This is a genomic window from Klebsiella sp. YJ, from assembly GCF_002108615.1.
Lineage (GTDB): Bacteria > Pseudomonadota > Gammaproteobacteria > Enterobacterales > Enterobacteriaceae > Klebsiella > Klebsiella planticola.
Window position 1 is genome coordinate 168,921 of sequence record NZ_MTEG01000002.1, and the last position, 57,671, is coordinate 226,591.

50 protein-coding genes and 1 pseudogene (2 of these 51 cut by a window edge) are annotated in these 57,671 nt (G+C 57.2%); 33 read left to right on the forward strand and 18 right to left on the reverse strand.

The features are described 5' to 3' along the window. Both gsiA and iaaA read right to left on the reverse strand, forming a co-directional pair. A protein-coding gene (gene gsiA, locus BV390_RS03065) for a glutathione ABC transporter ATP-binding protein GsiA (protein ID WP_032688688.1) crosses the window boundary here: on the reverse strand, positions 1-1,146 show its 5' portion. Its footprint begins 711 nt before the window's first position; 1,146 of the gene's 1,857 nt are visible here — the first part of the coding sequence; it begins with the start codon at positions 1,144-1,146; the stop codon falls past the left edge of the window. After that, positions 1,115-2,099 (reverse strand): annotated as a pseudogene (gene iaaA / locus BV390_RS03070) (beta-aspartyl-peptidase). The gene gsiA and the pseudogene iaaA overlap by 32 nt, the downstream one beginning before the upstream one ends. 279 nt (positions 2,100-2,378) lie before the next feature. On the opposite strand from iaaA, the gene moeA reads away from it, so the two are divergent. From moeA to BV390_RS03100, 6 genes are all read left to right on the forward strand, one after another. Next, a complete protein-coding gene (moeA, locus tag BV390_RS03075) occupies positions 2,379-3,614 on the forward strand; it encodes a molybdopterin molybdotransferase MoeA (RefSeq protein WP_032688690.1) in 1,236 nt (411 codons plus the stop codon). Then, complete coding sequence (moeB, locus tag BV390_RS03080) at positions 3,614-4,369, forward strand: molybdopterin-synthase adenylyltransferase MoeB (RefSeq protein WP_032688691.1); 756 nt, start codon at positions 3,614-3,616, stop codon at positions 4,367-4,369. Before moeA ends, moeB begins: the two co-directional genes overlap by 1 nt. Positions 4,370-4,523: 154 nt before the next feature. Then, positions 4,524-5,423 (forward strand): glycyl-radical enzyme activating protein, encoded by a 900-nt coding sequence (locus tag BV390_RS03085; protein ID WP_032688692.1) that lies wholly within the window; start codon positions 4,524-4,526, stop codon positions 5,421-5,423. Between the two features lie 4 nt (positions 5,424-5,427). After that, complete coding sequence (locus BV390_RS03090; protein ID WP_046852872.1) at positions 5,428-7,860, forward strand: formate C-acetyltransferase/glycerol dehydratase family glycyl radical enzyme; 2,433 nt, start codon at positions 5,428-5,430, stop codon at positions 7,858-7,860. An 876-nt stretch (positions 7,861-8,736) separates the two neighbouring features. Next, positions 8,737-9,552 carry a Cof-type HAD-IIB family hydrolase gene (locus BV390_RS03095; RefSeq protein WP_032688694.1) on the forward strand — a complete coding sequence of 272 codons (816 nt, stop codon included), beginning with the start codon at positions 8,737-8,739 and terminating at the stop codon, positions 9,550-9,552. Between the two features lie 145 nt (positions 9,553-9,697). After that, a complete protein-coding gene (locus BV390_RS03100; protein ID WP_085396555.1) occupies positions 9,698-10,963 on the forward strand; it encodes a DUF1479 domain-containing protein in 1,266 nt (421 codons plus the stop codon). On the opposite strand, the gene BV390_RS03105 is transcribed toward BV390_RS03100, so the two are convergent. Then, positions 10,960-12,033, reverse strand: coding sequence for a LacI family DNA-binding transcriptional regulator (locus tag BV390_RS03105; protein ID WP_046852873.1), 1,074 nt, complete (start codon positions 12,031-12,033; stop codon positions 10,960-10,962). The two genes, BV390_RS03100 and BV390_RS03105, sit on opposite strands and share 4 nt — an antisense overlap. A gap of 300 nt (positions 12,034-12,333) precedes the next feature. On the opposite strand from BV390_RS03105, the gene BV390_RS03110 reads away from it, so the two are divergent. From BV390_RS03110 to BV390_RS03120, 3 genes are all read left to right on the forward strand, one after another. After that, positions 12,334-13,635: an MFS transporter gene (locus tag BV390_RS03110; RefSeq protein ID WP_085396556.1), complete on the forward strand. Its 1,302-nt coding sequence runs from the start codon at positions 12,334-12,336 to the stop codon at positions 13,633-13,635. Between the two features lie 14 nt (positions 13,636-13,649). After that, on the forward strand, positions 13,650-16,016 hold the full coding sequence (locus tag BV390_RS03115) for a glycoside hydrolase family 31 protein (RefSeq protein WP_032688698.1): 2,367 nt from the start codon (positions 13,650-13,652) through the stop codon (positions 16,014-16,016). Between the two features lie 144 nt (positions 16,017-16,160). Then, positions 16,161-16,409, forward strand: coding sequence for a hypothetical protein (locus tag BV390_RS03120; RefSeq protein WP_032697677.1), 249 nt, complete (start codon positions 16,161-16,163; stop codon positions 16,407-16,409). A gap of 407 nt (positions 16,410-16,816) precedes the next feature. Here BV390_RS03120 and BV390_RS03125 read toward each other — a convergent pair whose 3' ends face one another. Continuing rightward, a complete protein-coding gene (locus tag BV390_RS03125; protein WP_004859854.1) occupies positions 16,817-18,412 on the reverse strand; it encodes an ABC-F family ATPase in 1,596 nt (531 codons plus the stop codon). A gap of 178 nt (positions 18,413-18,590) precedes the next feature. Between BV390_RS03125 and BV390_RS03130 the strand changes: the two genes are divergently transcribed. Together BV390_RS03130 and ldtB are read left to right on the forward strand one after the other, a co-directional pair. Next, positions 18,591-19,373 (forward strand): tyrosine-protein phosphatase, encoded by a 783-nt coding sequence (locus tag BV390_RS03130; protein WP_032688700.1) that lies wholly within the window; start codon positions 18,591-18,593, stop codon positions 19,371-19,373. Positions 19,374-19,564: 191 nt separating this feature from the next. Next, positions 19,565-20,488 (forward strand): L,D-transpeptidase, encoded by a 924-nt coding sequence (ldtB, locus tag BV390_RS03135; protein WP_160873486.1) that lies wholly within the window; start codon positions 19,565-19,567, stop codon positions 20,486-20,488. Between the two features lie 49 nt (positions 20,489-20,537). On the opposite strand, the gene BV390_RS03140 is transcribed toward ldtB, so the two are convergent. The 5 genes from BV390_RS03140 to mntR all read right to left on the reverse strand — a co-directional run bounded on the left by BV390_RS03140 (position 20,538) and on the right by mntR (position 25,613). Further along, on the reverse strand, positions 20,538-21,254 hold the full coding sequence (locus BV390_RS03140; RefSeq protein ID WP_032697679.1) for a GntR family transcriptional regulator: 717 nt from the start codon (positions 21,252-21,254) through the stop codon (positions 20,538-20,540). A 95-nt stretch (positions 21,255-21,349) separates the two neighbouring features. After that, entirely contained in the window at positions 21,350-22,726 is a 1,377-nt protein-coding gene (locus BV390_RS03145; RefSeq protein WP_032688701.1) for a glycoside hydrolase family 1 protein, read from the reverse strand. A 156-nt stretch (positions 22,727-22,882) separates the two neighbouring features. Next, positions 22,883-23,923 carry an aldo/keto reductase gene (locus BV390_RS03150; protein ID WP_032688703.1) on the reverse strand — a complete coding sequence of 347 codons (1,041 nt, stop codon included), beginning with the start codon at positions 23,921-23,923 and terminating at the stop codon, positions 22,883-22,885. A gap of 107 nt (positions 23,924-24,030) precedes the next feature. Beyond that, the gene (locus BV390_RS03155; RefSeq protein ID WP_032688704.1) at positions 24,031-25,143 is read right to left on the reverse strand and encodes an anion transporter; all 1,113 of its coding nucleotides are present in this window, start codon (positions 25,141-25,143) and stop codon (positions 24,031-24,033) included. After that, on the reverse strand, positions 25,140-25,613 hold the full coding sequence (gene mntR / locus BV390_RS03160; RefSeq protein ID WP_004859834.1) for a manganese-binding transcriptional regulator MntR: 474 nt from the start codon (positions 25,611-25,613) through the stop codon (positions 25,140-25,142). Before mntR ends, BV390_RS03155 begins: the two co-directional genes overlap by 4 nt. A gap of 181 nt (positions 25,614-25,794) precedes the next feature. Between mntR and mntS the strand changes: the two genes are divergently transcribed. Next, positions 25,795-25,920: a manganase accumulation protein MntS gene (mntS, locus tag BV390_RS03165; RefSeq protein ID WP_015584839.1), complete on the forward strand. Its 126-nt coding sequence runs from the start codon at positions 25,795-25,797 to the stop codon at positions 25,918-25,920. A gap of 269 nt (positions 25,921-26,189) precedes the next feature. Continuing rightward, a complete protein-coding gene (locus BV390_RS03170) occupies positions 26,190-27,767 on the forward strand; it encodes a phosphoethanolamine transferase (RefSeq protein ID WP_032688705.1) in 1,578 nt (525 codons plus the stop codon). A 109-nt stretch (positions 27,768-27,876) separates the two neighbouring features. On the opposite strand, the gene ompX is transcribed toward BV390_RS03170, so the two are convergent. Then, the gene (ompX, locus tag BV390_RS03175) at positions 27,877-28,386 is read right to left on the reverse strand and encodes an outer membrane protein OmpX (RefSeq protein WP_032688706.1); all 510 of its coding nucleotides are present in this window, start codon (positions 28,384-28,386) and stop codon (positions 27,877-27,879) included. A 353-nt stretch (positions 28,387-28,739) separates the two neighbouring features. On the opposite strand from ompX, the gene rhtA reads away from it, so the two are divergent. The 6 genes from rhtA to ybiO all read left to right on the forward strand — a co-directional run bounded on the left by rhtA (position 28,740) and on the right by ybiO (position 35,395). Next, the gene (gene rhtA / locus BV390_RS03180; RefSeq protein WP_032697685.1) at positions 28,740-29,627 is read left to right on the forward strand and encodes a threonine/homoserine exporter RhtA; all 888 of its coding nucleotides are present in this window, start codon (positions 28,740-28,742) and stop codon (positions 29,625-29,627) included. A 249-nt stretch (positions 29,628-29,876) separates the two neighbouring features. After that, positions 29,877-30,380 (forward strand): DNA starvation/stationary phase protection protein Dps, encoded by a 504-nt coding sequence (gene dps / locus BV390_RS03185; protein ID WP_032688708.1) that lies wholly within the window; start codon positions 29,877-29,879, stop codon positions 30,378-30,380. Between the two features lie 404 nt (positions 30,381-30,784). Then, complete coding sequence (gene glnH, locus BV390_RS03190) at positions 30,785-31,531, forward strand: glutamine ABC transporter substrate-binding protein GlnH (protein WP_032688710.1); 747 nt, start codon at positions 30,785-30,787, stop codon at positions 31,529-31,531. 150 nt (positions 31,532-31,681) lie between these two features. Beyond that, positions 31,682-32,341 carry a glutamine ABC transporter permease GlnP gene (gene glnP / locus BV390_RS03195; RefSeq protein WP_004859816.1) on the forward strand — a complete coding sequence of 220 codons (660 nt, stop codon included), beginning with the start codon at positions 31,682-31,684 and terminating at the stop codon, positions 32,339-32,341. Continuing rightward, positions 32,338-33,060 (forward strand): glutamine ABC transporter ATP-binding protein GlnQ, encoded by a 723-nt coding sequence (gene glnQ / locus BV390_RS03200; protein WP_004859814.1) that lies wholly within the window; start codon positions 32,338-32,340, stop codon positions 33,058-33,060. The genes glnP and glnQ overlap by 4 nt, the downstream gene beginning before the upstream one ends. Positions 33,061-33,178: 118 nt before the next feature. Further along, complete coding sequence (gene ybiO / locus BV390_RS03205) at positions 33,179-35,395, forward strand: mechanosensitive channel protein (RefSeq protein WP_032697687.1); 2,217 nt, start codon at positions 33,179-33,181, stop codon at positions 35,393-35,395. Between the two features lie 52 nt (positions 35,396-35,447). On the opposite strand, the gene rlmF is transcribed toward ybiO, so the two are convergent. Next, complete coding sequence (gene rlmF, locus BV390_RS03210) at positions 35,448-36,368, reverse strand: 23S rRNA (adenine(1618)-N(6))-methyltransferase RlmF (RefSeq protein WP_032688713.1); 921 nt, start codon at positions 36,366-36,368, stop codon at positions 35,448-35,450. Positions 36,369-36,463: 95 nt separating this feature from the next. Between rlmF and BV390_RS03215 the strand changes: the two genes are divergently transcribed. The 6 genes from BV390_RS03215 to ybiJ all read left to right on the forward strand — a co-directional run bounded on the left by BV390_RS03215 (position 36,464) and on the right by ybiJ (position 41,862). Next, positions 36,464-37,078: a flavin reductase family protein gene (locus BV390_RS03215; RefSeq protein WP_032688714.1), complete on the forward strand. Its 615-nt coding sequence runs from the start codon at positions 36,464-36,466 to the stop codon at positions 37,076-37,078. Positions 37,079-37,233: 155 nt separating this feature from the next. Then, positions 37,234-37,500 carry a YdgH/BhsA/McbA family protein gene (locus BV390_RS03220; protein ID WP_032688715.1) on the forward strand — a complete coding sequence of 89 codons (267 nt, stop codon included), beginning with the start codon at positions 37,234-37,236 and terminating at the stop codon, positions 37,498-37,500. Positions 37,501-37,771: 271 nt separating this feature from the next. Then, positions 37,772-40,060 (forward strand): catecholate siderophore receptor Fiu, encoded by a 2,289-nt coding sequence (locus BV390_RS03225; protein WP_032697688.1) that lies wholly within the window; start codon positions 37,772-37,774, stop codon positions 40,058-40,060. A gap of 45 nt (positions 40,061-40,105) precedes the next feature. Continuing rightward, entirely contained in the window at positions 40,106-40,783 is a 678-nt protein-coding gene (gene ybiX / locus BV390_RS03230; RefSeq protein WP_046852877.1) for a PKHD-type hydroxylase YbiX, read from the forward strand. Positions 40,784-41,049: 266 nt separating this feature from the next. After that, a complete protein-coding gene (locus BV390_RS03235; protein WP_004859799.1) occupies positions 41,050-41,316 on the forward strand; it encodes a DksA/TraR family C4-type zinc finger protein in 267 nt (88 codons plus the stop codon). A gap of 285 nt (positions 41,317-41,601) precedes the next feature. Further along, complete coding sequence (gene ybiJ, locus BV390_RS03240; protein ID WP_032688720.1) at positions 41,602-41,862, forward strand: DUF1471 family protein YbiJ; 261 nt, start codon at positions 41,602-41,604, stop codon at positions 41,860-41,862. A gap of 129 nt (positions 41,863-41,991) precedes the next feature. On the opposite strand, the gene ybiB is transcribed toward ybiJ, so the two are convergent. The 3 genes from ybiB to rhlE all read right to left on the reverse strand — a co-directional run bounded on the left by ybiB (position 41,992) and on the right by rhlE (position 46,781). Beyond that, the gene (gene ybiB, locus BV390_RS03245) at positions 41,992-42,960 is read right to left on the reverse strand and encodes a DNA-binding protein YbiB (protein WP_085396557.1); all 969 of its coding nucleotides are present in this window, start codon (positions 42,958-42,960) and stop codon (positions 41,992-41,994) included. 42 nt (positions 42,961-43,002) lie between these two features. Further along, the gene (dinG, locus tag BV390_RS03250) at positions 43,003-45,147 is read right to left on the reverse strand and encodes an ATP-dependent DNA helicase DinG (protein ID WP_032700536.1); all 2,145 of its coding nucleotides are present in this window, start codon (positions 45,145-45,147) and stop codon (positions 43,003-43,005) included. 233 nt (positions 45,148-45,380) lie between these two features. Next, positions 45,381-46,781 (reverse strand): ATP-dependent RNA helicase RhlE, encoded by a 1,401-nt coding sequence (rhlE, locus tag BV390_RS03255; RefSeq protein ID WP_085396558.1) that lies wholly within the window; start codon positions 46,779-46,781, stop codon positions 45,381-45,383. A gap of 281 nt (positions 46,782-47,062) precedes the next feature. Between rhlE and cecR the strand changes: the two genes are divergently transcribed. From cecR to BV390_RS03280, 5 genes are all read left to right on the forward strand, one after another. Then, positions 47,063-47,740 carry a transcriptional regulator CecR gene (cecR, locus tag BV390_RS03260; RefSeq protein WP_032688725.1) on the forward strand — a complete coding sequence of 226 codons (678 nt, stop codon included), beginning with the start codon at positions 47,063-47,065 and terminating at the stop codon, positions 47,738-47,740. Beyond that, a complete protein-coding gene (hlyD, locus tag BV390_RS03265; RefSeq protein ID WP_032688726.1) occupies positions 47,737-48,732 on the forward strand; it encodes a secretion protein HlyD in 996 nt (331 codons plus the stop codon). The genes cecR and hlyD overlap by 4 nt, the downstream gene beginning before the upstream one ends. Then, complete coding sequence (locus BV390_RS03270) at positions 48,725-50,464, forward strand: ATP-binding cassette domain-containing protein (protein WP_085396559.1); 1,740 nt, start codon at positions 48,725-48,727, stop codon at positions 50,462-50,464. Before hlyD ends, BV390_RS03270 begins: the two co-directional genes overlap by 8 nt. After that, the gene (locus BV390_RS03275; protein WP_162180120.1) at positions 50,454-51,587 is read left to right on the forward strand and encodes an ABC transporter permease; all 1,134 of its coding nucleotides are present in this window, start codon (positions 50,454-50,456) and stop codon (positions 51,585-51,587) included. The genes BV390_RS03270 and BV390_RS03275 overlap by 11 nt, the downstream gene beginning before the upstream one ends. A 119-nt stretch (positions 51,588-51,706) precedes the next feature. Continuing rightward, positions 51,707-52,813 carry an ABC transporter permease gene (locus tag BV390_RS03280; protein ID WP_004859781.1) on the forward strand — a complete coding sequence of 369 codons (1,107 nt, stop codon included), beginning with the start codon at positions 51,707-51,709 and terminating at the stop codon, positions 52,811-52,813. A 56-nt stretch (positions 52,814-52,869) separates the two neighbouring features. Here BV390_RS03280 and BV390_RS03285 read toward each other — a convergent pair whose 3' ends face one another. Next, positions 52,870-53,298, reverse strand: coding sequence for a YbhQ family protein (locus BV390_RS03285; protein WP_032688730.1), 429 nt, complete (start codon positions 53,296-53,298; stop codon positions 52,870-52,872). Between the two features lie 131 nt (positions 53,299-53,429). Here BV390_RS03285 and BV390_RS03290 point away from each other — a divergent pair, with 131 nt between their 5' ends. Genes BV390_RS03290 through BV390_RS03300 form a run of 3 tightly spaced genes read left to right on the forward strand, consistent with a single transcriptional unit; the run spans position 53,430 to position 56,394 of the window. Further along, a complete protein-coding gene (locus BV390_RS03290) occupies positions 53,430-54,188 on the forward strand; it encodes an endonuclease/exonuclease/phosphatase family protein (protein ID WP_032688731.1) in 759 nt (252 codons plus the stop codon). Continuing rightward, entirely contained in the window at positions 54,185-55,429 is a 1,245-nt protein-coding gene (gene clsB, locus BV390_RS03295; RefSeq protein ID WP_032688732.1) for a cardiolipin synthase ClsB, read from the forward strand. Before BV390_RS03290 ends, clsB begins: the two co-directional genes overlap by 4 nt. Continuing rightward, a complete protein-coding gene (locus BV390_RS03300; protein ID WP_085396560.1) occupies positions 55,429-56,394 on the forward strand; it encodes a lysylphosphatidylglycerol synthase domain-containing protein in 966 nt (321 codons plus the stop codon). The genes clsB and BV390_RS03300 overlap by 1 nt, the downstream gene beginning before the upstream one ends. A 60-nt stretch (positions 56,395-56,454) precedes the next feature. Here BV390_RS03300 and BV390_RS03305 read toward each other — a convergent pair whose 3' ends face one another. The 3 genes in view from BV390_RS03305 to moaD are tightly spaced (at most 45 nt apart) and all read right to left on the reverse strand, a layout consistent with a single transcriptional unit that may run on beyond the window. Then, a complete protein-coding gene (locus BV390_RS03305; RefSeq protein WP_004859776.1) occupies positions 56,455-57,159 on the reverse strand; it encodes a Bax inhibitor-1/YccA family protein in 705 nt (234 codons plus the stop codon). 45 nt (positions 57,160-57,204) lie between these two features. Next, complete coding sequence (gene moaE, locus BV390_RS03310) at positions 57,205-57,657, reverse strand: molybdopterin synthase catalytic subunit MoaE (RefSeq protein WP_004859775.1); 453 nt, start codon at positions 57,655-57,657, stop codon at positions 57,205-57,207. Next, on the reverse strand, positions 57,658-57,671 hold the final stretch of the coding sequence (gene moaD, locus BV390_RS03315) for a molybdopterin synthase sulfur carrier subunit (RefSeq protein ID WP_032700537.1). Its footprint extends 235 nt past the window's final position; 14 of the gene's 249 nt are visible here — the last part of the coding sequence; the start codon falls outside the window, past its right edge — the gene reads right to left on this strand; its stop codon occupies positions 57,658-57,660. It abuts the gene before it with no gap.

Consider the following 57,671-nt stretch of genomic DNA (forward strand, 5'->3'; position numbering starts at 1 on the left):
CTCGCCGTTAAAAACGATGGTTCCGCCCTGCGTCGCCACCAGCCGGAGCAAGGCCCGGCCGGTCGTTGACTTCCCGCAACCGGATTCGCCGACCAAAGAGAGCGTCTCCCCTGGCCACAGATCGAAGCTCACCTTCTCCACCGCATGGACTTCACGGGTGACGCGATTCAGAATGCCGCTGCGCAGCGGGAAGCGCGCCACCAGGTCACGCACTTTAAGAATCGGCTCACCGGCGATGACGGTCTTCTGTTCCTCCTCATCGGGGACAGCTTGCTCTGGTAACGGAAAATGGCGCGGCAGATCGCTGCCGCGCATCGACCCGAGCCGCGGAACCGCGGCCAGCAGCGCCCGGGTATAGGGATGCTGCGGCGCACGGAAGATCTCCTCCACCGTGCCGCTTTCCACCGCTTCTCCGCGGTACATCACCAGTACCCGATCGGCGATATCGGCGACCACCCCCATATCGTGAGTAATAAAAATCACCCCCATCGCCATCTCTTTTTGCAGCACGGCAATGAGCTGAAGAATCTGAGCCTGAATCGTCACATCCAGCGCCGTGGTGGGCTCATCGGCAATCAGTACCGCAGGACGGCAGGACAGCGCCATCGCGATCATTACCCGCTGACGCATCCCGCCGGAGAGCTGATGGGGATAGCGCGAAAGCATCGTTTCCGCCTCGGGGATCCTGACCTGATCGAGCATTTTCTTCGCTTCGCGCAGCGCCGCATCATGCCCCAGCCCCTGGTGCAAACGAATAGATTCGGCAATCTGCTCTCCGATAGTAAACACCGGGTTTAGCGAGGTCATCGGCTCCTGGAAAATCATCGCCATGTCCGCCCCGCGTACGCTGCGCATCCCCGCTGCTGACTGTTCACTCAGGGAGACCACCTGACGGTTGCGGCGGCGCAGCCACAGCGCTTCGCTGCTGACCTCGCTTACCGCCCGATCGAGCAGGCGCATCAGCGCCAGCGCGGTCACGGATTTTCCCGAACCCGATTCACCGACGATGGCTAACGTTTCGCCCCGTCGCAGGGTAAACGACAGCTGCCGCACTGCGGAAAACGTCTCCTGCTCCTGGCGAAACGCCACGTTCAGATCGCGTACCACCAGAACATCATCGGCGTCGATTTCTTGACTCTGCGGCAACCTGCTTCCCCTTATTCCCGATAAATACCAATCGTCGGCGTATCCCCGGCGTAACACCAGGCCCGATACATGCCTTCGCTGTTAAACGGCAGAACCACGTTGCCTTCTCTGTCGATGGCGATCAGGCCGCCGCTGCCGCCGAGCGCCGGCAGTTTTTCCATCACCACCCGCTCACAGGCCTCATACAGGCTGAGATTGCCATACTCCATCAACGCCGCAATATCGTAGGCCGCGAGCGTGCGCATAAACACTTCGCCGGTTCCGGTGCAGGAGACCGCGACACTGGCGTTATTGGCATAGCAGCCGGCCCCCGGTAACGGGCTGTCGCCGACGCGCCCGGGGAGCTTATTGGTCATGCCGCCGGTCGAGGTCGCCGCCGCCAGATTACCAGTCAAATCCAGCGCCACCGCCCCGACGGTCCCCATCTTATGGCGTTCATCGAGCGGCGCGGCGCGATGATCGAGCACAATCTCATTGTCGGCCTGGGCCTGTTGGAGCTGAAGTAAACGTTCAGTGGTCGAAAACAGATGGTTCTCGACCCGTTCCATACCATGGGAGACGGCAAACGCTTCGGCCCCCTCGCCGATCAGCAGCACGTGTGGGCTTTGTTCCAGCACCAGGCGCGCGGCCAATACCGGATTACGTACATGTTTGACCCCGGCAACCGCCCCGGCCTGCAGCCGGTTGCCGTCCATGACGCAGGCATCCAGTTCATGGGTTGCATCGCGGGTAAAGACCGATCCGATCCCCGCGTTAAACAGCGGGCACTCCTCGAGCAGTCGCACCGCTTCCGTCACCGTATCCAGCGCGCTGGCGCCTGCCGCCAGCATTTTTTGCCCGCTATCGACGATCGCCGAAAGCGCCGCCACGTACTGTCGTTCACGTTCCGGCGTCAGGGCAGAGCGCGTAATCGCCCCCGCCCCGCCATGAATTGCTATCACCGCCTTGCCCATTCAGCGATCCTTTACCGATAAAGTGTCTTGATACATCCTGCAAACCGCTCCTGACTGGCGACGGATAACCCGCTCTTTTCCAGGTGTATTGCCCTGCGGCTTCGATGTATTCAGGATGATTTTATGTATAAATATCATTATCGTGCTGACTGTCCTATACAATTTTTGAATATAGAAAGCGCGGAGTGCGGTGTAAACCCTGTACCGTGGAGGCATATAGCCGTCAGCGCTTTTCTGTCATAATAGGTGTTTTCGATGTTTTGCCCGCAGGAGAACCTCATGGATTTTACCGCCGGACTGATGCCGCTCGACACAGCCCTGACTCAGATGCTCAATCGAATTACACCGCTCAGCGCGGTGGAAACCGTCCCGCTGTTGCAGGCCTTTTCGCGCGTAACCGCCCATGATCTCATTTCACCGCTGGACGTCCCGGGTTTTGATAACTCGGCGATGGACGGTTATGCCGTACGTCTGGCCGACCTCGCCGACGGCGCGGCGCTGCCGGTTGCGGGTAAAGCGTTCGCCGGACAGCCGTTCCACGATGCCTGGCCTGCGGGAAGCTGTATTCGCATCATGACCGGAGCGCCAGTTCCGCCAGGCTGCGACGCGGTAGTGATGCAGGAAGAGACCGAGCAGACCGCAGAGGGCATCCGCTTCGTCGCGCCGGTCAACGCCGGGCAGAACATTCGCCGCCGTGGGGAAGATATCGCCGATGGCGCCGTCGTCTTTCCGGCAGGCACCCCGCTGACCGTCGCCGAACTACCGGTGCTCGCCTCGCTGGGGATTGCCCAGGTGGCAGTGGTGCGCAAAGTGCGCGTCGCGGTCTTCTCGACCGGGGATGAACTGCAGCTGCCGGGCCAGCCGCTGGGCGACGGGCAAATTTACGATACCAACCGCCTCGCCGTTCACCTGATGCTTGAGCAACTGGGCTGCGAGGTGATTAACCTTGGCATTATTCCTGACGATCCGGATCGACTGCGCGAGGCGTTTATCGAGGCCGACCGGCAGGCCGACGTGGTCATCAGCTCCGGCGGCGTCTCCGTCGGGGAAGCGGACTACACCAAAGAGATACTCGAAGAGCTGGGCGAAATCGGCTTCTGGAAGCTGGCCATCAAGCCGGGCAAACCTTTTGCCTTCGGAAAACTGACTAACAGCTGGTTCTGCGGCCTGCCGGGTAATCCGGTTTCCGCCACCCTCACCTTCTATCAGCTGGTGCAGCCGCTGCTGGCAAAACTGGGGGGCAACGGCGGCCAGGCGCAGCCGATGCGCCTGCGCGTTCGCGCCGCGACGCGGCTGAAGAAATCACCGGGCCGTCTCGACTTCCAGCGCGGCGTGCTGCGACGCAATCCGGACGGTGAGCTGGTGGTTGAATCGACCGGTCATCAGGGGTCGCACATCTTCAGTTCGTTCAGTCTCGGCAACTGTTTTATCGTCCTCGAACGTGAACGCGGCGCCGTTGAAGCGGGTGAATGGGTTGAAGTCGAGCCCTTTAACCATCTGTTCGGGGGGCTGTAATGGCGGTTGAACTGAGCGATGAGGAGATGCTGCGCTACAACCGGCAAATCATCCTGCGCGGTTTCGACTTTGATGGTCAGGAGCAGCTGAAAGCCTCGCGGGTGCTGGTGGTTGGCCTGGGTGGGCTCGGCTGCGCGGCTGCGCAGTATCTGGCGGCGGCGGGCGTCGGTCAGCTCACGCTGCTGGATTTTGACACCGTGTCGCTCTCCAATTTGCAGCGTCAGACGCTGCACAGCGATGCGACCCTCGGCCAACCGAAGGTCGACTCCGCGCGCGACGCGCTGGCGCGTATCAACCCGCACGTGCAGCTCGCGACGCTGAATGCTTTGCTGGAAGAGCAGGCCTTGTGGGCGCAGATCGCCGCCCACGATCTGGTGCTCGACTGCACCGATAACGTCGCAATCCGCAACCAGCTTAACGCGGGCTGTTTCCGGCATAAAACGCCGCTGGTTTCCGGTGCGGCAATTCGCATGGAAGGCCAGATCAGCGTTTTTACCTGGCAGGAGGGTGAGCCATGCTATCGCTGTCTGAGCCGTCTGTTCGGCGACAACGCCCTCACCTGCGTGGAGGCGGGCGTGATGGCGCCGCTGGTGGGTGTCATCGGCGCGTTACAGGCGATGGAAGCGATTAAAGTACTCAGCCGCTACGGCGCGCCGGCGGCAGGCAAAATCGTCATGTACGACGCGATGACCTGTCAGTTTCGTGAAATGAAGCTGCCGCGTAATCCGCAGTGCGAGGTGTGCGCCAGCCGCTAACCCCCCCACCGGCGGCGCCCGTCGCCGGCTAATCTGTGACCCGCTACACCTTTCCCTCCTCTCCCCGGGCGTATCCGTTCTGCTTGTTGATTTGCATCAAGGTAACTTTCATTCGAAAGTAATTTAATCTTCATATGCAAAAAGAGGGCTCAACATGATCTTCAACATTCAGCGCTATTCAACCCACGACGGCCCGGGGATTCGCACCGTCGTATTCCTTAAAGGCTGCTCACTGGGTTGCCGCTGGTGTCAGAATCCGGAAAGTCGCTCCCGCACGGCGGATCTGCTGTATGACGCCCGGCTGTGTCTCGACGGCTGCGATCTGTGTCAGCAGGCGGCGCCGGAGGTGATAACCCGCAAGCTGGATGGCCTGATTATCCATCGTGAAAAACTCACCGATGACCACTATGCGCGGCTGCGCGAATGCTGCCCGACCACCGCACTCACCGTCTGCGGCGAAGAGCAGCCCGTGGAGGAGATTATGGCGACGGTACTGCGCGATAAACCGTTCTACGAGCGCAGCGGCGGCGGGGTTACCCTCTCAGGCGGTGAGCCGTTTATGAATCCTGAGCTGGCGCAGCAGCTGTTTCAGGCCTGTCATGAAGCCGGTATTCACACCGCCGTCGAAACCTGTCTGCACGTGCCGTGGAAATACGTGGCGCCTTCGCTGCCGTGGGTAGATCTGTTTCTCGCCGATCTTAAGCATGTGAACGAAGCGATTTTCAACCAGTGGACGGATGGCAGCGCCCGCCGGGTGCTGGATAACCTGCAACGCGTTGCGCAGGCCGGCAAAAAAATCATCATCCGCGTCCCGCTGATTCAGGGATTTAATGCCGATGAAGCTGCCATTACCGCCATCACCGATTTTGCCGCCGACCGTCTGAAGGTCGAGGAGATTCACTTCCTGCCGTACCACACGCTGGGAATGAACAAATATCAGTTACTCAGTCAGCCCTATACCGCTCCGGACAAACCGCTTGCTGCACCCGAGCTGCTCGCCTTCGCGCAGCACTATGCTCAGAGCAAAGGTTTAACGGCTACTTTACGAGGATAAACTCATGACTACCCTGAAACTGGATACGCTGAGCGCTCGCATTCAGGCGCATAAAATGGCGCTGGTACATATCGTTAAGCCGCCGGTATGCACCGAGCGCGCGCAGCATTATACCGCAGCTTATCAGCAGCATCTGGATAAGCCGATCCCGGTACGTCGCGCGCTGGCGCTGGCCCATCACCTGGCGGAGCGGACTATCTGGATCAAACACGACGAGCTGATCGTCGGCAACCAGGCAAGCGAAGTCCGCGCCGCGCCGATCTTCCCGGAATATACCGTCAGCTGGATTGAAAAAGAGATCGATGATCTGGCCGATCGTCCGGGGGCCGGTTTCGCCGTCAGCGAAGAGAACAAGCAGGTGCTGCACGAGATCTGCCCGTGGTGGCGTGGACAGACCGTTCAGGATCGCTGCTACGGGATGTTTACCGATGAACAAAAAGCGCTGCTGGCCACCGGCATTATTAAAGCGGAAGGCAATATGACCTCCGGCGACGCCCACCTTGCGGTCAACTATCCGCTGCTGCTGGAAAAAGGGCTCGACGGCATGCGCGCCAAAGTGGCCGAGCGCCGTTCACGCATCAACCTTACGGTGCTGGAAGATTTGCACGGCGAGCAGTTCCTGAAAGCCATTGATATCGTGCTGGAAGCGGTGAGCGCACACTGCCAACGCTTTGCCGAACTGGCCCGTACCATGGCTGCCGCCGAGACACGCGAAACGCGCCGCGACGAGCTGCTGGCCATCGCCGAAAACTGCGACCTCATCGCCCATGAACCGCCAAAAACGTTCTGGCAGGCACTGCAGCTGTGCTACTTCATCCAGTTGATTTTGCAAATTGAATCCAACGGCCACTCGGTTTCCTTCGGGCGTATGGATCAGTACCTCTATCCCTACTACCGTCGCGACGTCGAGCTGCAGCAATCGCTGGCGCGCGAACAAGCGATTGAGCTGCTGCACAGCTGCTGGCTGAAGCTGCTGGAAGTGAACAAAATCCGCTCCGGCTCACACTCGAAAGCTTCCGCGGGCAGCCCGCTGTACCAGAACGTGACCATCGGCGGCCAGAACCTGGTCGACGGCCACGCGCAGGATGCGGTGAACCCGCTCTCCTATGCGATTCTCGAATCCTGCGGCCGTCTGCGCTCCACCCAGCCGAACCTCAGCGTGCGCTACCACGCCGGCATGAGTAATGACTTCCTTGACGCCTGCGTACAGGTCATTCGCTGCGGCTTCGGGATGCCGGCGTTCAATAACGACGAAATCGTTATTCCGGAATTCATCAAACTCGGCATCGAACCACAGGATGCCTACGACTACGCGGCCATCGGCTGCATCGAAACCGCCGTCGGCGGCAAGTGGGGCTATCGCTGCACCGGGATGAGCTTTATCAACTTCGCCCGCGTGATGCTCGCCGCCCTGGAAGGCGGTCGCGATGCTACCAGCGGTCAGGTGTTCCTGCCGCAAGAACATGCGCTGTCGAAAGGCAATTTCACCCGCTTCGAGCAGGTGCTGGAAGACTGGGATACCCAGATTCGCTACTACACGCGCAAATCGATAGAGATTGAGTACGTCGTCGATACCATGCTGGAAGAGAACGTCCACGACATTCTGTGCTCGGCGCTGGTGGATGATTGCATCGAGCGGGCGAAGAGCATCAAACAAGGCGGCGCCAAATACGATTGGGTTTCCGGACTGCAGGTCGGTATTGCCAACCTCGGCAACAGCCTGGTCGCCGTGAAAAAGCTGGTGTTTGAGCAGGGGGCAATCGGTCAGCAGCAGCTGGCAAAAGCGCTGGCGGAAGACTTTGCTGGCCTGACCCACGAGCAGCTGCGTCAGCGCTTAATCAACGGCGCACCGAAGTACGGTAATGATGATGACAGCGTGGATACCCTGCTGGCGCGCGCGTACCAGACCTATATCGATGAGCTGAAGCAGTACCACAACCCGCGCTATGGCCGCGGTCCAATCGGCGGCAACTACTACGCCGGCACGTCGTCCATCTCTGCTAACGTGCCGTTTGGCGCCCAGACGATGGCCACGCCGGACGGACGTAAGGCGCACTCGCCGCTGGCGGAAGGTGCCAGCCCGGCTTCCGGGACTGACCATCTGGGGCCGACGGCGGTCATCAGCTCCGTCGGCAAACTGCCGACCGGTTCGATTCTCGGGGGCGTGCTGCTTAACCAGAAGCTCAACCCGGCGACGCTGGAGAACGAGTCTGATAAGCAGAAACTGATGGTGCTACTGCGTACCTTCTTCGAAGTGCATAAAGGCTGGCATATCCAGTACAACATCGTGTCGCGGGAGACGCTGCTGGAAGCGAAAAAGCACCCTGACCAGTATCGTGATTTAGTGGTCCGCGTGGCGGGATACTCGGCGTTCTTTACCGCCCTGTCGCCGGATGCCCAGGACGATATCATCGCCCGTACCGAGCATACGCTGTAAGTAAAACCCCCGGCTGGCGCTGCGCTTAGCCGGGCTACGGATTCACAGCTCGCTGTGTGACGCTAGCCCGGGTAAGGCGTTTACGCCGCCACCCGGGGACGAGAGCATCACCCGTACCGGGCATACGCTGTAAGTAAAACCCCCGGCTGGCGCTGCGCTTAGCCGGGCTACGGATTCACAGCTCGCTGTGTGACGCTAGCCCGGGTAAGGCGTTTACGCCGCCACCCGGGGACGAGAGCATCGCCCGTACCGGGCATACGCTGTAAGTAAACCCCCCCGGCTGGTGCTGCGCTTAGCCGGGCTACGGGCTCACAGCTCGCTGTGTGACGCTAGCCCGGGTAAGGCGTTTACGCCGCCACCCGGGGACGAGAGCATCGCCCGTACCGGGCATACGCCGTAAGTAAAACCCCCCGGCTGGCGCTGCGCTTAGCCGGGCTACGGGCTCACAGCTCGCTGTGTGACGCTAGCCCGGGTAAGGCGTTTACGCCGCCACCCGGGGACGAGAGCATCGCCCGTACCGGGCATACGCCGTAAGTAAAACCCCCCGGCTGGCGCTGCGCTTAGCCGGGCTACGGGTTCACAGCTCGCTGTGTGACGCTAGCCCGGCTAAGGCGTTTACGCCGCCACCCGGGGACGAGAGCATCGCTCGTACCGGGCATACGCTGTAAGTAAAACCCCCGGCTGGCGCTGCGCTTAGCCGGGCTACGGGCTTACAGCTCGCTGTGTGACGGTAGCCCGGGTAAGGCGTTTACGCCGCCACCCGGGGATTTTCTCCTGCACATAAGGGAACGCAAACTTTCATTCGAAATAAATTTGTGCTTCAGGTCACATTGTAATTAGAATGTTACTGGTCGAAGTTAGCCAGGAGCATTTGTTATGACCGTTAAAGTTATCGTCACCGATATGGACGGAACTTTTCTCAATGACGCCAAGCAGTACGATCGCCCGCGTTTTCTCGCGCAGTTCGCGCAACTTCAGCAGCAGGGTATTGAATTTGTTGTCGCCAGCGGCAACCAGTACTATCAGCTGATCTCTTTTTTCCCGGAAATTCGCGAGCAGATCTCTTTTGTCGCCGAGAACGGTGCGCTGGTGTACGAACACGGCCAACAGCTGTTCCACGGCGAGCTGACCCGTCATGAATCCCAGGTGGTGATTGGCGAGCTGCTGAAAGACAGCCAGCTGAACTTCGTCGCCTGTGGCCTGGAGAGCGCCTACGTCAGCGACAACGCGCCCGACGCTTTCGTCGCCCTGATGGCAAAACACTATCATCGCCTGCAGCGAATCAGCGATTATCAGAACATTAACGACACCCTGTTCAAATTCTCACTAAATCTGCCGGATAGCGATATCCCGCAGCTTATCGATAAACTGCACGTTTCACTCGATGGCATCATGAAGCCGGTGACCAGCGGTTTCGGCTTCGTTGATTTAATCATTCCCGGCCTGCATAAAGCGAACGGCATCAGCCGCCTGCTCAAACGCTGGCAGCTCTCGCCGCAGGAGTGCGTCGCCATCGGCGACAGCGGCAACGATGCGGAAATGCTGAAGCTGGTGAAATACGCCTTCGCCATGGGTAACGCCGCCGAAAGCATCAAAGCTATCGCCGATTACACGACTGACGACAACAACCATCACGGCGCGCTGAAGGTCATTCAGGCCGTTCTCGATAAGACGCCGCCCTTCTCCTGCTGACCGCTGACCGGGGCGCCCTGCCCCGGTTTTCCATTTTGTGCGCCTCCTCTAAGTTTTAAACTTGCATTAACTTAAATTTAACTTAAATTAACGTTTGTAAGATTTAATACTTTCGAATGAAAGCCAAAAGCTGAGTGAGGTCACCATGGCTGCTATCTACACCCACGAAACATTACCCGCCGACCACAAAGCGGCGATCCGCCAAATGAAACAGCATCTGCGTGCACAAATCGGCGATGTGCAGGCGGTATTCGATCGCCTCACCGCAAAGATTACCGCTCGCCTGGAAGAGATTGAGGCGCTGAAAGCCCGCGGCGAGGATGTCTGGCCGGTGATCCCGTTCAACGATATCGCGCAAGGGAAAGTCAGCGAGGCCCAGCGCGAGGCCATTAAGCGCCGCGGCTGCGCGGTAATCAAAGGTCACTTCTCGCGCGAACGGGCGCTGGCCTGGGATAACGCGATGCTTGAATATCTCGACCGTAACCATTTCGACGATGTCTACAAAGGCCCTGGCGACACCTTCTTCGGCTCACTTGACGCTTCGCGCCCGGAGATTTACCCGATTTACTGGTCACAGGCGCAGATGCAGGCGCGTCAGAGCGATGAGATGGCGGCCGTGCAGTCCTTCCTCAACCGCCTGTGGACCTTTAACCATGACGGCAAGCAGTGGTTCGACCCGGACGTGAGCGTTATCTATCCGGATCGCATCCGCCGTCGCCCGCCGGGAACCACCTCGAAAGGGTTGGGAGCGCACACCGATTCCGGCGCGCTGGAGCGCTGGCTGCTGCCGGCCTATCAGCGCGTCTTCGCCAACGTCTTCAACGGCAATATTGATGCCTATGACCCGTGGAATGCGTCGCACCGTACCGAAGTCGAAGAGTACACCGTCGACAACACGACCAAGTGCTCGGTCTTCCGTACTTTCCAGGGCTGGACCGCGCTCTCGGATATGATTCCCGATCAGGGGCTGCTGCACGTGGTGCCGATTCCGGAGGCGATGGCGTATATCCTGCTGCGCCCGCTGCTGGACGATGTGCCGGACGATGAGCTGTGCGGCGTGGCGCCGGGGAAAGTGCTGCCGGTTTCCGAGAAATGGCATCCGCTGCTGATCAAAGCGCTCAGTTCAATCCCGGCGCTCAATGCCGGCGATTCGGTGTGGTGGCACTGCGATGTGATTCATTCGGTGGCGCCGGTGGAAAACCAGCAGGGCTGGGGCAATGTGATGTACATTCCCGCAGCACCAATGTGCGAGAAAAACCTCGCCTACGCGCAGAAGGTCAAGCTGGCGTTGGAAAACGGCGCTTCGCCGGGGGACTTCCCCCGTGAAGACTATGAGGCCGACTGGCAGGAGCGCTTTACCCTGGACGATCTCAATATTCATGGTAAACGGGCGCTGGGTATCGCCGTCTAGTCGTCGTAGAGCCCTGCCTGCACAACCGTGGTAAGGCGGTTACCGGAACGGATCCGCCTTACCGAATCCCGTACCACCAGCGTACCGTGCAGCAGCAGCGAGCCGCGCGGCGCATCCGGGCGAATCAACCGCTGCTGAAGCAGATGTACCGCTTCCGTGCCCAGCTCGTCGCGCGGGACGTGGACAGCGGTCAGCGGCACATCCTGAATGGCGGCGAGGTTGAAACCGTCGATACTCATCACCGAAATATCCTGCGGCACCCGCAGCCCGCGCTTTTGCAGCGCGCTCACCGTCCCGGCGACCATAAAATCTCCGCCGACCAAAAATGCCGTTGGCAACGATTTACCCGCCCGCGCGTCAAGCCATTCGCCCACCCGCTCTTCGCTGTCCCTGGCGCTAAAGCTGGCGACCGTAAGCAGATCACGCCCATCGGTAAAATGCAGGTTGCGCATCCGCCAGGCCTCTTTGATACCGGCCAGCCGCAGGTCCATCGTGTAACGCCGCAGGCACATCACATTCAGCACCGCCCGATGCCCCATATCAAACAGATACTGCGCGGCAAACTGGCCAATCAGCCGGTGATCCGGCGCAATGGAGGAGAGGCGCATCGCTTCGTCGCGGCAGTTGATCAGCACGCAGGGTTTCGCCAGATCTACCGCCAGATCGTGAATATGCGGATCGTCAATTCCCAACAGGATCGCCGCTTCGGTTTCCGGTTCGTTCATGCGGGCCAGGAACTGATTGGCATCGCTGTCATTCTCTTCCAGCGCGCAGGTTCGCAGGCGTACCTCATGAGCGGCCAGCGCATGGTGGATACTTTGAATAACCCGGTAGTAATAGATATCAGAACGCTCATCAAACGCCCGCTGCGGCGCAAAGACGACCAGGCTGTTGAGCAGCATACGCCCGGCGGCGATGCCCTCCAGCACCCCCATGTCGCGCGCACACGCCAGCACGGCCCGCCGGGCCTTCTCACTGGTGTTCGCTTTTCCTGCCAGCACTCTGGAAACCGTGCTCGCCGACATCCCCGTCCGGCTGGCGATCTCGGCTATTTTGAGCTTTTTGTCCATTTTGTGATCCAGCTCCACCTTCAAAATGAAAGAATTTTCATCACTGACAAAGCCAGATTATCAAGTAAATGTTTGCCTCTTCAGTGAGCATTTCGTCATCTTATGAAAAAACTTTCATAAATAACGCTACTGCCCGCCTTTTTTCTCGCCTAACCTGAATTGGTCCGATAACTTCCATACTAGTTACCCGGATATAAGAACAAATAAAACAATATTATTCAAACCATTACAGGAACCGGTATGACAACTCGTGGTGCGAGCCGGTCATTACCCTACATTAAAAATCTTGTGGAGAGTTCTATGAGTCAAGGCCTCAACAACGATATCGCCGCCAGCAAATCCCGGCGGGTGATAAAGAATTTACGCTGGTGGATGCTGGTCCTTTTTTTACTCGGCGTCACCGTCAACTACATCACACGTAACTCTCTGGGGATTATTGCCCCGGAGCTGAAGGTCTCGCTCGGCATTACCACCGAACAGTATTCGTGGATTGTCGGCGCTTTTCAGTTGGCCTACACCCTTTTCCAGCCGCTGTGCGGCTGGCTTATCGACGTCATCGGCCTGAAGCTCGGCTTTATGATTTGCGCCACGCTGTGGGCCATTGCCTGTATCGCTCACGCCGGTGCCGGTAGCTGGCTGCACCTGGCCATCCTGCGCTTCTTCATGGGCGGTGCGGAAGCCGCCGCCACGCCGGCAAACGCCAAAACCATCGGTGAATGGTTCCCGAAATCGGAACGTCCAATCGCCGCCGGTTGGGCCGGCGTCGGCTTCTCGATTGGCGCGATGCTGGCGCCGCCGATTATCTACTTCGCCCACGCCTCTTTCGGCTGGCAGGGCGCGTTTATGTTCACCGGCGTGCTGGCGTTGCTGTGGGTCGTGCTGTGGTGGGCGCTTTATCACAACCCTGAAAAACACCCGAACCTCGACAAAAGCGAGCTGGCGTTCATTCGCCGGGACAACGAGCCGCCGGCCGTTAAGCTGCCGTTCTTCACCGCCTTAAAAACCGTCTCGAAAAACAAGCGCTTTTACGGTATCGCGATTCCGGCGTTCATGGCTGAGCCGGCCTGGGCGGTGCTGAGCTTTTGGGTCCCGCTGTACCTCGCTAAAGAGCACGGCATGGATCTGAAACAAATTGCCATGTTCGCCTGGCTGCCGTTTCTTGCCGCCGACCTCGGCAGCGTCGTCAGCGGCTATCTGACCAGGCTGTATACCCGCTGGTTCGGCTATACCCGGGTTAACGCCGTCGTCGCCAGTTCGGTGACCGGCGCCTTTTTGATGATTTCGCTGGCCCTCGTTGCCATCACCCGCGACCCCTATATCACCATCGTGCTGATCTCCATCGGCGGCTTCGGCCACCAGATCATCTCCTGCATGCTGAGCGCGCTGGTGGTGGAGTCGTTTGATAAAGGCCAGATGGCAACGGTCAACGGGATGCGCGGTTCCGCAGCCTGGATTGCCAGCTTCCTGTTCTCGCTATTAATCGGGGTGACCGCCGACAAAATTGGCTTCAACCCGCTGTTTATCGCCATGGGGTTCTTTGACCTGATTGGCGCCATCTTCCTGGTGGCATTTATTGCTGAACGTCGCGCCAAACGCGCCTGAGAGTGGATACAAAGATGAAAACGCTGAAACACTGGACATTGCACCAACGCTTGGCTCATCACGTTGAGTTAACTATCGACGGGCAGCACACGCTGTGCCTGTATGTACTGGAAGAGAACCTGTTCCGCGTCCTGCTTAAGCGCAAAGGTCAGCTGGCGCTGGACCGTACCTGGAGCATTGCACCGCAGCAGGACGTGCCGTGGGAAGGCCGCCCTCGTGAGGATCTGAGCGGCTTTAGTCTGCCCGCGTGGACGCTTGAACAACACGCTGATAGCCTGACGGTCGCCACCGGGCAGCTGCGTGTCACCGTCCACCAGCCGCTGTGGCTGGAGTGGAGCTATCGTCATGACGACGGCGAATGGCTCCCGCTGGTCAATGACCGCCCCACCAGCGCCTATCTGCTCAACGCCCACGGCGACGGCGCGGCGCACTATCTGAGCCGCCGCAAGGACGAACGATTTTATGGTCTTGGCGAGAAGGCCGGCGATCTTCAGCGCAACGGTAAACGCTATGAAATGCGTAATCTCGACGCGATGGGCTATAACGCCGTCAGTACCGACCCGCTGTACAAGCATATCCCCTTTACCCTCACCCAGCGTAGCGACATCAGCTATGGCCTGTTCTACGATAATCTGAGCAGTTGCTGGCTGGATCTGGGCAATGAAATTGATAACTACCACACCGCCTATCGCCGCTGGCAGGCGGAAGCGGGCGATATCGATTACTACCTGTTCACCGGCCGACGGGCGCTGGATGTCACCAAAGCATTTGTTCGCCTGACCGGTAAAACGCTGTTCGGGCCGAAATGGAGTCTCGGCTACAGCGGCTCCACCATGCATTACACCGACGCGCCGGATGCGCAAAATCAGCTGATGAACTTTATCCGTCTGTGTGAAGCGCATGCGATTCCCTGCGACTCTTTCCAGCTCTCTTCCGGCTATACCTCGATCAACGGTAAGCGCTACGTGTTTAACTGGAACTACGACAAGGTGCCGCAGCCAAAAGTGATGACTCAGCGCTTCCATGACGCCGGCATTAAGCTGGCGGCCAATATTAAACCCTGTCTGTTGCAGGACCATCCGCGCTATAGCGAAGTGGCGGAAAAAGGGTTATTCATTCGCGACTCGGAGACCGACGCGCCGGAACGCTCCAGCTTCTGGGATGACGAAGGGTCGCACCTTGACTTCACAAATCCCCACACCGTCGCCTGGTGGCAGGACGGCGTTACCCACCAACTGCTGGAGATGGGCATCGATTCCACCTGGAATGATAATAACGAATTTGAAGTCTGGGATGGCGAAGCCCGCTGTCACGGCTTTGGCCAGAGCATCGCCATCAAGCATATTCGCCCGGTGATGCCGCTGCTGATGATGCGCGCCTCAATGGAAGCCCAGCAGCGTTTCGCGCCACAAAAGCGACCGTATCTGATCTCCCGTTCCGGCTGTGCCGGAATGCAGCGCTATGTCCAGACCTGGAGCGGCGACAACCGCACCAGCTGGGAGACCCTGCGCTATAACACCCGCATGGGGCTGGGGATGAGTTTATCCGGCTTATATAACGTGGGCCACGACGTCGGCGGTTTTTCCGGTGATAAACCGGATGCCGAGCTGTTCGTACGTTGGGTACAGAATGGCGTGATGCACCCGCGCTTTACCATCCATTCATGGAACGATGACCAGACGGTCAACGAGGCGTGGATGTATCCGGGCGTGACTCCGGCGATTCGCAGCGCGATTGAACTGCGCTATCGCCTGCTGCCCTATCTGTATACGCTCCTGTGGCAGGCCCACGCCGACGATGAGCCGATGCTGCGACCAACGTTCCTCGATCATGAACACGATCCGCAAACCTTTGAAGAGTGCGATGATTTCCTGCTGGGGCGCGATCTGCTGGTCGCCAGCGTCGTCGAACCAGACCAGCGTCAGCGCCGGGTGTGGTTGCCGGAAAACGGCTCCGGCTGGTACGATTTTTATAGCGGGGAATGGTTCTCCGCTGGCCAGTGGATAACGCGAGATGCGCCGCTGGAACATCTGCCGCTGCTGGTCCGCGCCGGAGCCGGCCTGCCGCTCAGCGAACGCATCACCCACGTCAGCGCGACAAAAGACGATCGGCGCGAGCTGAAGCTGTTCCCGCTGAAAGGCGTGGGGTCGTCGCAGGGTCTACTGTTTGAGGACGATGGCGAAAGCTGGGGCTATAAAGAGGATGATGCGCTGTGGCTGACGTGGGAGATGGTCTGCGACGCCAGCACCATCAGCCTGCAACTGACCCCTCGCGGCCGTTATTGCCCGGCCTGGGATACGCTGAAAGTGACTTTACCCGCCGGTGAAAAGCGCAAGCTGCTGATCAATGGTAAAGAAGCCGGTGAATGGCGTCTGAGGTAGTCCCGGCGCCCTTCCCTGGCGGGAGGGGCAGCGAATTGATGTCCAGCTGTAACTAACTACGCCACAACGGTAAGAACGCGTGGCGTTTTCGATGCGCCGGTTATACCGTAAGAGTGCCCCTTCCCCGGATCCGGACCTCTGACGATGAAAGTACTGAGCGCTCTTATTGTTTGGCTGACGTTATGTTCCACCAGCGCCCTGGCATTTCAGGAAAAACCCTCTCCTGAAATGCCGCTGCCCTCCGCCGCGGCCAAAACCACGGCCATCAGCCGCTTTGCCGCTGATGAAAACGATGCGGCGATCGCCCAGGCCTATAGCCCAGGGACATTTACCAGCGCCGCGCCAACCTACCGCGGTTTCCCGGCCCCTGCCGCCGCCGCGCATCACCACTAAGCTGCCCTGCCTCTTCGGTTCGTGCCGGGCGGCAGCTGTCGCATAGCTGCCCGGCTCATCAGGCCGTGCCGTCGGGCGGCCGCGCTCCCTCAAACCGCAGCGATCAGAAAACCAATCAGCACGCAGTACAGTACCAGGCTCAGTAAAGTCAGAACAATAATCATTGCACGCTACCCCGTTCAGATTCAGAGAAGACGGGGTTCAGCCACGCAATCACTCAGCGAAAACGCGCTCATGGCCCCCTCCTGCAACAGATAATTCAGCGGCTATTTATTCACAGTATTGTGCAGGAAAGATGAGTAAATTAAGGGGTCTGAATGCATGGCGGATGGTAGCAGAGAGCTTCAGAGCAGGGCTGCTCTGAACAAGGTTATCCCGGCACGCAGGCGCGCCGGGATCGCAGGCACTTAGTTATCGATACCTTTGCTACGCAGGTAATCTTCGTAGTTACCGCTGAAGTCGATCACGCGCTCCGGCGTAATTTCGATCACGCGGGTTGCCAGCGAGCTGACGAACTCGCGGTCGTGAGAAACGAAGATCAGGGTCCCCTGATACATCTCCAGCGCCATGTTCAGCGATTCGATCGATTCCATATCCAGGTGGTTAGTCGGTTCGTCCATGACCAGGATGTTCGGCTTTTGCATCATCAGCTTACCGAACAGCATGCGACCTTTTTCACCACCGGACAGCACTTTAGCCGGCTTTTTGATATCGTCCTGGCTGAACAGCAGACGACCGAGGATACTGCGCACCGCCTGCTCGTCATCACCGTCCTGCTTCCACTGGCTCATCCAGTCGAAGACGGTCAGATCGTTTTCAAACTCGTATTCATGATCCTGCGCGTAGTAGCCAATCTGCGCGTTTTCAGACCATTTCACGCTGCCGCTGGTCGGTTCCAGTTCACCAACCAGGGTTTTCAGCAACGTGGATTTACCCACGCCGTTGGTCCCGAGCACGGCGAGCTTCTCACCGACTTCCAGCAGAAGATTGACCCCTTTGAACAGCGGACCATTGTCAAAACCTTTCGCCAGCGCTTCCACTTCCAGCGCATTACGGAACAGCTTCTTATCCTGTTCAAAACGGATGAACGGGTTCTGACGGCTGGACGCTTTCACTTCATCCAGCTTAATTTTGTCAATCTGGCGGGCGCGGGAGGTCGCCTGGCGAGATTTTGAGGCGTTGGCGCTAAAGCGGCTGACGAAGGATTGCAGGTCGGCAATTTGCGCCTTTTTCTTGGCGTTGTCGGCCAGCAGGCGTTCGCGAGCCTGGGTCGCGGCGGTCATATACTCGTCGTAGTTGCCGGCATAAACGCGCAGTTCGCCGTAGTCGAGATCGGCCATATGGGTGCAGACCATGTTCAGGAAGTGACGGTCGTGCGAAATGATAATCATGGTGCTGTCACGTTCGTTCAGCACCTGCTCCAGCCAGCGAATGGTGTCGATGTCCAGGTTGTTCGTCGGTTCATCGAGCAGCAGGATATCCGGGTTCGAAAACAGCGCCTGCGCCAGCAGTACACGCAGCTTCCAGCCTGGCGCCACTTCGCTCATCGGGCCGTAATGCTGTTCAACCGGGATCCCGACGCCGAGCAGCAGTTCACCGGCGCGCGCTTCGGCAGAATAGCCGTCCATTTCACCGTAAGTGACTTCCAGGTCGGCCACTTTGTAGCCGTCTTCTTCGCTCATTTCCGCCAGGGAATAGATGCGATCGCGCTCCTGTTTTACTTCCCACAGCTCGCCGTGGCCCATAATGACCGTATCCAGCACGGTGAATTCTTCAAAGGCGAACTGATCCTGACGCAGTTTACCGATACGTTCGTTCGGATCGAGAGACACGTTACCCAACGTCGGCTCAAGATCGCCGCCGAGGATCTTCATAAAGGTGGATTTACCGCTACCGTTGGCGCCAATCAGGCCGTAACGGTTGCCGCCGCCAAATTTGACGGAGATGTTTTCGAACAGCGGCTTACTGCCAAACTGCATGGTGACGTTGCTGGATACTAGCACGGGGTTATCCTGAAAAAAGAGAATGAGAAGTGTGATACATCGGGCATTATGCCAGCAAAGCCATCACTTTTCACGGTTTGCAATAAAATCGCAGGCAGCGCCTGTGGTACGGTCTCTCTCATATTGCGCGATTCATTTAACCGATACATGATTTTTTCCCTTAATCTGGAAGGAACCTATGACCACCTACTCCCGCCATCCGGCATTCTTATCGCTTCAGGGCGGCATCAACTTTCGTGACCTCGGCGGCCTGCACACCGCCGACGGCCGCCGCGTGCGCCAGGGGAAACTCCTGCGCTCCGGCTCGTTACACCAGATGACCGACGAGGATCTGAGCCGCCTGGATAATCTGCCGGTGACCCGGGTCATTGATTACCGCGATCCGCATGAGGTCCAGCGCAGCCCCGACAGGTTGAATGGACGGATGCGTTATCTCAATGCGCCCGCCAATCCTCTGACGCCAGAGGTCGATGCCAAAGTCACGGAACTTAACGCCGCGACGCTCAATGCCATGAGCGGCGAGAAATTTATGCTGCAGCTTTATCGTCAGTTACCCTTTAACAACGCCGCCTATCGCCAGCTTGCCGGCTGGTTGATGCAGCCTGCTGACGGTGCGCTGTTGCAGCACTGTGCGGTGGGTAAAGATCGTACCGGCGTGGGCTGCGCGCTGACGCTGTTCGCCCTTGGCTGCGACACGCCGACGGTGATGGAGGAGTATCTCCTCACCCACGGTACGCTGAACCAGGTCGAAAGCGGGCTCCTTGGCCTGCTCGGCGATCAACTGACCCCCCGCGGACGGCAGAATCTGGCAGAAATCCTGACGGTACATGAGTCGTACCTCGCGGCGGCGCTATCGGCAATTCACGAGCGCTATACCAGCGTGGATGGATGGCTGGAACAGGAATATCAGCTGACGCCCGACGCGCGTGAAGCGCTGCGCTCACGCTTTCTCGAGGGGTAAATGCCGTTTTTTCCTGCCACGATTTACCGCAGAAATGAAAAACGGCGAACTACACTTGAAACAACTGGCAAAAAAGTGTGATTTCGTACACATCTGATTTCCCTGTTGGATGGAATGCACATATAATGCGCTCCCATCTATTAGCTGAATCATCTGACAAAGGCCTTTGTGGCTTTGCCACTGCACACGACATGAAGAATATGAAAATATCGACACTCTTAGCGGCAGCCTTCGCCCTCGTCGGCTTTTGCAACACTGCATCCGCTGTCACTTATCCGCTGCCGACCGACGGTAGCCGACTGATTGGTCAGAACCAGGTGATTACGGTTCCTGATAACAACAAGCAACCGCTGGAATATTTCGCAGCTAAATACCAGATGGGGTTGTCCAACATGCTGGAAGCCAACCCGGGCGTGGATACCTATCTGCCGAAGAGCGGCACCGTGCTGAATATCCCGCAGCAGCTGATTCTGCCGGACACCGTGCATGAAGGTATCGTTATCAATAGCGCGGAAATGCGTCTTTACTACTACCCGAAAGGCACCAACACCGTTATCGTGCTGCCAATTGGTATCGGCCAGCTGGGCAAAGATACGCCGATCAAATGGGTCACTAAGGTAGAACGTAAGAAAGCGGGTCCGACCTGGACGCCGACGGCGAAAATGCACGCGGAATATATCGCAGCGGGTAACCCGCTGCCGGCCGTCGTACCGGCGGGTCCTGACAACCCGATGGGTCTGTATGCGCTGTATATTGGTCGTCTGTACGCGATCCACGGCACCAACGCTAACTTCGGTATCGGACTGCGCGTCAGCCACGGCTGCGTCCGTCTGCGTAACGAAGACATCAAATTCCTGTTTGAGAATGTGCCGGTCGGCACCCGCGTCGAGTTTATCGATGAGCCGGTGAAAGCCACCACCGAGCCGGACGGTAGCCGTTATGTCGAAGTACATAACCCGCTGTCCACCACCGAAGCCCAGTTCCAGGGCGGTGAAATCGTGCCGATTACGCTGACCAAAGAAGTCCAGGCGGTCACCAGCCAGTCCGACGTCGATCAGACCGTGGTCGAGCAGGCTGTCCAGAACCGTTCCGGTATGCCGGTTCGTCTGAACTAATCTTCTGACGTAACAGTATGAAAAAGGCGGGCCCGGTGCCCGCCTTTTTTTATCCGTTATTGACCAGGATAATGCCGCCATGATCGTAGCGATAGTGGCAGCGGGCATACTCCAGCGGCGTCCCGTCTTCCAGATAGATAACCTGCTCGACTTCCAGCACCGGGTCACTCTCGCCGCAGTTGAGGTGCAGCTGGTCCAGCGCATCCGGCTTCATCGCCCGCACCACGCGATACGAGCCCATCAGCTTCAGCCCCAGCGTCTCCTGCACGTAGCGAAACACCGAACTTTCCAGATGCGTTTTATTCAGCCCCGGCACCAGCGCCACGGGCATCACCGTCATATCCAGCGAGATCGGTTCGCCATTGAGCACCCGCAGGCGGACAAAATCATAGACTGGGGCATCGGCGTCGATAAGCAGCGAGGTTTGCTCTTTTTCCGTGGCAAAGCGCAGTTCAAAGCGGATAACCTGACTGGTCACTTCTCCCAGATGCTCCCAGGTTTTGGTGGCGCCGAAGTAATCGCTACCCGGCAGTTCCCACTGCGAGAGCTGCAGAAAGTTCTTACGCACGAAGGTACCCTGCCCTTTGCGGGTATAGATAAGCCCCTCGACAATAAGCTGGCGCATCGCCTGCTGGATGGTCATCCTGCTGGTGTTGAATTCCGCCGCCAGCGCAAACTGGTCGGGTAACGGGGCGCTGGCGGGGTACTGCTGGCTGATAATGCGTTTTTTTATTTCCCGCGCGATCGAAAGATACTTCGCCGTCATTCCCCGTCCTTTTTATGATGGTTGTCTCTGGATGTACTCTGTTGCACCAGTGCTGGCGGGCCTAAGAATACACCAAACGCCCGCCGCTCGCTCCGCTACATCTGTGCACCATTGCTGCGAATAGCCTGCTTTAACCAGGCGTAGCTTTTCTTCGGCACGCGCTTAAGGTCTTTCAGATCGTGGTTTTCGCGATTCACATACACCACGCCGTAGCGCTTACGCATATCGCCCTGAGAACTGAGGATATCAATCAGTCCCCAGCCGAGGTAGCCCATCACCTGCGCACCATCTTCAAATATCGCCTCTTTCATGGCGTTGATATGATCGCGATGATAGGCAATACGGTAATCATCGGCCACCGGCGTCTCGCCATCCCATGACTCAATGACGCCAATGCCGTTTTCAATCGGGAATACCGGCAAACGCCAGTCGTTGTAGTAGCGCGTGATGATCATGCGGAAACCGAGCGGGTCAATCTGCCAGTTCCATTCCGTCGCTTTCAGCCAGCTATTCGGTTTATCACCGAACAGCATATAGTTGTTCACCGGCGTACCGGGAGGAACGGGATCGCTGTCCAGAGTCCGGCTGGCATAGTAGCTGAAGGCCAGATAGTCGACTTTTACCGTCGCCATCAGCGCCAGATCCTCTTGCCGATAGATCTCGCTAAAACCTTCCCGCGCCACGAAGTGCATGACTTCCGGGCTGTAGCCTTCACCGGCAAAGGCGCGGAGCAGATTCTGGTTAAAGAACTCATCAAGCTGCTGGGCGCAGAGAATATCGCGCGGCTTACAGGTCGCCGGATAGACCAGCGCGTGCGCCAGCATGCCGCCCATCAGGCAGTGCGGTTTCTCCCGATGCAGATAGTCGGTCAGGTGAACATGGGCCATCATCACGTGGTGCTGGATCTGGTACAGCTCGCGCAGGGTTTTCTCACCGCGCAGATAGCCCGTAATGAGGAACGCCTCCGGCATATGGTAGAGATTCTGCTCGTTGAAGGTCAGCCAGTACTTCACCTTATCGCCGTAGCAGGCGATCATCTTCTGGCCGTAACGAATAAAGGCCTCCATCACGCGACGGTCGGTGAAACCGTTATAGCGTTCCGCCAGTGAAAGCGGCATATCGAAATGATACAGGCAGATCATCGGCTCAATACCGCGGGCGATCAGTTCATCAATAAACTGGTGGTAGAAGGCGATCCCCTCTTCATTAAATTCGCCGTCGCCCAGCGGACACACCCGACTCCAGGCAATCTGGAAGCGATAGCAGTTCATCCCCAGATCCTGCATCAGATCGAAATCTTCCCGGTAACGATGGTAAGAGTCCGTGGCGACTTTCCAGTCGGAGGCGAATTCCGCAGGCTCGCGAATGTCGTACACCGACATCCCCTTTCCCCCTTCATTCCAGGCCCCTTCCGTTTGCATGCTGGAGACCGAATTACCCCACAAAAAGTCCGCCGGTAGTCTATTGTTCATCTCACGCCCCTATATGACTAGTCATTTAAATTTCATGACTAGTCATATAAACGATATTCATCGCCCAGGCAAAACAAAGGATCGTTTTTTGTGAGCGCAGCAAATAAAAAAAGCCGGATCGGGGGCACCGATCCGGCCAGACAGAGCGACCTGTATTTATTGCTGTGCGAGCTGATCGCGGCGATATTCACCCTGACGCTCCAGCATCCAGCCGGGGTATTCGCGCGGCAGTGCGCTGACGGCATCCAGCTGGGCCAGCTCCACCTCGCTCAGTTGAATATCGACGGCGGCGAGGTTGTCCGCCAGCTGCTCGGGACGTTTGGCGCCGATAATCACGCTGCTGACCGCAGACTGATGCAGCAGCCAGGCAAGAGCAATCTGCGCGACCGAAACACCTTTGGCCTCCGCAATGACGCGCATGACATCGATGCAGTCGAAAGCGCGATCTTTATTTACCGGCGGGAAATCAAACGCCTGCCGGCGGCCGCCCTCGGCAGTCTGACCCTCACGATCGTATTTCCCGCTCAGCAGACCGCCGGCCAGCGGACTCCAGACCATCAAACCGACCCCTTCACTCTGCATCATCGGAATCAGCTCTCGCTCCAGATCGCGCCCGGCGATCGTGTAGTAAGCCTGTAGGGAAGCGAAGCGCGACAGCCCCAGACGCGCGGAAATCCCCAGCGCTTTCACGATTTGCCAGGCCGCCCAGTTTGACACACCGATGTAGCGAACATGTCCCTGCTGCACCAGATTATCCAGCGCGTAGAGCGTCTCCTCGATGGGCGTCGCCGGATCGAAACCGTGGAGCTGATAAAGATCGATGTGATCGAGCTGCAGCCGTCGCAGACTCTCTTTGACGCTCTCCATGATATGAAAACGCGAACTGCCGCGGGAATTGACGCCGGCCGTACCGGTTTCGCCAAAGACTTTGGTAGCCACCACCACGTTCTCGCGCGGAACCTTCAGGTTTTTTAGCGCCTGGCCGGTTAACATTTCCGAACGGCCTTCAGAATAGACATCTGCGGTGTCGATAAAGTTAATGCCCGCATCCAGCGCACTGCCCACCAGCTGTTCGGCCTCAGCCTGGCGCAACTGACCAATTTTGCCCCACATGCCGCCTTCGCCGCCAAAGGTCATGGTGCCCAGGCACAGTCGGGAGACAAACAGACCGGTGTTTCCGAGTTTTTGATAACGCATTGGACTCTCCTCATCAGGATATTAAACCTCAACGTTAACGTTATACGCCCGCGACGGAACCGGCGAATGGGGTGATTCTGTCTGTTTCTTGCCCAATCCTCTGAAAATCAGGCGATGAATAGCAGCAAGGCGTAGCCGACCAGCGCCGCCCACAGCAGCAGCGGCAGAGAGTAAAGATGGAAGCGCCACCAGATGCGGCGATCTGATGCCATACGCAGGGCAATTAAATTAGCCAGCGAGCCGGGAAGCAGGCCAAAGCCGCCGACGTTGACCGCCCAGGCCAGCAGCGTCGAAGGAGGAACATAGTTGAGCAGTAGAATGGTGGCCGGTACGTTACTGATGAACTGCGACAGGCCAATCGTCGACAGCCACAAGCCGCCGGCAGAAAGCTGGCCCACCCCGCTTAAAACCTGATGCAGCGCGGGAAGTTGCGTCAACAGATGAACGTCAATAAACATCACCATAAACACCAGCAGCAGCGACCAGTCCACATGGATAATCACCGCCCGCGCCAGCAGCAGAAAGCCGAGAATAATCAGCCCCAGCCCCCACAGTTCAAGCTTCATTTCTAAAGCCGTCAGGAAGATCAGATAAAACGCCAGACAACCCCACACCAGCTTCGGCTGCCACGATGGCGCCCGGTCCGCGCTTTGAAAGTGCAGACGGGTGGCGGAGAAACAGCACCAGCACAGTACCAGCAGCGTCAACATCATCGCCGCCGCCAGCGGCAGCATTTGCCCGATAAACCCAAGGAAGCTGAGGCCGGATCGCCCCCACAGCAGGATATTTTGTGGATTACCGATAGGTGTTAACAAGGATCCGGCGTTGACCGCCAGCGCCTCGAAAATAATCAGCCGGTTAACCGGTATCGCGCACCATTTTTTCAACGTCAGCGTGAGCGGTACGACGATAAACAGCGCCACATCATTGGTCAGAAACGTCGAGAGCAGCGCCGCCGCAAGGACCATAAAAATGGCCAGCTGACGCTCGGTGGCAAACCGACGCGCCATTTTGCGGCCAAGCACATCAAAGTAGCCGCTCAGTTCAATCCCTTTCGTCAGCAGCATCAAGCCGCTCAGGGTGATGATCGTGTGCCAGTCGATAGCCTGGGGCCAGCTTTTTGGCGCAAACGGGACAAAGAAACTTAAACCACAGGCGATGATCAACAGTAAATGCAGAAAACGATCGCGAGCCAGGGAGTGAACAAAGGGAAGATTCATTCTCCTTGCTGCCCGTATTTAAGGGTGAACTGATTAAATGCCGCCAGCGTCTCTTCACTGACGTGATGTTCCATCCCTTCCGCGTCACGACGGGCTATCTCCGGACTCACGCCCAGAACCAGTAAGAAATTCTCGACGATCTGGTGGCGTTCGCGGCTCTCATGCGCCAGCTTCTCGCCTTCCGGAGTTAAAAAGACCCCGCGCCATGGGATCTGCTCAATCAGTCCGACGCTGGCCAGGCGTTTTAACATTTTGGCCACCGTTGGCTGGGAGACCCCCAGACGCGCGGCCATATCAACCTGACGCGCCTCTCCCACTTCGCGAATCAGATCTGAAATCAATTCGACGTAGTCGTCAATCAGCTCCCGGCGGTGGGCTTCGCGTACCTGGCGAAACCCCTCAACGTGTTCTTCAACATTAACAAGCTGCGTCACTTTTTTTGTTATAGGTCTTCCGGCGCGACGGTTCATTGTGCTTCCTCATACGTGTGACGCATCAAGCATCATCTCAAAAGATCCCCATTGTAAATGATTGGGCCCGTAGCACAAAAAATTAACGTTTTAGCCATAGCTATAAAATATAGCCTGTGCTATATCTGTATGTAATACAGACATCCTTCAAGGAGCGAAGGGCGAAATTACAGGAGGTCCCATGAACGAATTCAAGAGGTGCTTACGCGTGTTTACTCATTCTCCTTTTAAAGTCCGCTTAATGCTGATTAACATGCTGTGCGACATGATGAACGGCAAGAATCGCCAGGAAAAACCCCATCACTAAATGCGGCGTCGCGGTACGCCGCTTCATTTTTCCGTCACAATACCCTGTCAAACTGACCCGTTTCGCCACGTTCTCGCCGCTTTTTTCAAGTTTTGTAAGCTTTCTCTCAAAACAATCCGTTATGTCCGGTTGACCTTATCATTTGCAAGCCCTATCTTTTGTCAGCCCTGCCACTACTGCGGCTCGCAGAGACCCTCTTCAGGCACTGTCCAGCAGGTTTTACCCCTTGATGCCAGGGGATGCACATGGCGTCTTTTTGATTAATTACTATGAATGTCACCCTGAAAGAAACGCTGGTCGCTCGCGGATTAGTCCCTAACCCGTGGACAGGATTTTATTTTCTCCAGTCTCTGCTGATTAACCTCGCACTTGGCTATGAATTTAGCCTGCTCTACACCGTCGCATTTACATGCGTGTTACATCTGCTGTGGCGTCATGCCCCGCGGATGCAAAAAGTCGTGGCGGGAGGCTACTCGCTGCTTGCCGCCTTCTATTACCCGTTTGGCCAGGCGTATGGCGCCCCCAACTTCAACACTCTGCTGGCGCTGCATGCCACTAACGTCGAAGAGTCCACGGAAATTCTGACCATCTTTCCCTGGTACAACTACCTGCTGGCGGTCTTTATTTTTGCGCTGGGCGTGATTGCCGTACGTCGTAAAAGGGAAGAGCGTAAGCCGTGGAGCAAAATGGAGCTGCTGGGGCTGTTGTTCAGCATCGGCATCTTCTTCCTGCAGCCGGTGCAGAATCTGGCCTGGGGCGGCGTCTTCAAAGTGATTGATACCGGCTATCCCGCCTTCCGTTTCGTGAAAGACGTGGTGGTCAACAATAATGAAGTGCTCGACGAGCAGGCGCGGATGGCTCAGCTGGCCAATATGAAAGACAGCTGGCATGTGCTGGCGGTCAAACCCAAATATCAGCTTTACGTCGTGGTCATCGGAGAGAGCGCGCGCCGCGATGCGCTTGGGGCGTTTGGCGGCCACTGGGACAACACGCCGTTCGCCAGCTCAGTCAACGGCTATCTGTTTAATGACTACATTTCCGCCAGCGGTTCAACGCAAAAATCTCTCGGCTTAACGCTCAACCGGGTGGTGGACGGCAAGCCGCAATACCAGGATAACTTCGTCACGCTGGCGAACCGTGCCGGCTTCCAGACATGGTGGTTTTCCAATCAAGGGCAAATCGGCGAATACGATACGGCGATAGCCAGCATCGCAAAGCGTGCGGATGAGGTGCAGTTTCTCAAAAATGGCGACTTTGAGGCCAACAAAAATACTCAGGATGAGCAGCTGTTGAAGCTAACCGAGCAGGTGCTCTCCGTGCAGCGGACCCAGCCGCAGCTGATCGTCCTGCATCTGATGGGATCTCACCCGCAGGCCTGCGATCGTACCAAGGGAAAATATACTGTCTTTGTACAATCGAAAGAGACCTCCTGCTACCTCTACAGCATGACGCAAACCGATACGCTGCTCGGCAAGCTCTATCATCAGCTGCAGAATTCCGGCGAAAGCTTCTCGATGACCTATTTTTCCGATCACGGTCTGGCCTTTAAAGAGCGCGGTAAAGAGGTGCAGTACCTGGCGCACGACGATAAGTACCAGCAGAATTTCCAGGTGCCGTTTATGGTGCTGTCCAGTGATGATAAAGCGCATAAAGTGATTAAAGCACGGCGTTCTGCCAACGATTTCCTCGGGTTCTTCTCCCAGTGGACCGGGATCCGCGCCGCCGAGATTACGCCTCGCTACCGTTTCATCTCTGAACAAGCCGCCGGACCGGCCTATATCACCAACTTCCAGCTACAGAAAGTGGACTATACCCATCTGGGTACCGATCTGTTCACCACCCACTAACAGGGCCCGCCGCCGGGAAACCGCGGCGGCTAACCCGGGCGAACGCCGCGCGTTACAGGCAAAAAAAAATCCGCCCCAGTGAGGCGGATTTTTTATATCACCGAAGCGATTAGAAGCTGTAACCAACGCCAGCGATCCAGGTGCCAACGTCAACGTTACGAATACGAGACTGCTCGTAGGAGAAGTCCAGAGCAACGTTTTCGATCGGGTTGAACTGCATACCTGCACCGTAAGAGAAACCGTAGTCGCTCATGTCGTGCTTGTTCGGGTAGCTGTTGTCCTGGAATTTGCCGTGACCGACACCCACTACGCCGTAGATGCTAGCCCAGTCGTTCAGACGGTAAGCCGGACCTGCGGTGATGCCGTAGTACTGGCCTTTCTGGTATACGCCAGATTCAGTACGGTCTTTTTCGGTGTAGGTGAAAGAACCGATAACACCCAGCGGGCTATTGTCTTGCTCGTAACGGTACTTCAGGTTGAAACCGCCAGCTTTGTTAGCTTCACCCTGCATGTCGCTCTGAGCATAACCACCGGTAACGGTAGAAGTTGCAGCGAAAGCGGTACCTACGGATGCAGCCAGAACAACGGCCAGTGCTGAAAAACGTGCAATTTTATTCATAACCACCTCAAATGTGTTTCTAATAAGTCCTAAGTCTTAAATATATCAAAAACTTTCAGGAAACTCTTTTGACTTTACACTGTCTAACATAGCTTTTCATGTAACCAAAAGTTTCCATAATTCTATAACAAACTGGAAAACAACCGTTTTTGGTGAATACCCTACTATTAAGGCCGATAAGGCCCCGCACGTGCATCCAGATTAATCCTAATCAACAGGTTAATTTCTCTTCGCGTCTCGCCCCATTGTACGCCTCCCGAACGCGTTTTTTTCAACAATAGATAAACCGTAGCCAGGTAATTCATTTACACTGGAACCTTTACCGCATTTGACAAACCCTGACAGGAGAAAGGATGCCCGGCTCGTCCCGCAAAATACCGGCATGGCTGCCGATACTGGTCATTTTAATCGCCATGGTCTCTATCCAGAGCGGCGCTTCGCTGGCGAAATCACTGTTCCCGTTGGTCGGCGCCCCCGGGGTGACCGCGCTGCGCCTGGCGTTAGGCACCTTGATTCTGGTGATCATCTTCAAGCCCTGGCGCCTGCGCTTTACCGCTGAGCAGCGCCTGCCGCTCCTCTTGTATGGTCTGGCGTTGGGGGCAATGAACTATCTCTTTTACTTATCGATTCAGCGCATTCCGCTGGGGATTGCGGTGGCGCTGGAGTTCACCGGGCCGCTGGCGGTGGCGCTGTTTGGCTCGCGGCGTCCGCTCGATTTCGTCTGGGTGATCCTCGCCGTACTCGGGCTGTGGTTCCTGCTGCCGCTAGGGCAAGACGTCGCGCAGGTCGATCTGACCGGTGCGCTGCTGGCGCTGGGCGCCGGGGCCTGCTGGGCTGTCTATATTCTGACCGGCCAGCGTGCCGGAGAAGAACACGGTCCGGCAACGGTGGCAATGGGGTCGCTTATTGCCGCCGTGGTCTTTGTTCCGCTGGGCATGCTGCAGGCAACCGACACGCTGTTCCAGTGGTCGCTGCTGCCGCTGGGACTGGCCATCGCCGTCCTCTCTACGGCGCTGCCTTACTCGCTGGAAATGATTGCCCTCACCCGTATGCCCACCCGCACATTCGGCACGCTGATGAGCATGGAGCCGGCGCTCGCCGCGCTATCGGGCATGATATTTCTGGGCGAGACGCTGACCTTTACGCAAACCCTGGCGCTCGGGGCGATTATCCTCGCCTCAATGGGCTCTACGCTGACAATGCGCCGGGAAAGTAAAATCGAAAAAGTGGATATCAGCTAGCCAACGTAACCCGTTCTGCACGAGGCAATCGCCTCGTGCAGAACCGCGCTCTCACGCTGACTTTTTACGCAATTTCATGCCCTTTTCAAAATAGCCAACCCCCCCGCACTATCGAACCAATAGGGACAACCGCCCTGCCCATACTGCGATCCGTTGCTATACTTAGTCCCATTAGTTACCGGGGACAAGCGCTCCATTTGATTCAAATTTGATGTATGACGAGTATAAATATCAAGAGGATATGAAACTATGAGTACCGCAAAACTGGTTAAAACGAAAGCATCCGATCTGCTCTATACCCGCAACGATGTTGCAGACAATGAGAAGAAGGCAACCGTCGAGCTGCTGAATCGTCAGGTGATCCAGTTCATTGACCTGTCGCTGATTACCAAGCAGGCTCACTGGAATATGCGCGGTGCCAATTTTATTGCCGTTCATGAAATGCTGGATGGCTTCCGCACCGCCCTGACCGACCATCTCGACACGATGGCTGAACGCGCCGTACAGCTGGGCGGCGTCGCGCTGGGCACCACTCAGGTGATCAACAGCAAAACCCCGCTGAAAAGCTACCCGCTGGATATTCATAGCGTTCAGGATCACCTGAAAGAGCTGGCTGACCGCTACGCGATTGTGGCCAACGATGTGCGTAAAGCGATCGGCGAAGCAAAAGATGAAGATACGGCCGATATCTTTACCGCCGCCTCCCGCGACCTCGATAAATTCCTGTGGTTCATCGAAGCCAACATCGCATAATCCTGCACAATCACCGTCAGCCTGGCTGGCGGTTTTTTTTCAGATTATCCTGACCTCTGCCGCCTGATTTTTTCCCTGATCTTCATCCGCACCATTTCAGTGCGCGACAATGGGCAAAATACGTACAAAAGTAAAACAATTGTAATAATCACCTCACACAATCGTTACAGCAAGATTGTTTTACCATCAGTGTTTGCGTTAAAAATGCACTTGTTATTCGGCGTGTTTATGACGCACCAAAATGACGCCCCATTGCGGTGCATTTGCCGTGACCTATAACCGAAACCGTGCAACAGGATAGACTTCGTTTGTTATAAAACAACAAGTTGTAAAACTGGCACGATTTTTTCATATGGTTACACGTTCTCGCAGGGGATCGTCCCGTGGATAAAAAAGGAAATGCTATGAAGTCTGTATTTAAAGTTTCACTGGCTGCACTGACCCTGGCTTTTGCGGTTTCTTCTCAGGCCGCTGAAAAACAACTGATTGTTGCGACCGATACGGCGTTTGTTCCGTTTGAATTTAAGCAAGGTGATAAGTATGTCGGTTTTGATGTCGACCTGTGGGACGCCATCGCGAAAGAGCTGAAACTGAACTATACCCTGAAGCCGATGGATTTCAGCGGCATCATTCCTGCGCTGCAAACCAAAAACATCGACCTCGCGCTGGCGGGGATTACCATTACTGAAGAACGCAAGAAAGCGATCGAGTTCTCCGATGGCTACTATAAGAGCGGTCTGCTGGTGATGGTGAAAGCCAATAACAACGACATCAAAGATGTGAAGGACCTGAACGGTAAAGTCGTGGCAGTGAAAGGCGGTACCGGCTCCGTTGACTACGCGAAAGCCAATATCAAAACCAAAGACCTGCGTCAGTTCCCGAATATCGATAACGCCTATATGGAGCTGGGTACCGGCCGCGCCGATGCCGTTCTGCACGACACGCCAAACATCCTGTACTTCATCAAAACGGCCGGCCACGGTCAGTTCAAGGCGGTAGGGGAATCGCTGGAAGCGCAAAACTACGGTATCGCCTTCCCGAAAGGCAGCGACGAGCTGCGCGAGAAAGTGAACGGCGCGCTGAAAACGCTGCGTGAAAACGGCACCTACAACGAAATTTATAAAAAATGGTTCGGTACTGAGCCAAAATAATAATCAGCCTTGATCGCTTACAGGTCTGCTGAATGCCGATTACCCGGACAGGGCCCCTGGCCACCATCCGGGTATCACTTTGCCGCAGACCTGAGTCATTTTTTCTCAGAGGCACGCCTCTGTTTTTCGACACGGTAACAGGAACGAACTATGCAGTTTGACTGGAGTGCCATCTGGCCTGCCATTCCAATTTTGCTGGAAGGCGCCAAAATGACGCTGTGGATTTCCGTCCTCGGCCTGGCTGGCGGCCTGATAATCGGCCTCGTCGCCGGTTTCGCCCGCTGCTTTGGCGGCTGGATTGCTAACCACATTGCGTTAGTCTTTATCGAGATCATTCGCGGAACCCCGATTGTGGTTCAGGTCATGTTTATCTACTTCGCCCTGCCGATGGCGTTCAATGATCTTCGCATTGATCCCTTCTCGGCGGCGGTCGTGACCATCATGATCAACTCCGGCGCCTATATCGCAGAAATTACCCGCGGGGCGGTACTCTCAATTCACAAGGGCTTCCGTGAAGCTGGCCTGGCGCTTGGCCTGTCCCGTCGTGAAACCATCCGCCACGTGATTCTGCCGCTGGCGCTGCGTCGCATGCTGCCGCCGCTGGGTAACCAGTGGATCATTAGCATCAAAGATACCTCACTCTTTATCGTCATCGGCGTCGCCGAGCTGACCCGTCAGGGTCAGGAGATTATTGCCGGTAACTTCCGCGCGCTGGAAATCTGGAGCGCCGTGGCCGTGATTTACCTGATCATCACCCTGGTGTTGAGCTTTGTTCTGCGTCGTCTTGAAAGAAGGATGAAAATCCTGTGATTGAATTTAAAAATGTTTCCAAGCACTTTGGCCCGACCAAGGTGCTGCACGATATCGATCTGAAGATCAATAAAGGCGAAGTGGTGGTGATTATCGGGCCGTCCGGCTCCGGGAAATCGACGCTGCTGCGCTGTATTAACAAACTGGAAGAGATAACCAGCGGCGAGCTGATCGTCGATGGTCTGAAGGTTAATGACCCGAAAGTCGACGAGCGGCTGATCCGTCAGGAAGCCGGGATGGTGTTCCAACAGTTCTATCTGTTCCCGCATCTGACGGCGCTGGAGAACGTCATGTTCGGGCCGCTACGCGTGCGCGGTGCTAAAAAAGAGGCCGCCGAAAAACTGGCGAAAGATCTGCTGGAAAAAGTGGGGCTCGCCGAACGCGCGCACCACTACCCTTCCGAGCTCTCCGGCGGCCAGCAGCAGCGCGTGGCAATCGCTCGCGCCCTGGCGGTAAAACCCAAAATGATGCTGTTTGACGAACCGACTTCAGCACTGGATCCGGAACTGCGCCACGAAGTGCTGAAAGTGATGCAGGATCTGGCGGAAGAAGGGATGACGATGGTTATCGTTACCCATGAGATCGGCTTTGCTGAGAAAGTGGCATCGCGGCTGATCTTTATCGACAAAGGGCGTATCGCCGAAGATGGCGATCCGCAGGTACTGGTGAAAAACCCACCGAGCCCGCGTCTACGCGAATTCCTGCAGCACGTCGCCTGATATCCCTCCAGGCTCCCCGTATACGGGGAGCCGCTTTCGCTTTCCAGACACATCCCACGCCGCTTCTCTCGCTATCAGCCTCTATACTTAATGGTTTTGGAATGAGATGGAGGCGCCCGTGCCGTGGATCCTGTTACTGCTTGCTACGCTGTTTACCGCCCCGCTTTCGGCCGCCACACTGCCCGGTGTCCCGGCCGCGACCGCTGAACAACCCGCCAGCAGTGAACCAGACCTCGAGAAAAAAAAGGCCGCCTATGCGGCGCTGGCTGACGTGCTGGATAACGAGGCCGCCCGTAAGGAATTAATCGACCAGTTGCGTTCTGCCGCCGCCACGCCGCCGCCGGCCAGCGCGCCAAAGCTGACGCCGCCGGAAGAGAAAGATGAACGGACGGTACTGGAAAACGTCACCCAGGTGAGCCGCGAGTACGGTGAACGCTTTGCTGCGCGTTTTTCTCAGCTGTGGCGCAATATTACCGCCTCTGCGCATAAGCCGTTTCATGCCGAAACCTTTCGCAACGCCGCCGGCCATTTCCTGCTGCTGGCCGTGCTGGTATTCGCCTTCTGGTGGCTGGTCCGCCTCGCCGCGCTGCCGCTGTATCGCAAAATGGGTCAGTGGGGACGGCGCAAAAATCACGATCGCGGTAACTGGCTACAGCTCCCGGCCACCATCGCCGGCGCGTTTATCTTCGATCTCCTCCTGCTGGCGTTGACGCTGTTTGTTGGCCAGATGCTCAGCGATCGGTTTAATGGCGGGAGCCGGACTATCGCCTTTCAGCAAAGCCTGTTTCTGAATGCCTTCGCCTTGATTGAGTTTTTTAAAGCGATTCTGCGGCTGATTTTCTGTCCGCGGGTAACGGAGCTGAGGCCGTTTAACCTCAGCGATGAGAGCGCGAAGTACTGGAACCTGCGCCTGAGCGCGCTGAGCAGCCTGATTGGCTACGGCCTGATCGTCGCAGTGCCGATTATCTCCAATCAGGTCAACGTTCAGGTCGGCGCACTGGCGAATGTGGTCATTATGCTGTGTATCACCCTCTGGGCGCTGTATCTGATCTTCCGTAATAAAACGCGGATTACTCAGGGACTGCTGCACCTGGCAGACCGCTCGCTGGCCTTCTTCAGTCTGTTTATCCGCGCCTTTGCGCTTATCTGGCACTGGCTGGCCTGCCTCTACTTTATCGTGCTGTTTTTCTTTTCCCTTTTCGACCCCGGCAACAGCCTGAAGTTTATGATGGGGGCCACGGTACGCAGTCTGGCGATTATCGGCGCCGCCGCGCTGCTCTCCGGCATCTTGTCACGCTGGATAGCGAAAACCATTACCCTGTCGCCGCAGACCCAGCGTAACTATCCCGAGCTGCAGAAGCGGCTAAACGGCTGGATCTCCGTCGCGCTCAAAGTGGCGCGAATTTTAGTGGTCTGCGTGGCGATTATGCTGCTGCTAAGCGCCTGGGGACTGTTTGATTTCTGGAACTGGATGCAACACGGCGCCGGGCAAAAAGCGGTGGATGTGCTGATTCGCATCGCGCTGATTCTGTTCTTCTCCGCCATCGGCTGGACGCTGCTCGCCAGCCTGATAGAAAACCGCCTGGCCTCAGACATTCACGGCCGCCCGCTACCGGGCGCTCGTGCCCGTACGCTGCTGACGTTATTCCGTAACGCGCTGGCGGTCATTATCAGCACCATCACGGCGATGATCCTGCTCTCCGAAGTGGGGGTGAACATTGCGCCGCTGCTGGCCGGCGCCGGTGCGCTGGGGCTGGCCATTTCGTTCGGCGCCCAGACGCTGGTAAAAGATATTATCACCGGTATTTTTATCCAGTTTGAGAACGGGATGAATACCGGTGACCTGGTGACCATCGGCCCGTTAACCGGCACGGTGGAACGGATGTCGATCCGTTCCGTGGGGGTGCGCCAGGACACCGGCGCTTACCATATTATCCCGTGGTCCTCGATTACCACCTTCGCCAACTTCGTGCGCGGCATCGGCTCAGTGGTTGCCAACTACGATGTCGACAGACAGGAGGATCTGGATAAAGCCGGTCAGGCGCTGAAAAACGCGGTTGCCGACGTGATGGATCAGGAGGAGATTCGCGGGCTGGTGATTGGCGAGCCGTCATTTGCCGGGCTGGTCGGCCTGAGCAATACGGCATTTACCCTGCGGGTCACCTTCACCACTCTGCCGCTGAAGCAGTGGACGGTACGCTTTGCGCTCGATACGCAGGTGAAGAAACATTTCGATCTCGCCGGAGTACGGGCGCCCGTGCAAACCTACCAGGTTCTGCCGGCTCCTGCGCCCATCGCCGCACCACCAGCGGCGCCCGCAGAACCGACGCTATAGCCACGGCGCAGAGCACATTCCGGGCGGGCCAGACCGCCCGGACGCATCATTCTTAGCGTGCCAGCGGACGGCGGCGTTTAGCCTCATCCATGAAGGTCCAGGCGATAAAGCGACTCTGCTTCTGTCCCTGGGCCATCTCTTTTTTCACCACCTTCACCGCGCCGGCTTCGGTCAGCGCACGATAAAGCGGCGGCAGATTATCGCCGCGCGACACCAGTGAGGTGAACCATTTCACCTGGCGACCAAACTGCTGGCTTTCGCGGATCATCTGCGTAATGAACGCCACTTCACCGCCTTCGCACCACAGCTCCTGCTGTTGGCCGCCGAAGTTCATCACGCTGTCCGCCCCCAGCCCCAGGTTCCGACGCTTACGCTCGCCGCCGGCCTGCGCGCTGGCAGCAGAATCGTGGAATGGCGGGTTGCATAACGTCGCATCAAAACACTCATTTTTATGAATAATGCCGCTAAAGATTGCCCCACTCTCTTTCTGTCGACGCAGGCGAATCTGGCGGCTGAGTCCCGGGTTAGCGTTGATGATCGCCTGGGCGCTGGCGATCGCTTCCGGGCTAATTTCGCTGCCGGTAAAACGCCAGCCGTACTCATGCGCACCAATCAGCGGATAGATTAAGTTTGCGCCGGTGCCGACATCCAGAATGCTGGCATTTTCAGGAATGGTGCCGGTATCCAGCGCCAGCAGGTCGGCCAGGTGGTGAATATAATCCGCTCTTCCCGGTACCGGCGGGCATAAGAAGCCGTCCGGAATATCCCAGTGTTTCACCGCGTAAAAATGCGCCAGCAGCGCCTTATTCAGCGCCTTCACCGCCAGCGGGTTAGCAAAATCGATGGTCTGCTCGCCCACCGGATTAAGGGTGATAAAGCCTTGCAGCTCAGGGTGAGCCTGACATAGCGCGGGCAAATCATAACGTTGATGATGACGGTTACGCGGGTGTAACCCCGGTTTCTGGGCTTTCATGGCAATCTCCTTTGAACAGCCGCGTAAGATACCCGTTGACGGCGGCGCGGTAAATAAGGGAGTCTGGATATCTCTCATTCGGTTACGGGTGCTCTATGTATTTCTATCAACCTTCACAGGGACATGGCCTGCCGCACGACCCGCTTAACGCGATTATCGGCCCACGCCCGATCGGCTGGATCGCCTCTCTGGACGCCGCAGGTCATCGCAATCTTGCCCCCTATAGCTTCTTTAACTGTTTTAACTATCGGCCGCCGATTATCGGTTTTGCCAGCAGCGGCTGGAAAGACAGTGTACAGAATATTATCGAAACCAAAGAGTTTGTCTGGAATCTGGCCACCCGCCCTTTGGCTGAAGCGATGAACGAAACCTCCGCCAGCATCCCTCGCGACGAAGATGAATTTGCCCGTGCCGGGCTGACTCCCGCCGCCAGCCGGATGGTCGCCGCCCCGCGGGTCGCGGAAAGCCCGGTGAACTTCGAATGTCGGCTCTCCCAGTGTATTCGCCTGACCCGTGCCGATGGCGAGCCTGTCGATAGCTGGCTGGTGCTGGGTGAAGTGGTCGCAGTCCATATCGATGAGTCGTTACTGGAAAATGGCGTCTATCAGACCGCTAAGGCCAGGCCGATTCTCCGCGCCGGTGGGCCGAGCGCCTATTACACTATCGATGAAAATCTGCGTTTCGACCTGATCCGCCCGGACGCTCGCTAAGCCGTTTGTTCTTCTGCCCGGCCCACGGCGCGCGCCTGGTCGGGCCGCCGTTTATTCAAAAAAGATGTTGTTTGTCTTCAGTTTTTTACCCTGTCTATCCTGCCGTAAAGGCCTAAACTTAAAGTATGTCCCATGCGGTTAATGAGGATATGCTCATGAAAAGAACGCTGCTGTTACTCACCGCAATCACGATTGCCGCCACCTCTTTTATTGCCCAGGCCGGGATCTCACCTCCGCCGTCTATCGCCGAGAGCGGTCCGCTACGCCCGGCAGGCACCGTCTCCGCCTCCGGCGCCAGCAATCTGGATGATCTGCAGGCGAAACTGGCGGAAAAAGCCCACCAAAAAGGGGCGATAGCCTGGCGAATCAACTCCGCCAGCAGCGCGAATAAAATGTCCGGTACCGCCATTATCTATAAATAATCCACCGCTCTGCACGGGTCGGAACCCATCAGGGTCCCGCCCCGATGGCCCGACGGCTGCCGTTTATGTAGAAAAAATGCAGTTCACGTAAAGAAATGTATTTATTTTTTTATCAACGAGTGATAAAAATTTGCCGTCATTTGATAATAGTTATCAAAATCATTATCAAACGCATTGCTATTTTAACAAATCACCTGCAGCGGTCGGGGCCCGGCATCGCTGTGCCTGCGGTTGTGATGGCTTTAATTAAAACTATAAGTTGCTTATTGAAATGGACAAAAAACAAAATTTACCGTTCAGCAGTTTTAGCTCGCTGACGATCTTTACCGGCATGTGTCTGAGTCTGTCGCCGACAGGCCTGGCTCTGGCCGCAGACGGCACTGAACAAAATGGCGGTGAAACGCTGGTGGTGGAAGCGCAGGCTCCCTCTCTGTATGCCCCTACGCAATCTGCCGACCCCAAATTTTCCCGCCCGATTGCCGATACCACCCGCACGGTCACCGTGGTCTCCGAGCAGGTGATGAAAGATCAGGGCGTGACTAATTTGACCGATGCGTTGAAAAACGTTCCCGGCGTCGGAGCCTTCTATGCCGGGGAAAACGGCAGCTCGTCGACCGGCGACACCATTTATATGCGTGGAGCCGATACCTCTAACAGCATCTATGTCGATGGTGTCCGCGATATCGGCAGCGTGACCCGCGATACCTTTAACACCGAACAAGTGGAAGTGATTAAAGGCCCGTCGGGTTCTGACTACGGCCGTAGCGCTCCAACCGGCTCAATCAATATGATCAGCAAACAGCCGCGTCTGGACTCCGGTATCGATGCCTCCGTCAGCGCTGGCAGCGCCTGGTTCCGTCGCGGTACGCTCGATATCAATGAAGCCATCGGCGAAACCAGCGCCGTGCGTCTGAACCTGATGGGCGAAAAAACCCATGATGCCGGCCGCGATAACGTCAAAAATGAGCGTTACGGTATCGCGCCATCGGCCGCGTTTGGTCTCGGTACTGAGAACCGTCTGTACCTGAACTATCTGCATGTGACCCAGCACAACACGCCGGACGGAGGTATCCCGACCATTGGTCTGCCGGGGTACTCCGCGCCAACTCCTGGCACCGCGGCGCTCAATCACTCGGGTAAGGTCGCCACCAGCAACTTCTACGGGACGGATTCCGACTACGACGACTCCACCACCGATACGGTGACCATGCGCTTCGAGCACGACCTGAGCGATAACACCACCCTTCGCAACACCACCCGCTGGTCGCGCGTGAAACAGGATTATCTGCTAACCGCAGTGATGGGCGGCGCAACCAACATCACCCAGCCGGACCCGAACGATGTCGGCACCTGGACCTGGTCGCGTCTGGCGAACACCAAAGACGTCAGTAATAAAATTCTGACCAACCAGACCAACCTGACCTCAAAGTTCTATACCGGTTCGATCGGGCATGACATCAGCACCGGTTTCGAGCTGACCCGGGAAACGCAGACCAACTACGGCGTTTATCCCATTACGCCTCCGGCGGTCAATATTTACCATCCCAATAGCAACATCTCTATTGGCGGTCTGGACCGCAGCGGCGCCAACGCCAACGGGCAGACGGATACCTTCGGCGTTTATGCCTTCGATACTCTGCAGATTACCCATGATTTCGAGCTGAACGGCGGCATCCGTCTGGATAACTACCAGACAAAATATGACAGCGCCAGCCTGTGCGGCGGCACCGGCCGCGGTGCGGTTGCCTGCCCGGACGGCGTGGTGAAAAACAGCCCGGTCACCACGGTTGATACCTCCACCAGCGGCAATCTGGTGAACTGGAAAGCCGGTGCGCTGTACCACCTGACCGACAGCGGCAACGTTTACGTCAACTATGCGATCTCCCAGCAGCCTCCGGGCGGCAATAACTTTGCCCTGGCCCAAAGCGGTACCGGGAATAGCGCCAACCGTACCGATTTTAAACCGCAGAAAGCGAAGACCAGCGAAGTCGGTACCAAGTGGGAGCTGATGGATAAACGTCTGCTGCTGACGGCAGCGCTTTTCCGTACCGATATTGAGAACGAAGTCGAGCAAAACGACGACGGCACCTATTCGCAGTACGGTAAAAAACGCGTTGAAGGTTATGAGCTGTCTCTGGCCGGTAATATCACCCCAGACTGGCAGGTCATCGGCGGATATACCCAGCAGCACGCCAGCGTCCGTGAAGGCAGCAACATCGCCCAGGACGGCACCAGCGCGCTGCCGTACACGCCGGAACACGCCTTTACCCTCTGGAGCCAGTACCAGGCAACCGATGCTATCGCCCTTGGCGCAGGCGCTCGCTATATCGGCAGCATGCATCGCGGCAGCGACGGCGCCGTCGGTACGCCGTCCTCCACCGAAGGCTACTGGGTGGCTGATGCGAAAGTGGGCTATCGTATCAACCGTAACGTCGATCTGCAGCTGAACGTCTATAACCTGTTCGATACCCATTATGTCGCCTCAATCAACAAGAGCGGCTACCGTTATCATCCAGGCGAACCGCGTACTTTCCTGCTGACTGCCAACGTGCATTTCTAATCCACGGCGGGGCGGCAACGCCCCGTTTCTTGAGGAGAAACAACGATGATGTACCATATCCCCGCCGTTCTCAGCCCGCAGGAAGTTGACGATTTTCGCGCGCAGCTGCAGCAGGCCGACTGGGTTGATGGGCGAGCCACCACCGGCGATCAGGGCGCGCTGGTGAAAAAAAATCAGCAGGTCGATACCCGCAGTCCGCTGTACGGCGAACTGCAGAACAGAGTCCTCGCGGCGCTCAACCGCAGTTCACTGTTCTTCGCCGCCGCACTGCCTAAAACCCTCTCCAGCCCGCTGTTTAACCGCTATCAGCAGAGTGAGACCTACGGTTTTCACGTTGACGGCGCGGTGCGCAGTCAGGCCCAGGGCGGCTGGATGCGTACCGACCTTTCTGCCACCCTGTTCCTCAGCGCGCCTGAGAGTTATGAAGGCGGTGAGCTGGTGGTAAACGACACCTATGGTCAGCATACGGTCAAGCTGCCGGCGGGCGACCTGGTACTCTACCCGTCAAGCAGCCTGCACTGCGTGACGCCGGTGACCCAGGGCGTACGCGTGGCTTCTTTCCTGTGGGTCCAGTCGATGATCCGCGATGACAAACGCCGCAGCATGCTGTTCGAGCTGGATCGGAATATTCAGACTCTGAAGAGCCGCCACGGCGAGAGTGACGAGGTGCTATCGCTACTTAATCTGTACCATAACCTGCTGCGGGACTGGTCGGAAATCTGAGCCCTTGCCAGACTCATTTTTGCCCCCATCTTCACTCTACCCGTCATACTCAAGTTGCCTGCACGTTGGCTTCGTGACTCGACTCCCCATAAGCCTCACCCATACGAGCCGCCGCAGAGCAGCGTTCAAATCTGTTCCGGACAGATTGGCCGCTCACCCCAGCCACTTAGCAAAGTAAGCGCCCGGAGGGCTCGGCGGCGTCGCCTTTCTGCAACTCGCATAAGTCAGGGTATATAATGACAGTAACAACAGTGAGGAGGTGCATCATGGCATCAGGTTGGGCAAATGATGGCGCAGTTCAGGATCAGATCGACAGCACCGTTGACGATGCGGTCGCACGGGCGAGAAACGCCCTCCCCAGCGGAGAGAGCCACAAATTTTGTGATGAATGCGGAGAACCGATTCCCGAGGCCCGAAGAAAGGCGATCCCGGGGGTCAGATACTGCGTGAAGTGCCAACAGGAGAAAGATTTACATAACAATACATTTTCAGGATATAATCGCCGTGGCTCCAAGGACAGCCAGCTACGCTGACCTTCCTTTACCGTTCATTACCACAGAAAGCATTATCTTTTCGCGCACGTTTTTCGGCCAAAAAAGTGGCAAAATGTGCCCTGAATACGTTCTGCACCCCGCTGGGGTCTCTCCGGCCATCCCACCACGAAATAATTTATTAATATTCAATAAATTAATAATCATTCAAAAAAATCGATGAAGACTGTTAATTTCCTTCGATTTTATCTCTCGCAAAAAAGCGTGATACTTATCACATCGACGGAACATCGTCCTCTTAACAAAATAACCTGCGAGAGATTAACTATGAAAACCATTAAATATGCTGCCGCTGCTATTGCCCTTACTACTCTGTCCTTTGGCGCTTTCGCCGCTCAGCCGGTTAGCCCGTCTCAGGCTGAAAGCATGAACAAAATTGGCGTGGTCTCTGCTGAAGGCGCAACGACTCTGGATGGTCTGGAAGCCAAACTGGCTGAAAAAGCGCAAGCCGCTGGTGCGACTGGTTACAGCATCACCTCCGCCAACACCAACAACAAAATTAGCGGTACCGCGGTTATCTATAAATAACCGCTGCACGACCTGTATTAACCCTGAACGACCCTTTAATACCCTTGTTTTGCCCGTCCGTGCCACCGGACGGGCTTTTTTTTTATACGTCACTGTCTGACGTGAGCTTTTTTCAGGGGAAACGGGTGGCTACCAGTGTTCAGCAACCCGGCTTAGCCCCTGCTCCAGGGTCGCAACCTCACCGGTCGCCACCAGGCAGCAGGCCAGCTGAACTCTCAGCGAGGTCGGCAGCGGTTCACTCCCCGCTACGCAGCGCTCAATCCAGCGGGCGGTGGCCTGAGGATCTTTTGACTCCGGCAGTACAACCCCCTCCTCCGGCAACTCGCTCTGGCGTTCATGCACTACCCGCGTCCCTGAAGCGTCAATCAGGCTAATTTGCGGGCATCGCTGCGGATTGGCATACACTTCACCTTCCGTCCCGTGCATTAACAGCGCCCGTCCGCCGATCTCGACAAAGAATTTTGCAACCTTGCCCACATATTCCGGGTGAGAAACGCTCGATAAACGTAGCGCCGCATCTTCAGAAAATGGCGTCGCCAGCTTTGCCAGTGTATGTGCGCTGTTGCGTACGCCCATACGCCAGCGCAGGGCAAGCTGTTTTTCCAGCGGCGGACAGAGTACGCCAACCGGAATATACACCGGCTCGTGGCCGTCGAGCCGCGCCTGAGCCTGGCCCGCATGTCGGGTGGCGGGGATCCCCATCAGCTCAAAAATCGTTTCCGTCAGCACCCGGGTCGGATCGTGACTGACACCATGCACCACCACCGGAAAGCCGAGCTTATGCAGCAAAACGGCCAGCAGAGGGGTCAAATTAGCCTGCTTACGCGCGCCGTTATAGCTGGGGATCACAATCGGCATTGGTCTGGCGACAGGCGGCGTCAGACGCAGAGTCTTCTGCTGCATGGCTTCATAGAAACCTTTCATTTCCGCTTCGCCTTCGCCCTTAATACGCAGGGCAATTAAAATCCCGCCCAGCTCCAGCTCAGCCACCTCGCCGTCAAGCATCCGCGAGTAAAGCGCGCGGGCCGTATCCACATCCAGGTCACGCGCGTGATTTTTCCCGCGCCCGACTTCTTTAATGATCTTGCTGTAGTCCATCGAAGACTCCTGTTAGCTGCTCACATCGTCGACATTACACCGTTAACGCCGTTTACGACGCGCCTGTTTTACTTTCGTTTTGACGATAACCTCAGGAACGGCAGGCTGTTCTATTGGAAAAACGGGCAATGCATTCAGTAGACGCTTACCATAATTTTTGGTCAACAAACGCTTATCATAAATCACCACTTCGCCCCAGCAGCTGTGGCTGCGAATCAGGCGTCCGACCTGCTGAATCAGGTTAAAGGAGGCGCTTGGCAGACTCTGCACTTCAAACGGATAGCGATTCAGGCTCTTGAGCCATTCGCCTTCGGTAATCACCACCGGACTGTCGATTGGTGGGAAGGCGATTTTATGAATATGTACCTGGCTGAGCAGCTCACCTTTGAGATCCAGCCCTTCGGCAAAGGATTGTAGCCCCACCAGTACGCTACGCTCCCCTCCTTCGACGCGCTTGCGGTGCAGTTCCACCAGCCGGTAGCGCGGCTTATCGCCCTGTACCAGCAATAGCAATCGCAGATCGGGAACATGTTCCAGGAAACGCTGCATCGCCCGCCCGCTGGCGAACAGCACCAGCATCCCGAGGTGCTTTTTACTTTCAACCTGCTCGCGAAAATAAGCCGCCATTTCAGCAATATGCTGCTCTTCGTTATCGATTAGCGGTTCATAGTGCATCTGTGGAATAACGATTTTGCCCTGCTCAACATGGTTAAAGGGGGAATCCAGCGCCACGAAACGATCGCCGGCCTTTTCTTTCAACCCGCTCATCTCCTGCAGGCGTGAAAAGCTGTTCAATGATCGCAGGGTGGCGGAGGTGACGACAATATGCGGCACGCTGCGCCACAGCAGCCTTTCCAGCTGGTCGCTGACGCGAATGCCGACGCAGTGAAACCAGATATGCGTTTGACCGTCGCGCATATCGCGCGTCACCCATTTGGTGACCGGCGCGCCGGATGACTGCGCCAGCGATGCCAGCCGCCACAGCTTGCTCTGGCTTTCAAACATCCCCAGCGCACGGTTCATTTGCAGCAGAACCCGATGCAGACGTACCACGTCGTGGCTACCGGTTTTTTCCCCGAGGTCGTTAAGAAAGAGCTCCGCCAGCCCGCGCAGCATCTCGGTCAGTTTCGCCAGACGCTGGCAGATATCCATCACCTCCTGCGGCAACTCGCCCATCGGGAAACGATGCTCGGCTTCCTGGCCGGCCGGCATATAGAGATTAAGGATAGCGTTCAGCGAGGCGATCAGCTCATACAGCTCCTCACAGTGGCCACTCAGGCGCTCGGGATTGGCCAGCGGCGGCGTGGTTTTCGGCCGAAACTGCTCCATACAGGTCGCCACCAGCTTACTGAACAGATCCAGCTGTAGCCGGTACCATGGGGCGGTCATTTCCGCGCTCATTTCCAGCGCATCGCGGGCCACGTCCGGCAGATGATGGCCTTCATCGAGCACCAGCAGCAGATTTTTCGGCTCGGGTAACACGGCTTCGCTCTCCATCGCCGCCATCACCAGCGCATGGTTCGCCACCACCACTTCCGCCTCCTGAATTTCTCGCCGGGCAACGAAGAACGGACATTCGCGATAGTAGTGGCAGTTGCGGTTGAGGCAGCTGGCTTTGTCGGTGCTCAGGCGGCTCCAGAGCGCATCATCGACAGGTTTATCGGTGTGATCGCGCAGACCGTCCCAGCGGTAGCTGTCGAGGTCGGTTTTCAGCGTCGCGCACAGCTTCTGTTCAGCCTGATTATTCGGCGTGAGATCGTCATCGAGAAACGCCAGCAGATCCTGCTGCGTCGGTTCGGTGCTGGCCAGCGCCGTAAGGTTGCGTGGGCAAACGTAGCGCCCGCGGCCAAACGCGGCGGTAAAACGCAGATCGGGAATAATTTTGCGCAGCAGCGGCAGATCCTTGCTGTAGATCTGATCCTGTAGCGCAACGTTGGCGGTGCTCACCACCAGGGTTTTCTGCTGCTCACGGGCGATGGCGATGCCGGGAATCAGGTATGACAGCGTCTTCCCGACGCCGGTGGGCGCCTCAATGGCCAGGTGTCGGCCTTCTTCCCCGGCAAGCGTTTTTGCCACATCGGCAATCATCTGCCGCTGTGGCGGACGGGGAATGAAATCCGGAATCTGTTCCTGAAGCGCCTTATACCAGGCGGCGATTTGCGCTTTTAGCGCAGCGGTCAAAGCCATGAGAAAACCTGAATACTGTATAAACAGCCACTATTGTGACACTTTTTGCCTGGCAGGAGGAATTACTTTCTGAGCAATGTGGAATGATGCTCGGGATTTATCAATGTACCGGCCGGGAATCACAGGGCACGCGAGGGAGGAACCCGGAGACAGCATGCTTGCTGCTTCCGGGTATCGTTGCGTCATCCGGGCAAAACGTCTTGCCCGGATGACGCATATATGGCGGGAGGCGGTTACTCAGCAGCCGCAGGTTTACGCGGACGACGGCGGCGCTGTTGCTCGCCGGCCGGTTTCGCCTCGCCGATACGGCGTGAAGTCTTTGCCCCGGCTTTCGGCGCTTCGCCGTCGTTACGCCGCGGCGCCGACTGCTGGCTGCGCCCCTGCCCTTGGGCGTTACGTCCTTGTCCCTGACCGCTGCGGCCCTGGCTTTGGCCGCGACCGCCGCCACCGCTACGCTGCTGACGACCGTTTTGAATCGGCTCCGCTCTGATAGACGGATCCGGCGCATAGCCATCGACGGCGATGCGTGGAATCTCTTTTTTCAGCAGACGTTCGATATCATGCAGCAGTTTATGCTCGTCCACGCAGACCAGCGACAGCGCTTCACCGGTGGCGGCTGCGCGACCGGTACGGCCGATCCGGTGAACGTAATCTTCCGGTACGTTAGGCAGCTCGTAGTTGACGACGTGCGGCAGTTCTTCGATATCCAGACCACGCGCGGCGATATCCGTCGCCACCAGCACGCGAATACCACCGGATTTAAAGTCGGCTAATGCCCGGGTACGCGCCCCCTGGCTCTTGTTGCCATGGATAGCCGCGCTGCGGATGCCGTCTTTATTCAGCTGCTCGGCCAGGTGGTTGGCGCCATGTTTGGTGCGGGTAAAGACCAGCACCTGCTGCCAGTTACCTTCACCGATCATCTGCGACAGCAGTTCCCGCTTACGTTTCTTATCAACGAAATGGACGTGTTGCGTCACCTGCTCGGAAGCGGTATTGCGGCGAGCCACTTCGATTTCCAGCGGGTTATGCAGCAGCTTTTCCGCCAGCGCTTTAATGTCATCGGAGAAGGTCGCGGAGAACAGCAGGTTCTGGCGCTTCGCCGGAAGCTTCGCCAGCACGCGGCGAATATCATGAATAAAGCCCATATCCAGCATGCGGTCGGCTTCATCAAGCACCAGGATTTCAACCTTGTCCAGGCTGACGGCATTCTGATGTTCAAGATCCAGCAGGCGCCCAGGGGTGGCCACCAGAACATCGACGCCGCTGCGCAGCTTCATCATCTGCGGGTTAATGCTCACCCCGCCGAAGACCACCAGCGAGCGAATATTCAGGTATTTGCTGTAATCGCGAACGTTTTCGCCGATTTGTGCCGCCAGTTCACGCGTTGGCGTGAGGATCAGCGCGCGCACCGGACGACGGCCTTTAGCATGCGGCTCTTTCTGAATCAGATGCTGCAGGAGCGGCAGGGTAAAGCCTGCCGTTTTGCCGGTGCCGGTCTGGGCGCTGGCCATCAGATCGCGTCCCTGCAACACCGCAGGGATAGCCTGCTGCTGAATTGGGGTTGGCTCAAGGTAACCCTGCTCGGCGACAGCGCGCAGGATATCAGGGTTCAGGCCAAGGGAATCAAAAGACATAACAACTCCAAACCACCCCGGCCCGTGACAGGCGTAGTTTTCGGGGAGATTATTGCGAATAGAGATGGCAAAAACCACAATGCCATGAAGTGGCGCAGTCTAGCAGATTTTGTGACACAGCGCATAAATATCCCCTCAGGGCCGCTGCGCCGGCTAATCCTCGTCACGCGCCGCTTGCAAAGAGTGATGCGAAATACGCAAAAGAGAGTATCCACTATTCTGGACAGTGACGCGAATTGGTCATACTCTTAATCAATCGATTGATTAATTTTTATCGTGCGATGACGACGACTCCTGTGACAACCAAAGGCGAACAAGCCAAAAGCCAGCTCATTGCCGCAGCCATCGCCCAGTTCGGCGAATACGGCCTGCACGCCACCACCCGCGATATTGCCGCGCAGGCCGGGCAAAATATCGCGGCGATCCCCTACTATTTTGGTTCCAAGGACGATCTCTATCTCGCCTGCGCCCAGTGGATTGCCGATTTTATCAGCCATAATTTTCGTCCGCATGCCGAAGCGGCGGAAACGCTGCTGGCGACAGCTTCTCCGGATAAGGCGGCGATTCGGGTTCTGATTCTGCGCGCCTGTCAGAATATGATTTTGCTGCTGACCCAGGATGACACGGTCAATTTGAGCAAATTCATCTCCCGCGAGCAGCTTTCCCCTACCCCGGCCTACCAGCTCATCCACGGGCAGGTGATTGCGCCGCTCCATCGCTACCTGACCCGCTTAATCGGCGCCTTTACCGGCCTCGATGCCGATGACACGGCAATGATTCTGCACACCCACGCGCTGCTGGGAGAGATTCTGGCCTTCCGCCTTGGGCGGGAAACCATTTTGCTGCGCACCGGATGGACGCAGTTCGACGAAGAAAAAACTGAGCAAATTTATCAGGTTATCGCCTGCCATATTGATTTCGTTCTGCAAGGGTTATTGCAAAGGAGCCAGGGATCATGAAAAAACCCGTCATCATCGTTTTGTTCATACTGCTGCTGATTGCCGCATTCGGCGGCGGCTGGTGGTGGTATCAAAGCAGCCAGCAAAGGGAGCTGACTCTGTATGGCAACGTCGATATTCGTACCGTGAACATGAGCTTCCGCGTCGGCGGACGACTGGCATCGCTGAACGTTGATGAGGGCGATAAGATTCAGGCCGGGCAAATACTCGGCCAGCTGGATCGCGCCCCGTATGAGAACGCCTTACAGCAGGCTCAGGCGAATGTCTCCACTGCTCAGGCGCAGTATGATCTGATGATGGCTGGCTACCGGGCAGAAGAGATAGCCCAGGCCGCCGCCGCCGTCAAACAGGCGCAGGCCGCGTACGATTACGCGCAGAACTTTTACCAGCGCCAGCTGGGGCTGCGTCAGAACAGCGCCATCTCGGTGAACGATTTGGAAAACGCGCGCTCCTCCCGCGACCAGGCTCAGGCGACGCTAAAATCCGCGCAGGACAAGCTGCGCCAGTATCGCGCCGGCAACCGGCCGCAGGAAATCGCCCAGGCCAAAGCCAGCCTTGAACAGGCGCAGGCGGCCCTGGCGCAGGCTAAACTCGACCTGCACGATACCACGCTTATCGCCCCTTCCGACGGCACGCTGATGACCCGCGCCGTCGAACCGGGTAGCATGCTCAGCGCCGGCGGCACGGTCATGACGCTGTCGCTGACTCACCCGGTATGGGTCCGGGCCTACATTGATGAAAAAAATCTCGGCCAGGCGGTGCCCGGACGAGAAGTGCTGCTCTATACCGATAGTCGCCCGAATCAGCCCTGGCACGGCAAGATTGGCTTTGTGTCGCCAGTCGCCGAATTTACGCCGAAGACCGTTGAGACGCCAGATTTACGTACTGACCTCGTCTATCGCCTGCGTATTGTCGTCACCGATGCGGATGATTCGCTGCGCCAGGGGATGCCGGTGACCGTCACCTTCAGCAGCGGGAACGGACATGAGTGAGGACGTTATCACGCTCAGCGGGCTAACCCGCCGCTTCGCCGGCATGGATCGGCCCGCCGTTGCGCCGCTCAACTGCACTATCCGCGCCGGCTATGTTACTGGTCTGGTCGGCCCTGACGGCGCCGGGAAAACCACCTTGATGCGCATGCTCGCCGGGCTACTGAAGGCCGATGACGGCACCGCCAGGGTGATCGGTTTCGACCCGATTGCCGACGATAGCGCGCTGCACGCGGTGCTCGGCTATATGCCGCAAAAATTCGGCCTGTACGAAGACCTGACGGTCATGGAAAACCTCTCGCTGTATGCCGACCTGCGCAGCGTTACCGGCGAAACGCGCAGGAACACCTTCGCTCGCCTGCTGGAATTTACCTCCCTCGGCCCCTTTACCGATCGCCTGGCGGGGAAACTTTCCGGCGGGATGAAACAGAAACTGGGGCTCGCCTGCACCCTGGTGGGTGAGCCAAAAGTCCTGCTGCTTGATGAGCCAGGGGTCGGGGTTGATCCTATCTCCCGCCGTGAACTGTGGCAAATGGTGCACGAACTGGCCGGTGACGGGATGCTGATCCTCTGGAGCACCTCCTACCTTGATGAAGCAGAACAGTGCCGCGACGTCCTGCTGATGAATGAAGGCCAGCTGCTTTATCAGGGCGAGCCGAAAGCGTTGACCCAAACCATGGCCGGTCGCAGTTTCCTCGTCTCCAGCCGCGAGGAAAATAACCGTCGCCTCCTGCAACGAGCGCTCAAGCTGCCGCAGATCAGCGATGGCGTCATTCAGGGGAAATCGGTACGCCTGATCCTGAAAAAAGAGGCCACCGTTGAAGAGGTGCAGCGCAACGCTAGCATGCCGACGCTGGAGATTGCCGAAACCGCACCGCGCTTTGAAGATGCATTCATCGATCTGCTGGGCGGCGCCGCGACCGCGGAATCGCCGCTGGGCGAAATTATCCATCGCGTAGAGGGCACGGCCGATGAGACGGTGATTGAAGCGCAGAGCCTGACCAAAAAATTCGGCGACTTCGCCGCTACCGACCACGTAGATTTTCGCGTCAAACGTGGGGAGATTTTCGGCCTGCTTGGCCCCAACGGCGCCGGCAAATCCACGACCTTTAAAATGATGTGCGGCCTGCTGGTGCCGACCTCCGGTAAGGCGCTGGTTCTGGGAATGGACCTGAAAGTCAGTTCCGGGAAAGCGCGCCAGCATCTCGGCTACATGGCGCAGAAGTTTTCGCTGTACGGTAACCTGACCGTTGAGCAAAACCTGCGCTTCTTCTCGGGCGTTTATGGCCTGCGTGGTCGGATCCAGAACGAGAAAATCGCCCGGATGAGCGACGCTTTTGGTCTGAAAAGCATCGCCAGCCATGCGGCCGATGAGCTGCCGCTGGGGTATAAGCAGCGTCTGGCGCTGGCCTGCTCGCTGATGCATGAACCCGATATTCTGTTTCTCGATGAGCCGACGTCAGGCGTCGACCCCATTACCCGCCGCGAGTTCTGGCTGCATATTAATAGCATGGTGGATAAAGGGGTGACGGTGATGGTGACGACCCACTTTATGGATGAAGCCGAATATTGCGATCGTATTGGTCTGGTGTATCACGGCAAGCTGATCGCCAGCGGCACGCCGGATGCGCTAAAAGCGCTGGCGGCAAATGATCAACAGCCCGATCCCACGATGGAGCAGGCCTTTATCACCCTGATCCACGACTGGGATAAGGAGAATGCCGGTGAGCGCTAAAATCCTCTCATGGCGACGCGTGCGCGCCCTGTGCGTCAAAGAGACGCGGCAGATCGTCCGTGACCCCAGCAGCTGGCTGATTGCGGTGGTCATTCCGCTGCTGCTGCTGTTTATCTTCGGCTACGGGATCAATCTCGACTCCAGCAAGCTCAAAGTCGGCGTACTGCTGGAGCAACAAAGCGAAGAGGCGCTGGATTTCGTCCACGCCATGACCGGCTCACCCTATATTGACGCCACGGTCAGCGACAATCGCCAGCAGCTGATTGAGATGATGCAGGCCGGGCGCATTCGTGGGCTGGTGGTCATCCCGGTGGACTTCGATCAGAAGATGGCGCGCCCCGGCGATAATGCTCCCATCCAGCTGATTACCGACGGCAGCGAACCCAATACCGCCAACTTTGCCCAGGGCTACGTGGAGGGCATCTGGCAAATCTGGCAGCAGCAGCGCGCGGAAGATCGCGGGGAAACCTTCGAACCGCTGATTGATGTACAGATGCGCTACTGGTTTAACCCCGCGGCCATCAGCCAGCACTTTATTATTCCCGGCGCCATTACCATCATTATGACGGTGGTCGGCGCGATTCTGACCTCGCTGGTGGTGGCCCGCGAATGGGAGCGCGGGACCATGGAGGCGCTGCTGTCGACGGAAATCACCCGCGCGGAGCTGCTGCTGTGTAAGCTGATTCCCTACTATTTCCTCGGCATGCTGGCGATGCTGCTGTGCATGCTGGTGGCGGTGTTCATCCTCGGCGTGCCGTTTCGCGGTTCGCTGGTGATTCTGTTCTTGATAACCAGCCTGTTTTTGCTCAGCACCCTCGGGATGGGGCTGCTCATTTCGACCATCACCCGCAATCAGTTTAACGCCGCGCAGGTCGCTCTGAACGCCGCCTTTCTGCCCTCAATTATGCTCTCCGGGTTTATTTTCCAGATTGACAGTATGCCGGCGGTGATCCGTGCGGTGACCTACATCATCCCGGCGCGCTATTTCGTCAGCACGCTGCAAAGCCTGTTTCTCGCCGGTAATATTCCGCTGGTGCTGCTGGTGAACACGCTGTTTTTAATCGCCTCGGCGGTGATGTTTATCGGCCTGACCTGGCTGAAAACCAAACGGCGCCTGGATTAATTCCCCTGCGCGCTTTCCCCGGGTTGCGGCGTGAACGCCTTGCCCGGGCTACCTGGGCGCAGTTTCGGTAATGATGTTGGTCGGGTAAGCGCAGCGCCACCCGACATGAGGAAAGTACTATGTTTCATCGCTTATGGACCTTGATTCGTAAAGAGCTGCAATCGCTGCTGCGCGAACCGCAAACGCGCGCCATTTTGATTATGCCGGTTCTGATTCAGGTGCTGCTGTTTCCCTTCGCCGCAACGCTGGAAGTGACCAACGCCACCATCGCCATCTACAACGAAGACAACGGCCGTCACGCGGTCGAACTGACCCAGCGTTTCGCCCGGGCTAAGGCCTTCACCCATGTGATGCTCCTCAAGAGCCCGCAGGAGATCCGCCCGACGATTGATGAGCAAAAAGCGCTGTTGCTCATCCGCTTCCCGGCGGACTTCTCGCGCAATCTCGACACCAACCAGCCCGCACCGCTCCAGCTCTTACTGGACGGACGCAACTCGAACAGCGCGCAAATCGCCGCCAACTATCTCCAGCAGATCGTCAAAAACTATCAGCAGGAGCTGCTGGAAGGGAAAGCGAAGCCGAACAACAGCGAGCTGATCGTGCGCAACTGGTATAACCCGAATCTCGATTACAAATGGTTTGTGGTCCCGTCGCTGATCGCGATGATCACCACCATCGGGGTGATGATCGTCACGTCTCTCTCGGTGGCCCGCGAGCGTGAGCAAGGCACGCTCGATCAGCTACTGGTTTCGCCGCTGGCCACCTGGCAAATTTTCGTCGGCAAAGCGGTCCCGGCGCTGATTGTCGCCACGCTGCAGGCGAGCATCGTGCTGGCTATCGGCATCTGGGCGTATCAAATCCCCTTCGCCGGTTCGCTGCTGCTGTTTTACTTTACGATGGTCATTTACGGTTTGTCGCTGGTGGGATTCGGTCTGCTGATTTCGTCTTTGTGCTCAACCCAGCAGCAGGCCTTCATCGGCGTTTTCGTCTTTATGATGCCGGCGATCCTGCTCTCCGGCTACGTCTCGCCGGTTGAGAATATGCCGCAGTGGTTGCAGGACGTGACATGGATAAACCCGATTCGTCACTTTACTGACATCACCAAGCAGATTTATTTGAAGGATGCGAGTCTGGAGATTGTTTGGGGAAGTTTGTGGCCGCTACTGGTCATAGCGGCCACGACGGGTTCAGCGGCGTATGCGATGTTCCGCAGAAAGATCGCCTAATCGCCGCTATCGTTCAAATCTGCTGCCGGCGGATTTGAACGGCCCCGTTCGCACAGCTATCTGTGCTTCTGGGGATTGGCAGCGTTACCGCCTTGCTGCAGCCCGAACGCTCGGTGCTTATCTTTCGCCAGCAAGGAGACCACGGCCGGGCCTGCCAGAATCGCCACCCCGGCGACAGCCAGCAGCAGATTATTGTGCAGCACGCGCGACAGCAGCCACAGCACGATAACCGCTACGCCAAAGTACCAGGTGGTGGTGAGTTCCTCAAGGAAGTCACCGACATCGCGCCAGCGTGCTTCGTGGTGACGCTGTAAAAACAGCATCGACAGTAACGTGACGCCGTACAGTACGCACAGCCCTAATCCGACGCGAACCAGCGCGCCACTCATCCAACCCATCACCAGTACTGCCACGACCAGTAGATGCAACATAATCTGCCAGCAACTGAGGCCAGTTGCGACGCGTACACGTTGTTGCCACTTCATGGCTTCTCTCCTGAAGGATCTTTATCTGTAACTCAGAGTACCGCACTTTACGGAAAATTCCGGAACACCGCATCTTTTTGTGACACCTACTACACTATTTCATTCAGGAAAGTGACATTGACCGGGGAAATATGGCTGAGCAAACGTGCAGATTTTCGTTAAACGTGCTGACAATTAACATCCATAAAGGCTTTACGACGTTTAATCGACGCTTCATGTTGCCGGCACTGCGCGACGCCATCCGCAGCGTCAGCGCCGACATCGTCTGTCTGCAGGAGGTTACCGGGGCGCATGAGATTCATTCGCTGCAGATCGAAAACTGGCCGGACCGCAGCCATTATGAGTTTCTTGCCGATACCCTATGGAGCGAATACGCCTACGGACGCAACGCGGTCTACCCCGAAGGCCATCACGGTAATGCCGTGCTATCCCGCTTTCCTATTGAATATAATGAAAATATCGATATCTCCGTTGGCAACAGCGAAAAGCGCGGTCTGCTCTACTGCCGAATCGTTCCGCCGCAAAGCGCGGCGCTACACCTGATTTGTGTGCACCTCGGCCTGAGTGCGCGGCAACGATCGGCCCAGCTGGCAATGCTCGCCAGGCGGGTCAACGACCTGCCCGCCCGGCAGCCGGTGGTGGTGGCCGGCGATTTTAACGACTGGCGCCAGCAGGCTAACCGGGTGCTAAAGTCGCAGGCCGGGCTGGAGGAGATTTTTACCCGCGCCCATGGCCGCCCGGCGAGAACCTTCCCGGCGCGTCTTCCGCTCCTGCGCCTTGACCGGATCTACGTGAAAAATGCCCATGCCAGCCACCCGACGGCGTTGCCACTTCGGCCCTGGCGTCACCTCTCTGATCATGCCCCGCTGAGCGTGGAGATTCATCTATGAAATGCAGCTGGCAGGAAGGAAACCGCATCCAGCTCCTGGAGAACGGCGATAACTACTATCCGGCACTGTTTGCCGCCATCGCCCGCGCGCAGCGAAAAGTGATCCTCGAAACGTTTATCTGGTTTGAAGATGACGTGGGCTGGCAGCTGCACGCCGTGCTGTTAAAAGCCGCACGCCGCGGGATACGGGTCGAAGTACTGCTCGACGGCTACGGTTCTCCCGACCTGAGTGAGCGCTTCGTCAATGAGCTGAGTGCCGCCGGCGTGATTTTTCGCTACTACGATCCGCGCCCGCGCCTGTTCGGCATGCGCACCAATCTGTTCCGCCGCATGCACCGCAAAATCGTGGTGATCGATGAGACGACGGCCTTCGTCGGGGGCATCAATTACTCCGCCGAGCACATGACCGACTACGGCCCGGAGGCAAAACAGGATTATGCCGTTCAGGTGGAGGGACCGGTGGTGCAGGATATCCTGCAATTTGAGCTGGAAAATCTCCCGGCCAGCGAAGAGACGCGCCGCTGGTGGCTCCGGCGTCGACACCAGCCGGCGATCAACCGCAGCCCCGGAGAAGCGCAGGCGCTGTTTGTCTGGCGGGATAATCAAGAACATCGCGATGATATTGAACGCCATTATCTCAAGATGCTGGCTAACGCCCGCCGGGAAGTGATCATTGCCAACGCCTACTTTTTCCCCGGCTACCGGCTGCTGCATGCGATGCGTAACGCCGCCCGCCGCGGCGTGCGGGTTAAGCTGATCGTGCAGGGCGAGCCGGATATCCCAATCGTTAAAGTCGGCGCCCGCCTGCTGTATCGCTATCTGGTCAACGGGGGCGTACAGATATTTGAGTATCGCCGCCGGCCGCTGCACGGCAAAGTTGCCCTCGCCGACGACCATTGGGCCACCGTCGGCTCGAGCAATCTCGACCCGCTGAGCCTCTCATTAAATCTGGAAGCTAACCTGATTATCCACGATCGTCAGTTTAACCAGACCTTGCGCGATAACCTCAACGGACTGATCGCCGAGGACTGCATGCAAGTGGACAAGTCGATGTTGCCAAAGCGCAGCTGGTGGAATGTGGGTACCAGCGTGCTGGCCTTCCACTTTCTGCGCCACTTCCCGGCGTGGATAGGCTGGCTGCCTGCCCACACGCCGCATCTGGCGCGGGTCCGACCGCCTGTGCAGCCAGAAATTGAAACCCAGGATCGGCTGGATGCGACCAATCAGGAGGTAAAACCCTGATGGCAAAATCACCCCCTCGCAGGCGGATGGCGAAAAAGATCTTTACCGTCATTTTCTTCCTCGCTGTGACGGCCCTGCTGGTGGTTTATGCGCAAAAAGTAGACTGGCCGGCGGTCTGGAAGGTGATTCGTCACTACGATCGCACCGCTCTGCTCGGCGCGGTGGGGCTGACGATAGCGAGCTACCTGATTTATGGCTGCTACGATCTGCTGGGGCGCGCCTGGTGCGGACATAAACTGGCTAAACGGCAGGTGATGCTGGTGTCGTTTATCTGCTACGCCTTTAATCTGACCCTCAGTACCTGGGTCGGCGGTATCGGTATGCGCTACCGCCTCTATTCGCGTCTCGGTTTGAGCGGCGGGACCATTACGCGCATTTTCTCCTTGAGCATCACCACCAACTGGCTGGGCTTTATTCTGCTGGGCGGCGTGATTTTCAGTGCCAATCTGGTGGCGTTACCGGCGCACTGGTATATCAGCCAGAACACGCTGCGGCTCATCGGGGGCGGACTGCTGGCGATGTCCGCAGTTTATCTGTGGGCCTGCGCCTTCGCCCGTCGGCGCCATCTGACGATTAAAGGCCAACGGCTGGTGCTGCCGTCATGGCGGTTCGCTCTGCTGCAGATGGCGCTTTCGGTGGCAAACTGGATGGTGATGGGCGCGATTATCTGGCTGCTGATGGCGCAGCAGGTCGATTATTTCCTCGTACTGGGCGTGCTGCTGGTCAGCAGTATTGCCGGCGTCATTGTGCATATTCCTGCCGGGATCGGCGTGCTGGAAGCCGTTTTTATCGCCATGCTTTCCGCCGAGTCGATTAGCCGCGGGGCGATTATTGCCGCCCTGCTGGCCTGGCGCGCGCTGTATTACTTTTTGCCGCTGCTTATCGCTACCGTCGGCTATCTGCTGCTGGAGAGTCGGGCGAAAACATTACGCGAAAAGAATCAGCGTAAGCTGGCGGACGGATAAGAGAGAGGGCCGGGATAATCCGCGCTCCCCGGGCCAGGCGCGGCCCGGGGAGCAAAGGCGTTAACGGCGGTTGCCGAAAATACGCAGCAGCATCAGGAACAGGTTGATAAAGTCCAGATACAGCGTCAGCGCGCCGAGAATGGAGTACTTACGCAGCGTGGAGGTGTCTCGCGTATCGATCTGCTCGCCGATGTTTTTCAGTTTCTGCGTGTCATAAGCGGTCAGGCCGACAAACACGATCACCCCGATATAGGTAATCGCCCACATCAGCGCTTCACTCTTCAGCCAGAAGTTGACCAACGAAGCCAGGACAATACCAATTAAGGCCATAAACAGCATGTTGCCGAAACCGCTGAGATCGCGCTTCGTGGTATAGCCATAGAGGCTCATTATCCCAAACATCCCGCCGCTGACCACAAAGGTGCTGGCAATCGACGAATAGGTATAGACAAGGAAGATACTGGATAGCGTCAGTCCGGTCAGCGCCGAATAGAGCATAAACAGCGTGGTCGCCATCCCTGCGCTCAGGCGCTGCACCATCCCGGAAAGCACGAATACCAGCGCCAGCTGGGCGATAATCAAACCAAAAAAGGTTATTTTGCTGGAAAAGACAAACATCATGACCGCCGGCGTATTGGCGGCAAACCACGCAATGAATGCCGTCAACAGCAGCCCGACCGTCATCCAGCCGTAAACCTGGGCCATATAGGTTTGCAGGCCGCTGCGCGCCTGAATAATGGAATCTGAACGAGGGAATCTGTCCATGACTGTCTCCTGATTAACACGTTTTCTCTTAGTAAGCGTACCACACTACCAGCGCTCTGCCGCCTGGCGATCGCTATCGCGTGCATCCACCCAGCGTTCGCCTTCCGGTGTCGCTTCCCGCTTCCAGAACGGCGCACGGGTTTTCAGGTAATCCATAATGAACTCTCCGGCGGCAAAAGCGCTGCTGCGGTGCGCGCTGGTCACGCCAACGAACACAATCTCTTCGCCTGGCCACATTTCGCCGATGCGGTGAATCACCGTCACCCGGCCGAGCGGCCAACGTTCGCGCGCCAGCTCAACGATTTCCGCCAGCGATTTTTCCGTCATTCCCGGGTAGTGTTCGAGAGTCAGCGCCTTAACGCTGTCCCCGAGATTGTGATTACGTACTTTTCCGGTAAAAGTGACCACCGCGCCGTCTTCATCGCGTTCGGCCAGCCACGGATATTCGTCGCCGACGCAAAAACGATCGTGGCTGACGATAATGCGAGTCTGCGTCATTTAACCTCCCGTAA

Coding starts and splice junctions, on each gene's coding strand:
- BV390_RS03235 (WP_004859799.1), top strand. CDS start 41,050: ATGGCATCAGGTTGGGCAAATGATGGCGCAGTTCAGGATCAGATCGAC.
- BV390_RS03090 (WP_046852872.1), top strand. CDS start 5,428: ATGACTACCCTGAAACTGGATACGCTGAGCGCTCGCATTCAGGCGCAT.
- dinG (WP_032700536.1), bottom strand. CDS start 45,147: ATGGCTTTGACCGCTGCGCTAAAAGCGCAAATCGCCGCCTGGTATAAG.
- BV390_RS03215 (WP_032688714.1), top strand. CDS start 36,464: ATGTATTTCTATCAACCTTCACAGGGACATGGCCTGCCGCACGACCCG.
- glnP (WP_004859816.1), top strand. CDS start 31,682: ATGCAGTTTGACTGGAGTGCCATCTGGCCTGCCATTCCAATTTTGCTG.
- BV390_RS03085 (WP_032688692.1), top strand. CDS start 4,524: ATGATCTTCAACATTCAGCGCTATTCAACCCACGACGGCCCGGGGATT.
- BV390_RS03110 (WP_085396556.1), top strand. CDS start 12,334: ATGAGTCAAGGCCTCAACAACGATATCGCCGCCAGCAAATCCCGGCGG.
- BV390_RS03120 (WP_032697677.1), top strand. CDS start 16,161: ATGAAAGTACTGAGCGCTCTTATTGTTTGGCTGACGTTATGTTCCACC.
- ldtB (WP_160873486.1), top strand. CDS start 19,565: ATGAAGAATATGAAAATATCGACACTCTTAGCGGCAGCCTTCGCCCTC.
- moaE (WP_004859775.1), bottom strand. CDS start 57,657: ATGACGCAGACTCGCATTATCGTCAGCCACGATCGTTTTTGCGTCGGC.
- BV390_RS03300 (WP_085396560.1), top strand. CDS start 55,429: ATGGCAAAATCACCCCCTCGCAGGCGGATGGCGAAAAAGATCTTTACC.
- BV390_RS03095 (WP_032688694.1), top strand. CDS start 8,737: ATGACCGTTAAAGTTATCGTCACCGATATGGACGGAACTTTTCTCAAT.
- BV390_RS03130 (WP_032688700.1), top strand. CDS start 18,591: ATGACCACCTACTCCCGCCATCCGGCATTCTTATCGCTTCAGGGCGGC.
- BV390_RS03145 (WP_032688701.1), bottom strand. CDS start 22,726: ATGAACAATAGACTACCGGCGGACTTTTTGTGGGGTAATTCGGTCTCC.
- BV390_RS03150 (WP_032688703.1), bottom strand. CDS start 23,923: ATGCGTTATCAAAAACTCGGAAACACCGGTCTGTTTGTCTCCCGACTG.
- BV390_RS03140 (WP_032697679.1), bottom strand. CDS start 21,254: ATGACGGCGAAGTATCTTTCGATCGCGCGGGAAATAAAAAAACGCATT.
- mntS (WP_015584839.1), top strand. CDS start 25,795: ATGAACGAATTCAAGAGGTGCTTACGCGTGTTTACTCATTCTCCTTTT.
- BV390_RS03220 (WP_032688715.1), top strand. CDS start 37,234: ATGAAAAGAACGCTGCTGTTACTCACCGCAATCACGATTGCCGCCACC.
- cecR (WP_032688725.1), top strand. CDS start 47,063: ATGACGACGACTCCTGTGACAACCAAAGGCGAACAAGCCAAAAGCCAG.
- BV390_RS03100 (WP_085396555.1), top strand. CDS start 9,698: ATGGCTGCTATCTACACCCACGAAACATTACCCGCCGACCACAAAGCG.
- clsB (WP_032688732.1), top strand. CDS start 54,185: ATGAAATGCAGCTGGCAGGAAGGAAACCGCATCCAGCTCCTGGAGAAC.
- BV390_RS03170 (WP_032688705.1), top strand. CDS start 26,190: ATGAATGTCACCCTGAAAGAAACGCTGGTCGCTCGCGGATTAGTCCCT.
- ybiX (WP_046852877.1), top strand. CDS start 40,106: ATGATGTACCATATCCCCGCCGTTCTCAGCCCGCAGGAAGTTGACGAT.
- BV390_RS03225 (WP_032697688.1), top strand. CDS start 37,772: ATGGACAAAAAACAAAATTTACCGTTCAGCAGTTTTAGCTCGCTGACG.
- BV390_RS03290 (WP_032688731.1), top strand. CDS start 53,430: ATGGCTGAGCAAACGTGCAGATTTTCGTTAAACGTGCTGACAATTAAC.
- ybiB (WP_085396557.1), bottom strand. CDS start 42,960: ATGGACTACAGCAAGATCATTAAAGAAGTCGGGCGCGGGAAAAATCAC.
- rhlE (WP_085396558.1), bottom strand. CDS start 46,781: ATGTCTTTTGATTCCCTTGGCCTGAACCCTGATATCCTGCGCGCTGTC.
- BV390_RS03270 (WP_085396559.1), top strand. CDS start 48,725: ATGAGTGAGGACGTTATCACGCTCAGCGGGCTAACCCGCCGCTTCGCC.
- ompX (WP_032688706.1), bottom strand. CDS start 28,386: ATGAATAAAATTGCACGTTTTTCAGCACTGGCCGTTGTTCTGGCTGCA.
- moeB (WP_032688691.1), top strand. CDS start 3,614: ATGGCGGTTGAACTGAGCGATGAGGAGATGCTGCGCTACAACCGGCAA.
- hlyD (WP_032688726.1), top strand. CDS start 47,737: ATGAAAAAACCCGTCATCATCGTTTTGTTCATACTGCTGCTGATTGCC.
- glnH (WP_032688710.1), top strand. CDS start 30,785: ATGAAGTCTGTATTTAAAGTTTCACTGGCTGCACTGACCCTGGCTTTT.
- BV390_RS03105 (WP_046852873.1), bottom strand. CDS start 12,033: ATGGACAAAAAGCTCAAAATAGCCGAGATCGCCAGCCGGACGGGGATG.
- BV390_RS03285 (WP_032688730.1), bottom strand. CDS start 53,298: ATGAAGTGGCAACAACGTGTACGCGTCGCAACTGGCCTCAGTTGCTGG.
- ybiJ (WP_032688720.1), top strand. CDS start 41,602: ATGAAAACCATTAAATATGCTGCCGCTGCTATTGCCCTTACTACTCTG.
- moeA (WP_032688690.1), top strand. CDS start 2,379: ATGGATTTTACCGCCGGACTGATGCCGCTCGACACAGCCCTGACTCAG.
- mntR (WP_004859834.1), bottom strand. CDS start 25,613: ATGAACCGTCGCGCCGGAAGACCTATAACAAAAAAAGTGACGCAGCTT.
- rhtA (WP_032697685.1), top strand. CDS start 28,740: ATGCCCGGCTCGTCCCGCAAAATACCGGCATGGCTGCCGATACTGGTC.
- BV390_RS03155 (WP_032688704.1), bottom strand. CDS start 25,143: ATGAATCTTCCCTTTGTTCACTCCCTGGCTCGCGATCGTTTTCTGCAT.
- BV390_RS03280 (WP_004859781.1), top strand. CDS start 51,707: ATGTTTCATCGCTTATGGACCTTGATTCGTAAAGAGCTGCAATCGCTG.
- rlmF (WP_032688713.1), bottom strand. CDS start 36,368: ATGAAAGCCCAGAAACCGGGGTTACACCCGCGTAACCGTCATCATCAA.
- BV390_RS03115 (WP_032688698.1), top strand. CDS start 13,650: ATGAAAACGCTGAAACACTGGACATTGCACCAACGCTTGGCTCATCAC.
- dps (WP_032688708.1), top strand. CDS start 29,877: ATGAGTACCGCAAAACTGGTTAAAACGAAAGCATCCGATCTGCTCTAT.
- BV390_RS03305 (WP_004859776.1), bottom strand. CDS start 57,159: ATGGACAGATTCCCTCGTTCAGATTCCATTATTCAGGCGCGCAGCGGC.